Annotated in this window: 38 protein-coding genes (2 of these 38 cut by a window edge); 21 read left to right on the forward strand and 17 right to left on the reverse strand. The window is 54.2% G+C overall.

The genetic code is table 11. The annotated features are described in order from the left end of the window. Positions 1-848, reverse strand: the 5' portion of a protein-coding gene (locus AWR27_RS05265; RefSeq protein ID WP_077130223.1) for a PKD domain-containing protein. 2,599 nt of this gene lie to the left of the window's left edge; 848 of the gene's 3,447 nt are visible here — the first part of the coding sequence; the start codon lies at positions 846-848; the stop codon falls past the left edge of the window. 126 nt (positions 849-974) lie between these two features. Here AWR27_RS05265 and AWR27_RS05270 point away from each other — a divergent pair, with 126 nt between their 5' ends. Next, positions 975-2,045 carry a PorP/SprF family type IX secretion system membrane protein gene (locus AWR27_RS05270; protein WP_077130224.1) on the forward strand — a complete coding sequence of 357 codons (1,071 nt, stop codon included), beginning with the start codon at positions 975-977 and terminating at the stop codon, positions 2,043-2,045. A 76-nt stretch (positions 2,046-2,121) separates the two neighbouring features. On the opposite strand, the gene AWR27_RS05275 is transcribed toward AWR27_RS05270, so the two are convergent. The 3 genes from AWR27_RS05275 to AWR27_RS05285 form a co-directional block, all read right to left on the reverse strand. Next, entirely contained in the window at positions 2,122-3,555 is a 1,434-nt protein-coding gene (locus tag AWR27_RS05275) for a SusD/RagB family nutrient-binding outer membrane lipoprotein (protein WP_077130225.1), read from the reverse strand. Between the two features lie 40 nt (positions 3,556-3,595). Further along, complete coding sequence (locus AWR27_RS05280; protein ID WP_077130226.1) at positions 3,596-6,913, reverse strand: SusC/RagA family TonB-linked outer membrane protein; 3,318 nt, start codon at positions 6,911-6,913, stop codon at positions 3,596-3,598. Between the two features lie 121 nt (positions 6,914-7,034). After that, complete coding sequence (locus AWR27_RS05285; RefSeq protein ID WP_077130227.1) at positions 7,035-8,171, reverse strand: DUF819 family protein; 1,137 nt, start codon at positions 8,169-8,171, stop codon at positions 7,035-7,037. 201 nt (positions 8,172-8,372) lie between these two features. On the opposite strand from AWR27_RS05285, the gene AWR27_RS05290 reads away from it, so the two are divergent. Continuing rightward, the gene (locus AWR27_RS05290) at positions 8,373-11,456 is read left to right on the forward strand and encodes a SusC/RagA family TonB-linked outer membrane protein (RefSeq protein ID WP_077130228.1); all 3,084 of its coding nucleotides are present in this window, start codon (positions 8,373-8,375) and stop codon (positions 11,454-11,456) included. A gap of 45 nt (positions 11,457-11,501) precedes the next feature. Continuing rightward, positions 11,502-12,842 carry a RagB/SusD family nutrient uptake outer membrane protein gene (locus AWR27_RS05295; protein ID WP_077130229.1) on the forward strand — a complete coding sequence of 447 codons (1,341 nt, stop codon included), beginning with the start codon at positions 11,502-11,504 and terminating at the stop codon, positions 12,840-12,842. 280 nt (positions 12,843-13,122) lie between these two features. Here the strand turns inward: AWR27_RS05295 and AWR27_RS05300 are convergent, their stop codons facing one another. Together AWR27_RS05300 and AWR27_RS05305 are read right to left on the reverse strand one after the other, a co-directional pair. After that, positions 13,123-14,313: a S8 family peptidase gene (locus AWR27_RS05300; RefSeq protein WP_077130230.1), complete on the reverse strand. Its 1,191-nt coding sequence runs from the start codon at positions 14,311-14,313 to the stop codon at positions 13,123-13,125. Positions 14,314-14,445: 132 nt separating this feature from the next. Continuing rightward, on the reverse strand, positions 14,446-16,254 hold the full coding sequence (locus tag AWR27_RS05305; protein ID WP_232325979.1) for a hypothetical protein: 1,809 nt from the start codon (positions 16,252-16,254) through the stop codon (positions 14,446-14,448). A 141-nt stretch (positions 16,255-16,395) separates the two neighbouring features. Here AWR27_RS05305 and AWR27_RS05310 point away from each other — a divergent pair, with 141 nt between their 5' ends. From AWR27_RS05310 to AWR27_RS25200, 6 genes are all read left to right on the forward strand, one after another. Then, positions 16,396-19,425: a leucine--tRNA ligase gene (locus AWR27_RS05310; RefSeq protein ID WP_077130231.1), complete on the forward strand. Its 3,030-nt coding sequence runs from the start codon at positions 16,396-16,398 to the stop codon at positions 19,423-19,425. Positions 19,426-19,440: 15 nt separating this feature from the next. Then, positions 19,441-21,744, forward strand: coding sequence for a fused MFS/spermidine synthase (locus tag AWR27_RS05315; protein ID WP_232325980.1), 2,304 nt, complete (start codon positions 19,441-19,443; stop codon positions 21,742-21,744). Positions 21,745-21,963: 219 nt separating this feature from the next. Next, the gene (locus tag AWR27_RS05320) at positions 21,964-22,890 is read left to right on the forward strand and encodes an acyloxyacyl hydrolase (RefSeq protein ID WP_232325981.1); all 927 of its coding nucleotides are present in this window, start codon (positions 21,964-21,966) and stop codon (positions 22,888-22,890) included. A gap of 34 nt (positions 22,891-22,924) precedes the next feature. Continuing rightward, the gene (locus AWR27_RS05325) at positions 22,925-23,782 is read left to right on the forward strand and encodes a glycerophosphodiester phosphodiesterase family protein (RefSeq protein WP_077130233.1); all 858 of its coding nucleotides are present in this window, start codon (positions 22,925-22,927) and stop codon (positions 23,780-23,782) included. Positions 23,783-23,827: 45 nt separating this feature from the next. Next, entirely contained in the window at positions 23,828-24,271 is a 444-nt protein-coding gene (locus AWR27_RS05330) for a DUF6934 family protein (RefSeq protein ID WP_077130234.1), read from the forward strand. A gap of 4 nt (positions 24,272-24,275) precedes the next feature. Beyond that, positions 24,276-24,440: a hypothetical protein gene (locus tag AWR27_RS25200; RefSeq protein ID WP_157579148.1), complete on the forward strand. Its 165-nt coding sequence runs from the start codon at positions 24,276-24,278 to the stop codon at positions 24,438-24,440. A 102-nt stretch (positions 24,441-24,542) separates the two neighbouring features. Here the strand turns inward: AWR27_RS25200 and AWR27_RS05335 are convergent, their stop codons facing one another. The 3 genes from AWR27_RS05335 to AWR27_RS05345 all read right to left on the reverse strand — a co-directional run bounded on the left by AWR27_RS05335 (position 24,543) and on the right by AWR27_RS05345 (position 29,147). Continuing rightward, the gene (locus AWR27_RS05335; protein WP_077130235.1) at positions 24,543-26,138 is read right to left on the reverse strand and encodes a carbon-nitrogen hydrolase family protein; all 1,596 of its coding nucleotides are present in this window, start codon (positions 26,136-26,138) and stop codon (positions 24,543-24,545) included. Positions 26,139-26,266: 128 nt separating this feature from the next. Next, positions 26,267-27,286, reverse strand: a complete 1,020-nt coding sequence (locus AWR27_RS05340; RefSeq protein ID WP_077130236.1) for a threonine aldolase family protein — start codon at positions 27,284-27,286, stop codon at positions 26,267-26,269. After that, entirely contained in the window at positions 27,276-29,147 is a 1,872-nt protein-coding gene (locus AWR27_RS05345) for a hypothetical protein (RefSeq protein ID WP_157579150.1), read from the reverse strand. The genes AWR27_RS05340 and AWR27_RS05345 overlap by 11 nt, the downstream gene beginning before the upstream one ends. Positions 29,148-29,496: 349 nt before the next feature. Here AWR27_RS05345 and AWR27_RS05350 point away from each other — a divergent pair, with 349 nt between their 5' ends. Genes AWR27_RS05350 through AWR27_RS05360 form a run of 3 tightly spaced genes read left to right on the forward strand, consistent with a single transcriptional unit; the run spans position 29,497 to position 31,681 of the window. Then, entirely contained in the window at positions 29,497-30,438 is a 942-nt protein-coding gene (locus AWR27_RS05350; protein ID WP_077130238.1) for an OmpA family protein, read from the forward strand. A 21-nt stretch (positions 30,439-30,459) separates the two neighbouring features. Then, positions 30,460-30,948, forward strand: coding sequence for a hypothetical protein (locus AWR27_RS05355; RefSeq protein ID WP_077130239.1), 489 nt, complete (start codon positions 30,460-30,462; stop codon positions 30,946-30,948). Positions 30,949-30,985: 37 nt separating this feature from the next. Then, positions 30,986-31,681: a hypothetical protein gene (locus AWR27_RS05360; RefSeq protein WP_077130240.1), complete on the forward strand. Its 696-nt coding sequence runs from the start codon at positions 30,986-30,988 to the stop codon at positions 31,679-31,681. 5 nt (positions 31,682-31,686) lie between these two features. Here AWR27_RS05360 and AWR27_RS05365 read toward each other — a convergent pair whose 3' ends face one another. From AWR27_RS05365 to AWR27_RS05395, 6 genes are all read right to left on the reverse strand, one after another. Continuing rightward, the gene (locus AWR27_RS05365) at positions 31,687-32,406 is read right to left on the reverse strand and encodes an endonuclease III domain-containing protein (protein WP_077130241.1); all 720 of its coding nucleotides are present in this window, start codon (positions 32,404-32,406) and stop codon (positions 31,687-31,689) included. A 92-nt stretch (positions 32,407-32,498) separates the two neighbouring features. After that, complete coding sequence (locus AWR27_RS05370; RefSeq protein WP_077130242.1) at positions 32,499-33,206, reverse strand: SIR2 family NAD-dependent protein deacylase; 708 nt, start codon at positions 33,204-33,206, stop codon at positions 32,499-32,501. A gap of 28 nt (positions 33,207-33,234) precedes the next feature. Then, positions 33,235-35,535: a glycoside hydrolase family 20 protein gene (locus AWR27_RS05375; RefSeq protein ID WP_077133820.1), complete on the reverse strand. Its 2,301-nt coding sequence runs from the start codon at positions 35,533-35,535 to the stop codon at positions 33,235-33,237. Between the two features lie 145 nt (positions 35,536-35,680). Then, positions 35,681-38,344, reverse strand: a complete 2,664-nt coding sequence (gene topA / locus AWR27_RS05380) for a type I DNA topoisomerase (protein ID WP_077130243.1) — start codon at positions 38,342-38,344, stop codon at positions 35,681-35,683. Between the two features lie 411 nt (positions 38,345-38,755). Then, entirely contained in the window at positions 38,756-39,211 is a 456-nt protein-coding gene (locus AWR27_RS05390; RefSeq protein WP_077130245.1) for a CHRD domain-containing protein, read from the reverse strand. Positions 39,212-39,424: 213 nt separating this feature from the next. Further along, positions 39,425-39,889, reverse strand: a complete 465-nt coding sequence (locus AWR27_RS05395; protein WP_077130246.1) for a CHRD domain-containing protein — start codon at positions 39,887-39,889, stop codon at positions 39,425-39,427. A gap of 292 nt (positions 39,890-40,181) precedes the next feature. Between AWR27_RS05395 and AWR27_RS05400 the strand changes: the two genes are divergently transcribed. The 5 genes from AWR27_RS05400 (at position 40,182) to AWR27_RS05420 (ending at position 47,592) form a co-directional block, all read left to right on the forward strand. Continuing rightward, positions 40,182-42,464, forward strand: a complete 2,283-nt coding sequence (locus AWR27_RS05400; protein ID WP_077130247.1) for an aconitate hydratase — start codon at positions 40,182-40,184, stop codon at positions 42,462-42,464. Positions 42,465-42,504: 40 nt separating this feature from the next. Continuing rightward, positions 42,505-43,977: a sulfatase family protein gene (locus AWR27_RS05405; protein WP_232325982.1), complete on the forward strand. Its 1,473-nt coding sequence runs from the start codon at positions 42,505-42,507 to the stop codon at positions 43,975-43,977. Between the two features lie 129 nt (positions 43,978-44,106). Then, positions 44,107-45,507 carry a DUF3500 domain-containing protein gene (locus tag AWR27_RS05410; RefSeq protein WP_077130248.1) on the forward strand — a complete coding sequence of 467 codons (1,401 nt, stop codon included), beginning with the start codon at positions 44,107-44,109 and terminating at the stop codon, positions 45,505-45,507. Between the two features lie 86 nt (positions 45,508-45,593). Further along, the gene (locus AWR27_RS05415; protein ID WP_077130249.1) at positions 45,594-46,121 is read left to right on the forward strand and encodes a hypothetical protein; all 528 of its coding nucleotides are present in this window, start codon (positions 45,594-45,596) and stop codon (positions 46,119-46,121) included. A 169-nt stretch (positions 46,122-46,290) separates the two neighbouring features. After that, positions 46,291-47,592, forward strand: a complete 1,302-nt coding sequence (locus AWR27_RS05420; RefSeq protein ID WP_232325983.1) for a HupE/UreJ family protein — start codon at positions 46,291-46,293, stop codon at positions 47,590-47,592. Positions 47,593-47,618: 26 nt separating this feature from the next. On the opposite strand, the gene AWR27_RS05425 is transcribed toward AWR27_RS05420, so the two are convergent. Both AWR27_RS05425 and AWR27_RS05430 read right to left on the reverse strand, forming a co-directional pair. Next, positions 47,619-49,928: a PAS domain-containing sensor histidine kinase gene (locus AWR27_RS05425; RefSeq protein WP_077130250.1), complete on the reverse strand. Its 2,310-nt coding sequence runs from the start codon at positions 49,926-49,928 to the stop codon at positions 47,619-47,621. 79 nt (positions 49,929-50,007) lie between these two features. Next, positions 50,008-50,898 (reverse strand): helix-turn-helix transcriptional regulator, encoded by an 891-nt coding sequence (locus tag AWR27_RS05430; protein WP_077133823.1) that lies wholly within the window; start codon positions 50,896-50,898, stop codon positions 50,008-50,010. Between the two features lie 110 nt (positions 50,899-51,008). Between AWR27_RS05430 and AWR27_RS05435 the strand changes: the two genes are divergently transcribed. The 4 genes from AWR27_RS05435 to AWR27_RS05450 form a co-directional block, all read left to right on the forward strand. After that, positions 51,009-54,326 (forward strand): glycosyl hydrolase, encoded by a 3,318-nt coding sequence (locus AWR27_RS05435; protein ID WP_077130251.1) that lies wholly within the window; start codon positions 51,009-51,011, stop codon positions 54,324-54,326. Between the two features lie 21 nt (positions 54,327-54,347). After that, positions 54,348-55,400 carry an L-rhamnose/proton symporter RhaT gene (rhaT, locus tag AWR27_RS05440; RefSeq protein WP_077130252.1) on the forward strand — a complete coding sequence of 351 codons (1,053 nt, stop codon included), beginning with the start codon at positions 54,348-54,350 and terminating at the stop codon, positions 55,398-55,400. 65 nt (positions 55,401-55,465) lie between these two features. Further along, entirely contained in the window at positions 55,466-56,740 is a 1,275-nt protein-coding gene (locus tag AWR27_RS05445) for a sugar isomerase (RefSeq protein WP_077133824.1), read from the forward strand. A gap of 128 nt (positions 56,741-56,868) precedes the next feature. Beyond that, positions 56,869-57,671, forward strand: the start of a protein-coding gene (locus AWR27_RS05450) for a bifunctional aldolase/short-chain dehydrogenase (RefSeq protein ID WP_077130253.1). The gene runs 1,372 nt beyond the window's last position; the window shows 803 of its 2,175 coding nt (coding positions 1-803); the start codon lies at positions 56,869-56,871; its stop codon lies beyond the right edge, outside the window.

Raw genomic sequence — 57,671 nt, forward strand, 5'->3', positions numbered from 1 at the left:
ACTTTCGGGTTGGGCGACGACCGGTTGGTGCGCTCCTGAAACGACACCAATGCCGGACCCGAAATGTCCCATGTATACGAAGATGCATTGGTTGAACTCGTGCCGTTGAACCGCACCGTACCGTTTCCCGCCGACAGGCAGATAAAAACCGTGTCGTTGCGGGTAGTGGTCGAACCCGAATCCCGGATGGCGGCAATGGCTTTGTCGATTACCCGCACCGGAGCCGAGTAGGGCGTACTGGGCGCGCAGGTGCCGGTTACGCTTAGGGTAGCCGTGTAGGTGCCACTTTGGGCATAAGTGTGCGTGCCGAGCGCGTCGGGTGGGCTGTTGTCGCCGTAGTTCCAGAGGTAGGTATTGGTGCCACTGGCGGGGCAGGTTTGGTTTTGGAAGTTGAGCCGCTGCCCGGCGCAGATAGCACCTACCTCAAATTTGGGCCGGGGCGTATTGCGGAATGTAATATCGAAGCTGCTGTTGGCGGGTGTACCGGTGCCGCAGTTGTCGGTTTGCCGGAACTTAATACTGCGGTCGGCATCGTTGCGGCAGTTTTCAACAAACTCTTTCACGTCGTACTCATGCGTAAATTCGAGTTTGCTGGGGTCATACACCTCCTGCTGTACCTGATTGTCGCCCCAGTCGATACGGAAATTCTTCAGCACGCAGGCTGAGCCAACCGGAACGTCGAGCAGAATGGTGACTACGTGCCGGGTCGTGCCTTCTTTCAGGCAGATGTCGTACTTACCATCTTTGGGTTTGATAGAGGGACCAATTTGCCCCAGGGCGGGCAGTGAAACGAGCACGACAAAATAGAGCCAGCCAGCTATTGAGAGCCGATTTATTGAGCAGAACATGGTGCGGGAAGTATGTATGGGCAATCTACGCAGGTGGTTCGGAAGAAGCAAAAAAATCTGTAGTTTATTGATTTGTAATGAACTACACTGTTTCTTTACCAAATATCCACTCCATGACATTTATTGATGACACGTACTTTACGTTCGCTGCTCTGTGCGGCTTCTGCTGCTGTCAGTTCCCTGACGGCCCACGCACAAGACCCGCAATTCTCCCAGTTTTATGCCAACCCGATTTATCATAATCCGGCCTTCGCGGGTGGCTCCGGTGCGGGGCGGCTTATTGCCAACTATCGGATGCAGTGGCCCGCTTTAGATGCCCGCTACCGCACAGCGGCCTTTTCGTTTGATACCTACGACGAAGATACGCGTGTCGGGCTGGGCGTACAGGCCATCAGCGACTGGCAAAGTACTGTTTTTCAGACAACCCAACTCAGCGGCATTGGGTCGTGGATGCTGCCCATTATGCAGGACAATGACCGCGAAGCCCGCGTCGTTTTCGGCTTGCAGGCATCGTATATCGGTAGCCGATTCGACCCGGCGGGCATGACCTTCGCCGATCAGTATGCCGTGGGCGGTTTGGTTAACGTTGTGTCTGCCGACCCGCTGGCAATGGGCGGGGCTTTGTCGAAGCACAGTGCTGACTTTTCGGGCGGTATCCTGTTTGAACACGACCTCGGCGACGATAAAGCGAAATATTGGGCCGGGCTGGCCGTTCATCACATCTACCGGTCGCAGCTACGGGGCGACTGGCTGGGGCAGCGCATTAGCGGGATGGCCGGGCTACGCATTCCGTTTACGGGTGGGAGGGGTCTTTGGAACAAGGGTTTAGTGCATCAGCAAAACCGCGACCGCTCGGTGAGCCTGACTACACATCTGCGGCAGCAGGGCAATAATCTTCAGTTAGATACGGGCTTCAACCTCACCTACTCGCCCCTGATGGTGGGCGTATGGTATCGCGGTATTCCGATTCGGCGGCTCGACAAAACGTTCCAGAACGACGCACTGATTGGCATCGTCGGGTTTCAATTCGACCGCTTTCTGGTAGAATACAGCTACGACATCACCGTGTCGCCCCTTCGATTCGCGACGGGTGGGGCGCACGAACTCAGCATCTGGTATGGACTCGACAGCCTGTTTCAGTTCAGCAGCACAAAAAACCGGAGTGCCCGACGCCAACGCCGATGCCAGCACTTTTAGCCCTCTCAAAAAAAACGGCACGAATCGATTCGTGCCGTTTTTCTAATAGCATACAGCCGGGCCTAAGCCCCACATATTATCGATCCCAGAACACGCGGTCGATGATGGTATTATTGGCTCCCTGCGCTTCTACGTTGGCCCGATTCTGCTGCACTTCAGAAAGCGGGTACGGCCACCGACGCGGGAATCGACCGCTCGTAAACTGCTGCGAACTCGATGCCAACGTCAGGGCCGGTACACCGTTGGGGCGGTCGGCGGTGATGCTCCGTCGCCAGTCGGTCCAGGCTTCGGGTTCGAGATATAGGCCAATATATTTTTCGGTGAAGATTTTATCGAGCGTAATCGTCTCAGCCGTTTCCGAACCGAACTGCCGGATGTATGCCTGATTGGCTGTTGTACTCGTTACCAAGCTAAACGCCGGAATGGGAGCCGTAACTTTGTTGATACTGGCCGCAACAGCCGCGTTGTAGGCCGCAGCCGCTTCGGCCCGACGACCTAACCGCAAATTGGCTTCCGCTTCAATGAACTTCGTTTCAACGAAGGTGATAAAATTGGCCGGAGCTTCGGGGCGGTTGATGTAGCCGCCCAACTGCGAAGCCGCCGGACGCGACACCCCGGCGGGCGTTCCGACGAAGGGTGCCCCCGTTGTGTTGGCCCGAACGTAGAACGGTAAACGCGGGTCGCTGCGCGTATTGAGCAGGTTTACAAAAAACTCACCGGCCCGAACGCCGTTGCCAAAGCTACCCACCAAATACCGGAACCACGGCCCGGCAGCATCGACCGTGTTGCCAAACACAATCCGGGCATCATCGGCATTGCCGGTGAACGTACCCGCCTGAATCTGCTCCAGAGCCTGCCGCGCCGACTGTTCGGGATTAACCTTGCTCAAATGGTTGAAATACCGGGCCTTCAGCGCACGGGCGGCCAGAATCCAGCGCGGGCGGTTGCCGCCATACACCAAATCATCGCGACCGGGCGAGAAAGTACTCGTAGTGGCCTGTAAATCAACGATACCCTGCGAGAGCAGCGTTTGTACGGTGTCATAGAGCGCGGCTGCCTGATCGTAGCGCGGTTGCACCACCCGCCCGTTGGGAGTATTTCCCCGGAAGGCTTCCGAATAGGGCACGTTGTTCCAGAGATCGACTGCCTGACCGAGAGCCGTAGCCATCATGATGCGGGCCACACCCCGGTAGTGGGGCGCGTTCAGTTCACCGGCTTTGCGGATAATCACGCTCAGGTCGTTCATGGAGCCGGGGTAGAGGTTGCCATCCCAGACGCGGGCCGCGAGGTTGCCGTTCAGGTCATACTGCCCCACCGACAGGTAAATGTTTTCTACCCCGCCAATCTGCTGCAAAAAGATGCTGTTGAACTGCGCAATGTCGCCGTTGATGCCATACGACAGGTTGGCCTGCGCGGCTGGAAGCAGCACGTTTACCGGCGCATCGGTCGGGGCGTTGGGGTTGACGTTGATGTCGCCAAACTGGCAGCCGGTGAACAGTATTACCGGCATAAGTAGAGCGAGAACTGGTTTTATAAATCGGTTCATCGGATTAGAACGTAGCGTTTAAGGTAATACCCATGCTGCGGGTGTTGGGGTTGCCGAAGTAATCCAGGCCCTGTGCCGGGCTAAGACCATACAGGCTGGTTTCGGGGTCGATACCGCTGTAGTTGGTGAACAACAGCAGGTTGCGTCCAAAAGCCGTGAGCGTGGCCCCTTTCAGGAACTTGCTGCCGCCAAACCAGTTGGCGGGCAGTTTGTAGCTCAGGTTGAGGTCGCGCAGCCGTACCCACGAGGCATCTTCAACAAACGGCTCATGCACACCGGCGGCACCCGTGGCCCGGCCATTGGCCTGAAACCAGTTGGCCTGCGTCAGCGTTACGGCCTGCGTGTTGGCCGGAGCTTCGGCAGAGGCCGTGTACAGGCCCGTTTGCGAATCGCGTCCCGTAGCCACTACGCCCTCGAAGGTGCGCTGTTGCCCGCGTTCGAGGGTCCGGGTAGTCATGCCGATGTTGGTCAGCACGGCCTCGGTGCCGTTCCAGACGTCGCCCCCGCTGCGGATGTCCCACAGAAACGACAGCGACAGATTGCCGTAAGTGAGCGTATTCCGAATGCCCAGCAGGAAATTGGGGTTGGGGTTGCCCAGCAGCAGGTTGTCGCGCCGGACGGGGAAGCCTGCGTTCGGGTTGGCTACCGGCTGCCCCTGTGCGTTCAGCACTGGTTGTCCGTTGGGGCCAATCTGGTTCTGCGGTTCGATGATGACCCGGCCCTGTGCATCGCGCAGCCAGCCCGAACCATAGAACACGCCAAACTGCTGACCCGGCACCAAACGCGGCTGGAAGATCGTACCAAAGCCCGGCAGCAGAATCGGCTGGTCGTCGCCGATGGTCGAGATAACGATGTTGCGGTTGCGGGTAAAGTTAAACGACGCTTCCCACTGGAACTTGCTCTTTTTCACCGGGGTCACGGTCAGGATGGCTTCGATACCCCGGTTCTGCAACTCGCCCGCGTTGATAAGTTCGGAGGTAAAACCCGACGACGACGCCCGTGGCACCGACACCAACTGGTTGCGGTTGCGCGAGTTGTAGTACGTAACGTCGAGCGAAACCCGGTTTTGGAGGAAGGCCAGTTCGGCACCTACCTCAACGGTTGTGTTCAATTCGGGCCGGAGGTTGGCGTTGCCGATCTGGTTGCTGAGTGTGGAGCCGCCGATGTTGCTGCCCCGAATCGGGAACGAGATGCCGTTGCCGAAACCGTCGGCAGCACCCGCCCGCACGAAAAACGTTTCGGTCGAATAAGCGGGCGGAATGTTACCGGCCTGCGCGAACGAACCCCGAATTTTGGCAAACGACAACGCGTTGCTGTTCAGCTTCAGCGCGTCGCTCAGAACGAGCGCACCGCTCACCGAACCGAACAGGAATGAATTGGTTTCGGTGGGCAGGGGCGAGGCCCATTCGTTCCGCAGCGAACCTTCCAGAATGGCCCAGCCCTTGTAGTCGGCTTTGACGTTGGTGAAGGCCGCGAACGTGCGCCGACGAGTCCGGTTCTGCACCGGGTTGGCAATAACAGTAGCGTTCGAGATGTTGAAGAAACCCGGCTGGTTGAACGTGTTTCCGTCTAAGTATGAGCGGGTTACATCGTTGTTGAAGAAGTTATGACCCACCAGCGCGGTTAGGTTGATGTCGCGTAGCTGCTTGGTAGCGGTCAGCAGAAAGTCGGTGTTGAAGGTCTTATTAACGAACGTTTCTTCGTAGATGCGCCCAAACCGGCCATCGCCCCCAAACGAGCCAATGTCGAAAGCGGCCACGCGCCGGTCGGTAAACACGTCGGCACCACCCCGGAACATGGCACTCAGCCACGGCAGAATCTGGTAGTTGAGTTGCCCGTAGCCAATGAACCGGTCAACACGGTCGCGGTAGGGGTTTTTGTTGACCGTCCAGAGCGGACCGTCGGGGCCGAGGCCGAGATCGCTGGGGTTCATGCCGTCGATTTGGTCGCGGTTGCGGAAGTTACGCTGCGACCCGTTCGGGAACTGGTAGGCAACGGGGTTGAGCGGGTCGCTCTGGCCGTTGAAAATATCGAAATGGGGGGGCGTGCGGTACAAGCCCTGCGTGACGCCCGTAAAGTTATCGCCCCGACCCACGCGGTTGCCGCCTGAGTTGACATACGTAGCCGACGCCGACATCCGTAGTTTATCGCTCAGGGCCGACTCGCCGGAGAGTTTTACCGTTGTTCGCTCGAACGTGTTGTTCGGAATAACCCCCGTTTGCGAAAGCCGACCCGCCGAAAAGTACATGTTGCCGTTGCGGTTGCCACTGCTGATACTCACGTGGTTGTCGAAGGTGCGGCCTGTCTGGTAAAAGTTACGCTGGTTGTCGAATACATTAGGCACAACCGTACCGGCGGTGGGGTCGGTAGTTGGCACGATGCGGCCCTGCGGGTAGCGGGCGTCGGTCAGTGAGGTGCTGTAGCGGAGGTCGCTGATGCGCGGCCCGAACATAAACGTTTGCCCCGGCACATCGCTGTAGGTGCCGTTGGTGCCCTGCGCAAACTGATCCTGCAACGGAAAAAAGCGGTTCACCTGATCGACCGAGGCCGACGAGTTGACCGTGACCGTAGTTTTGCGGGTATCGCTGCGCGAGCCTTTTTTGGTGGTAATCAGCACCACGCCACTACCCGCCTGAATGCCGTAGAGAGCCGTAGCTGCCGGGCCTTTCAACACCGAAATGCTTTCAATGTCATCGGGGTTGATGTCGACGGCCCGGTTCGAGTTATCGACCGACGACGACGACGACAGTGTGTTGAAGGTGTTGTTGATGGGAATACCATCGACTACAAACAGCGGCTGGCTGCTACCCTGAAACGACGATTTGCCCCGGATGTTGATGCTTGACGCGGCTCCCGGCGTACCGCCCTGGCTAATGACCTGCACCCCGGCCACCTTACCGTTCAGGGCATTGACGAGGTTCGGCTCCCGCGCCCGAATAATTTCGTCGCTTTTCACCTGCTGGGCCGAGTAAGTCAGCGTTTTCTTTTCCTGGCTGATGCCGAGTGCCGTTACAATCACTTCGTTGAGCTGGCGGCTGTCTTCGGCGAGAGTAATGTTGAGTGTCGATGCCGAACCAATCTCAACCTCCTGGGTCAGGAACCCGACTGCCGATACCACAAGCCGGGCGGCATTAGTGGGGAGGGCCAACCGGTAGTTGCCGTTGGCATCGGACGTAGTACCGCGATTCGTGCCTTTTACCACAAGGCTGGCTCCCGGTATCACTGAACCATTTGCGCTGACCTGCCCCGTCAGGGTTCGTTCCTGGGCAAAGGTGAGCGCACTGACCAGAATAAACGCGATCAGTAAACCTGTTTTTCTCATGTAGATAAGTAGATGATGATAACTATAAAACCAAAAATGGTAGTATTGCTATCAACAACATGAGTAAAATTTTGTTCGCTCAACAGGTCTCCGAGACGAAATTTAATGTAGCTCTACGTGGCTATCGCAGAAATTCAGCTACTAAAATGCCCAGATACGTGCCGATGGCGTTGCCCAAAGTTCCGACCAGTACAGCAGGCAGTTGCAGGTCGGGCCGACCGAGACTTTTTGCCAGTGCCAATGCCGATGTTGCCCCGCCCACATTCGCCTGCGACGCAATACCCAGCACGGCCCAGTCCTGCCGAAACACTGCCCCCAGCCCGAACAGAATCAGCGCGTGAATCAGTACCAGCGTCAAAATCATACCGAATAATATGACGGCTAACTGACCGTCGCGGATAAGCGCGGCCACATCGCAGTAAGCCCCGATTACGGCCAGAAAAACATAAATTCCGAACAGGCCCAGTAGCCGACTGCCCCGCAGGTTGTTCACAACCCGAAACTGCGCCAGTGCCAGCGCAATGGTAGTCAGCACCAGCACAAACGGCAACCCCGACACCAGGGCGGCTATTTGTTTCGACAGAAAAATGGCCCCTATGCCCAAGCTCAGCAGGAGAGCCAGGTCGCTGGGCGTCAGGGTATCCGAATCTGAAAAGGGGTTGCTGTCGGCATCGGTTTGTGCATTTGTGGCCGTGGGCAGTGTGCGCGGAAAGCGTTGTTGCAAGAAGCGCGGCACCGATAGCGTAACAACCATCCAGAGCGTAGTCATGATGTTGTCGGCGGCAGTGGCGGCAATGAATAGATTACCAGCTTTCGATACGTTGTAGTGCAATGCTACAGCGTGAAAATTAACACTACCGCCAATATACGTGCCGGTAAACATGCCCGCCAGCGCGTAATGCAGCGCACCGATGGTTTGCGGGGCCGAAAAGAGCCATACGCTGGTTAGCACCCCGATGATGACCCCTGCCGAACCAATCAGATACATACTCAGCATAGGCAGACCGGCCTGCCGAAGGTCTTTGAGATTGACACTCAATAGCAACAAAAACAGCGAAAACGGGGCTACATAGCTGAAGATACCATCATAAACAGGCGTCTCGGTAGTGGGAATAAGGCCGAAGTTGGCTTCGATGGCAGTCAGCAGAATAACCAACAGGGCTGTACCGATGTGATGGAAACCGGGTTTGCGGGAAAGCCATTCGCAGATGACAACGTTCAGACAAAGAATAAACAGGATGAAAAGCGTGTCGGTCACGATAAAAAAAGAGAAGATGTAGAACGTAAATATACTTAAGTGTCAGGCTGTTTGATGCTTGTAAGGCATAAATTAAGGCCCAAATATCATAAGGCTTTTGCTTGCATTCGTAAAATATTTTCTAACAGAAATAGTAAATCGCCAAACAAACCATTACTTTGCGACAAGTTTCTTTAAAATTTTAACCTAACTTAAAGTCAAATGAACAGAAAATTACTACTGAGTTTGTGGTTGTTTTTTGGCCTAACGGTAACAGGACTCGCACAGGGTCAGACAGTTACTGGTAAAGTAACCGACTCGCGCGGAAACGGATTGCCGGGGGTGTCGGTTTTGGTCAAAGGCACCGCACAAGGTACTACAACCGACGCCGATGGGAACTTTCAGTTGAACGCGCCAGCCACTGCCCGTATCGGCTTCAGCTACATCGGCTTCCTGAGCCAGGAAGTAGCCGTCAACAACCGCTCGACCCTCAACGTTACGCTGGGCGAAGACACCCGCCAGCTCGAAGAGGTAGTGGTATCGGGTCTGGCAACTACCGTAAAACGGTCTAATCTGGCAAACGCCGTTGCCCGGCTCGACAGCAAGGAACTGACGGGCGTAACCAGTCCGGTTACTACCGATGGGGCTTTGCAGGGAAAATTGGCCGGTGCCAATATCGTTGCCAACACGTCTGTGCCGGGGGGCGGCTTCAACCTCCAGTTCCGTGGCGTTTCAACGCTTGGTGCCTCGGCTTCGCAGCCCCTGTTTATCGTCGATGGCGTATACATCGACAACGGTCAGTACTCCAATGGCCGGTCGGCAGCCAACAAAGCGGCAGCGGGGTCATCGCAAAGCACACAGGATAACAACGCCAACCGATTGGCCGACCTTAACCCCGACGATATCGAAAGCATCGAAGTGCTGAAAGGTTCGTCGGCGGCTGCTATTTACGGTACGCGGGCCAATGCCGGGGTAGTAATCATCAATACCAAGCGCGGTAAAGGTGGTAAAACAACCGTATCGTTTGGGCAGGACTTAGGCTTCAGCAAGGCACTCAGCTACTACGGCGGTTCTGACTGGACCGAGCAGAAACTCACTGATCACTTCTCGAATACGAAAAATCCCGATGGAACGCCCAACGCGGCTGGCATTGCCCAGTTGAATGCGGAGATTGCAGCACTCCGGGCGGCTCGTGCCAATGGCACCTATACCGATTGGGAGCGGGTTGTCTATGGTGGCACCGGAGCCATTCGCAACACCCGGCTGGGGGTCGCGGGAGGAAACGACCGGACCAAGTTTTACGTCAACGGGAGTATCTCGGATGAAACAGGGATTATCAAAAATACCGGCTTTCAGCGGTACTCGCTACGGGCGAACGTAGATCACAAACTGACGAACTGGCTCGATTTCAGCATTAACTCGAACTACATTGTCAGCAACAACGACCGGGGCTGGACCGGAAATGATAACTCGTATATCAACTACGGCTACGCATTACCCTACACGCGCCCGTATGTCAATCTGTATCCCGATGCGAACGGGCAGTATCCGAACAACCGCAACGGCGTAGGCGAAAACCCGCTGGCTGTTCGTGACCGGGCTGTCAACAACCAGAAAAACAACCGCGTGTTGCAGGGCTTCACCGTGAACGCCCGCGCCATCAATACGGCTAAGTCGTCGCTGACGTTCCGGGTCAATGGTGGGCTGGATTACCAGAACGGTTTCGCAACAATCTGGTTGCCATCTGATCTGCAATCGCAGTTGGCCGAGGCTAATCCCGGTTATGCGCAGGATACCCGCACCGAAGTGTTTAACTCGAACGTACAGTTTTCGGCGATTTACACGCAGGCGGTTATGGATGGTCGGCTCAACCTGACCACGTCGGCAGGGGCGGTTCGGCTCTATAAATACCTGCGTTCCAACTACGTGCGTGGCACGGGGCTGCCCGCTGGCGTGTCGAACCCGGCTCGTGGTCGTGTAATCGACGGTTTTGCTGAATATCAGGAGAATACCGACGTTGGTTTGTTTGCGCAGCAGGATGCCAACTTTGACGACAAGATTATCGGCTCGGTAGGTATCCGTTTCGATAAATCGACGCTGAACAGTGAATTCGACAAATTTTACGCCTTTCCACGGGCGGCAGTAGCCGTTAATGCGACCCGCTTTGGCTCATGGGCCGGCAGCACGGTGAGTCAGTTGAAGTTCCGCGTTGCCTACGGGCAAACGGCGGGTCTGCCCAACTTCGGTACGCCCTATTCGCAGTTGCAGGTTGTTGGTGTAGGTGGTCAGGGCGGTTTGGTGCCATCGACCGTTCTTGGTAACAATAATATCAAGCCCGAGCGTGCTACTGAATTGGAATACGGGGTTGACTTCGGCCTGCTCAATGGCCGGATAACGGGTGAATTTACGCTGTACAACAAAAAAGTGTTCGACCTGATTCAGCCGTTGACAACTGCTCCAACAACGGGCGTAACCTCAACACAGATCAATGCCGCCGACCTCACCAACCGGGGGCTTGAGTTCTCGCTGGGTGCCGACGTGGTTCGGAGCGAGAACTTCAAGTGGTTTATTCAGCCGATCTTCTGGTACAACCGCTCAAAAATTACGCGGCTGGCTATTCCCGAACGTCTGACGGGCGGCTTCGGTGCAACGTTTGGGCAGTGGCGTGTGAAAGGCCCGGACGCCGATGGCCGGACCTATTCGCCAACCGAAATTGTTGGACAGCCCCGCACACTGCCTGCCACTGATCCTGGCTTTGCCACGTCGTGGACGAGCTACGGCGACGCTCAGCCCAAATACGAACTCTCGCTGAACAACCGGATTACGTTCCTGAAAAATTTCGAGTTCTCGGCACTGCTCAACTACCGCCATAAGTTCACAGTAGTATCGCTGACGCGCGTGCTCTGGGATGAGGGCGGTAATACCTACGACTGGAATGAAACCGATGATCGGGGAAATGACGGTAACACGCCGAACGGTATCTACCGGCAGAATGCCAACGGCCTCGACGAAAATGGCGTTCCGAAGCCGGGCTACAACCCCAATATCTACAGCTTCCTGAAACTGCGCGAAGTGGCCCTGTACTACCGCGTTCCGACGCCGACCCTGAAGCAGGTGTTTGGTAATGTCGTCAGCAACGTTCGGATAGGCATTTCGGGTAATAACGTGCTCCGCTGGACCGACTACACGGCTGGCTACGACCCTGAAAACTCGAACTTCGGTTCGCTGGCATTAGGGGGCGGTGTCGACCTCGGCTCGTCGCCTGCCGTTCGCCGGATGATGTTCCACATCGCCGTTGATTTTTAAGTAGCTAAAAAACACCGTTTTGTGTTATAAAGACGTTTTCTTACTATGAAAAAACATACATCTATTCTGCTCGCCGGTATGCTGGCGGGTAGTTTCACGGCCTGCAATCCGCTGCAAACGGAACAGGTTATCGACCCAAACTTTCCCAGTGTGGGGGCGGTTTCGGCCAATGCATCGAAAGCTCAGTTAGACGCCCTCGCCATTGGTCAGATTTCGCTGGCCCGTGGAACTAATGCAACGGGTTATGGCACCTACTTGCTTATCGTAGGAACGATTGGCAAAGAACTGTTTAACTTCAACGGCACCGAGTCGCGCTGGATGACCGAACTGAACGGAACACGCCCCATTGATAACTCGGCTTTCTACAACGGCGCAACAACTACGTTCGGGTTGCCGGTTCGTCAGGCCAACATCACGCTGGCCTCGCTCAATAACACCAGTTCGGTTAGTGATGCACAGAAGAACGGCTACCGGGGTATTGCCAACACCTACAAAGGACTGGCCTATCTGTATATGCTGAATGCACAGGGAACCAACGGTATTCGTCTGAACGTAGAAGACCCCTTCAAGCCCAGTAAGCTGGCGAGCTATGCCGAATCGCTGGCGGGTATCGCCAAAATTCTGGACGAGGGTGCTACGCAGTTGGATCAGGCCGGTACGGCTTTCGCGTTTACTACGCCTTCCGGGCTGGCGGGTTTCAATACCCCCGCTACTTTCAAGCGGTTCAACCGGGCCATTGCCCTGCGGGTAGCTATCTATCAGGCCGACTGGGCTAAAGCGGCTACCTTGCTGCCCCAGACGTTCTACAACGCATCGGGCGATCTGAATGTCGGCCCCCGCAATACGTACAACCCTACGCCCCCCGACGTGCAGAACCCTTTGCTCAACACCTCATCGAGCCAGATTGTGGGTGTGAAAGAGGTATTCGAGGCCGCCGAACCCGGCGACAAGCGGTTGGCAAAAGTACGGAAGCTGGACGCGCCCCTGACGTATACCTCCGGTGTTAACTACAGTACACCGTATCTGACCAATATGTTTACCAGTGCCAGCGACGCCATCCCCATTATTCGGAACGAAGAGCTGGTGCTGATTGCCGCCGAAATTGCTGCCCAACAAGGTAATGTAGCCGAAGCTACCCGAAACATCAATATTGTTCGGACGGCGGCTGGCTTGCCCAACTACGCAGGTGCCACCACGAAAGACGCCCTTATCAATGCCATTCTGAAAGAGCGGCTGTATTCGCTGTTCTACGAAGGCCATCGCTGGGTCGATATGCGTCGGTATAACAAACTTGGCGAAATTATACTGCCTGTGACCGGAATGAAAGTGCTGGAACGGCTGGAACGCCCGGTTGCCGAAGTAAACTGGGATATCTTCAACCCGTAGACGAGTTTTTTAAACGCAGAGGAGGGGAGATTTCGCAGAGATCACAGAGTTTATACGATATTGAATTAGGTGTGGCGTATGGCTGGCGCGAGGGAGACGCAAAGGGTTGCGTCTCTACGCCGGATGGTCACTTGTAGAGACGCAACCCTTTGCGTCTCCCTCGCGCCAGCCGTCGCCCTTTGCGTCTCCTGTGCGCCAGCCATACGACAAAGCAATGTCAATAGGGTATTAAAACTCAATAATCTCTGCGAAACCTCCCCTCCTCTGCGTTTAAACGTATTTATTCTCCCGCAATAGGGTCGGTTTGCCCGTCGGGGTCGCCCGAGACGAAGCCGCGTGTCGGAACATTGCGCCCCCGAATCAGCAGCAAACCCGCCACGTGGGGCGCGGCCATGCTGGTGCCGCTCAAGGTTGCATATCGGCCATTGATGTAGGTCGAGGTAATCCGAACGCCGTAAGCGCAGACGTCTACACTGGGGCCGAAATTGGAAAACGACGCAAACTGGTTGTTCCGATCCATTGCCGACACCGTAAACACATTCGGGTGGTTGACCCGCGCTGGCGAATAATTATCGCTGTTTTCGCCTTCGTTGCCAGCCGCAATGGCAAACAGAATGCCCGCGTTGGCGGCCTGCCGAATGGCATTTTCGAGGGTGTTCGATACGCCTTCTCCGCCCAGACTCAGATTCACCACGTCGCCCGCGCGTCCATTCTGCCGAACGTGATTTACGGCCTGAATGATGCCCGACAGCCGCCCTTCGCCCAACTGATTCAGTACTTTCAACGCTACTAATCTGGCTCCCGACGCCACGCCCGTAACACCGGCACTGTTGTTTTTGGCACCAATAATACCCGCTACGTGCGTACCGTGGCCGTTCTGGTCATCTGCCGACGTGTTTCCGCTCACAAACGAGCGGCTGCGCTCGGTATCGACGTTCAGATCAGGATGGTCGAGGTCGATGCCGGTGTCGACCACCCAGACGGTTTTGGTGGTTTGCAGGTCGCCCCGCCCGAAACCGGTTTGCCGAATGTTCCAATACACGGTGCTGGATAGGCTCACATCGACGCAGGTACAGATCGACATAATCCGGTCGGGTTCAACCGTCTCAACGGCGGGGTCTTGCTCCAGTTCCACGGCTTCGGCGGCTGATATATGCGCCAGAAACGTAGTTTTCTCATCGGAAGCCAGCAACTCGGCCTGCTCGTCGGTGATACGGTGACGCGACAGCAGCCGCGTAAAATTCGTTTGGGCGGCACCAATGCGGGCGTTGGCCGAGCCTGTCGGGGGTTGTTCGGGCTGGTAAGTAACGATATACGAACCGGCAATGGCCTGCCCGTTGTTGGCGGTGGCTTTTACCAAACAGTCGGCAGTGATGCCCGGCTCAACATCCTGATCGGCGCGGCAACCGAATACGGCAACGCCCAGCACGACAGCGTTGATAAGCGTTGTAGGAGAGAGAAAACGTCGCATGACGATGTACGGAATGGAGGGTGAATCAACTGATAAAGAATGCCGTACACGTTTCGGTCATGCGTGTCGAGAGAGGGTGTTATGGTTGTGTTGAAAGAACGAAAAACCGGCCTTAACCGTGCATGGGCCGGTTTAGGTTTTTGGTAAATTTTTAAGCGGCAAAAACACCACGCGCCCGGCAGCCGGAAAATGGGTTTGAGCAATCGGCGGGCCGTAGCGTCGATAGAACTGAGCTACCTGCGCCGGAGACAGCAGATCGGGGTAAAGGTTTATACCGGCAAAGTTATTGGTTCGCAAAAACTGGTCGAGAAACTGCCAGTCTGGTTTGGTAAACACATAGCCCGGTTTGAGCAGGCGGGGCCAGCCATCGCGCAAAAACGGCTGAATCTGATCGGGGTGAAGCCGACCGAAATACTGTCCAACGGCTTTTTTGTCGTAAAACCGCCGAAACGTAAACACGGCATTTTGCGCGTCATAATGCGGGCAAAGTCCCTCGGCCATGCCTGTGCCATCGGCACCAACGGCGCAGAATGGAAAGTCAAGCACGGCCTCGCCCGGTTGCTGGCGGACAACGGCGCAATAACGAAGCACATCGTCTGATACAATCAGCGTTGGCAGGTAGGTTCGGAGCAAAAAACCATGCCGCCACTCGCTGAGCATCAGCAGTATGACCAGACCAAGTGCCAGCAAACCCGGTCGGTGGCGGGGTAGGCGGAGGGGCAGGGCCAGCAGCACCAGCAGCACCGGATATACCAAACTTGCCCGCCCGCCGTGCCGATTGAAGCTAAACCACGGAAATACTTTCAGCGTGGGCAGCAGCACCGGATGGTAGAGCAGACACAGGAGCAGCATCAGCACAACCGGCAACCACAACGCCACCCGATGCCGGGTTTGCCACAGCCCCAGACCCGCCAGCAGGGTAAGATACAAACCCGGACTGCCCTGCCCGAAACTCTCGAACGAATCGCGAAGCCATTGCTGATACGGCAAACCAAGTGTGTCGAACCCCAACAAATAAGGTATAAATAGCCGGGCCGGGTGCGACCATAGTGGCGCAGTAGGAGTTGCGGCAAAATCGAACTGCCAGGCCGTAAGCGCAATTTGCAGCGTCAGCGGCACGTATAGCCAGATGCCGATGAGCAGCAACGTAATCAGGCCGCCAATAAACCAGGCTCGATGCTGCCATTGCCGACGACCGTAATTCATCAGCAACGCGGGCCACTGCTGAACGACCGGGTATTGCTGATAAAGGCTCCATCCTAAAACGGGTATAGCCAGCGTAGTAAACGTCAGCGCGAAACCGGCAACGTAGCCCAATTCCAGGCCCAGCGACAACACGTGCAGCAGCATCCAGCCCAGCACGAACGGCAGCGATACGGGCCGTTTGTTCAGGATGTCATGCAACAGGCAGTACGTCGCCACGATGCACAGCACGGTCCAGTGGGCTACACAAACATTCAGATGAACCGGAAATTTGTAGAGCGCGTAGAAGTTGAAAACCGAGACAATCAGCCCCGCTACGGTAGCTTTGAGCCAGCCAAACCGCTTTTGCAGCAGCCAGTATGTGCCAAGTGCGCTTACAACCAAACTCAATACATAATAATACTGTAGATACGGTCCCGGCCCGTCAAAGAGCCGGTAGGCCGTTGCGTACCAGTAATCGCGCTCGAAGCCCCAGGGCAGCAGAGCCTGATTCAGTCCGTAGGGATAAAACGATTGGTTATTCAGTAGATTAAGCTGCGGAAACGGCCAGAGCGACAGGTTCTTGGCGAAGTAATACCCAACGTATTCGTATTGGTCGGTGTCGTTGCCATCCGAGAGCGGTCGGCTGAAATCGCCCACAATCCAGCTTCCCATAGCCGCCACCAGCACACCTAACAGCAACGGCCACAGTTGGTTAGCCCACCGGGGCAAGAGAAGTACAGGCCGTTTAGTTGACATACCGGGCAAAAGTCTGGCTAAACGGCTATTTTTGCAAACGTAATGCGGTTAGAAAGCCGCAAACCAGGAATGTAATGCGGCTGGAAAGCCGTAAACCAAAAAAAGAACTACGACAGGCGGCTTTCCAGCCGCACTATACACATGGCCGATTATAACCACCGCGAAACCGAACAAAAATGGCAGCGGTTTTGGGACGAACACCAGACCTACCGCACCGACATAAACCCGCAAAAACCAAAGTATTACGTTCTCGACATGTTTCCCTATCCGTCGGGGGCAGGGCTGCACGTAGGGCACCCACTTGGTTATATTGCGTCGGACATTGTGTCGCGGTATAAGCGGCTGAAAGGGTTTAACGTGCTGCACCCGATGGGCTTCGACAGCTTTGGCCTGCCCGCCGAACAGTACGCCATTCAAACCGGGCAACACCCGGCCATTACGACCGAACAGAATATCGCCCGCTACATCGAACAGTTGAAAAACATCGGCTTCAGCTACGACTGGAGCCGCGAAGTACGCACCTCGGACCCCGGTTTTTACAAGTGGACACAGTGGATTTTCATGGAACTGTTCCGCTCGTGGTACAACCGCGATAGCGACGGGGCCGAACCCATTGAAACACTGCTCGAAAAATTTGCTACCAACGGCACTACCGACGTGAACGCCGTATGCGATGAAGATGCACCTTCGTTCACAGCCGCTGAGTGGAACGCCATGTCGGCGCAGGAGTCGTATGAAATTACGCTCAAGTACCGCCTTACCTACGTGGCTGATGCCGTTGTGAACTGGTGTCCGGCCCTCGGTACGGTACTGGCAAACGATGAGGTGAAGGATGGGGTTTCCGAGCGGGGCGGCTACCCGGTTGAGCAAAAGAAAATGCGGCAGTGGATGATGCGCATCTCCGCCTACGCCGACCGCCTGCTGACCGGCCTCGACACCATCGACTGGACCGAGTCGCTTAAAGAACAGCAACGCAACTGGATCGGGAAATCAGTAGGGGCAAGCGTGAAGTTTTCGGTATGTAACACCGAAAACTTCATAGAAGTATTTACTACCCGCGTCGATACCATCTATGGCGTGACGTTTATGGTGCTGGCCCCGGAGCATGAATTAGTGCCGAGCCTGACCACGCCCGAACAGCGTGAAGCCGTAGACGCCTACGTGAACGCGGCCAAACTGCGCTCCGAACGCGACCGCATGGCCGAAACGAAGGTCGTGTCGGGCGTGTTTACGGGTAGCTATTGCCTGAATCCGGTCAATAACGAGAAGGTGCCAATCTATTTGGCCGACTACGTGCTGGCGGGTTATGGCACGGGTGCGGTCATGGCCGTACCGTCGGGCGATCAGCGCGACTGGACTTTTGCGACGCACTTCGGCTTGCCCATCATCCCAATTCTCGACGCGCAGAAAGACATTGACAAACAGGCTGATAACACGAAAGAAGGCCGTTATATCAACTCCGGCCTTATCAACGGCATGACCTACAAGGAAGCCACGGCAACGCTGATTGCGTGGCTCGAAGCGCGTGAACTGGGCCGGGGTAAGGTCAACTACCGGATGCGCGACGCCGTGTTCAGCCGCCAACGCTACTGGGGCGAACCCGTGCCGGTGTATTTCAAAGATGGCGGTTCGACGGGTCGATTACCTTATTTGATCGACGAGAAAGACCTGCCCTTAGCGTTGCCCGCCGTTGATAAATACCTGCCCACCGAAACCGGCGACCCCCCGCTGGGGAGGGCTGAGGGGTGGTCGTATCACCCCACCCCCGTCCCCTCCCCGTTAGGGAGGGGTGAGGAGCGCGAAGCTTCATACGCTTCACCCCTCCCTAACGGGGAGGGGACGGGGGTGGGGTATCCCTACGAACTCAGCACTATGCCGGGCTGGGCGGGGTCGTCGTGGTACTGGTATCGGTACATGGACCCGCAGAATCCCGACGCGTTTGCCAGTCGCGACGCCATCGACTACTGGCAGAACGTTGACCTCTACATCGGCGGCACCGAACACGCAACGGGCCACCTGCTCTACAGCCGATTCTGGAACAAATTCCTGAAAGACCGGGGCTACGTGCCGCACGAAGAGCCGTTCAAAAAGCTCATCAACCAGGGCATGATTCAGGGCCGGAGCAATTTTGTGTATCGGTGGCAGAGCTACCAAAATTCTGCAAACGAAATAATATTGGTAGGTCGCCCAATGTTCATCTCTTACGACATATGGAATACGATGGTAAGCGACCCTGAAAATAGTGGTCCTTTCTTAAAAGATATCCTTACTAAACAATTAGGAGAAGAGGATTGGAGAGATTGGGATATTGTAAAGGGCATAGAAGTTTCTGCTCTTAGAGTTGACGTTAACAACGTAGAGAACGATGTTCTAATGGATATTGAAGCTCTGAGAGTCTACCACCCCAATCTTGATCACGTTAAGCTCATCTGCAAACCAGACGGTGCTTTTCTTTGCGGTTGGGAGGTCGAGAAAATGTCGAAATCGAAGTACAACGTGGTGAACCCCGACGATGTGGTAGAACGCTACGGGGCCGACGTGCTGCGGTTGTACGAAATGTTCCTCGGGCCGCTCGAACAGGCCAAACCCTGGAATACTAACGGCATCGACGGTGTGTATCGGTTCATCCGTAAATTCTGGCGGCTTTTCTACAAAGACAGTGCCGACGGCAGCAGTCAGTGGATCGTTACGGAAGAACAACCCACACCCGCCGAACTGAAAATTCTGCACAAGACCATCAAAAAGGCCGAAGACGACATTGACGCGTATTCGTTCAACACGTCGGTCAGTTCATTTATGATTTGCGTCAACGAACTGGCCTCGCTGAACTGCCACAAGCGGGCCATTTTGCAGGATTTGGTGCTGATTCTGTCGCCTTACGCGCCCCACATCTGCGAAGAACTCTGGGCAGCTTTGGGCAATGAGCCGGGGTCAGTATCGCGGGCCGCATTCCCGACCTTCAACCCCGCGTATTTGGTCGAAGATACCTTCGAGTATCCGGTTCAGATCAACGGCAAAGTACGCACCACCATCAGTTTCGCCATCGACCGCGCCCCCACCGACATCGAACGCGAGGTGCTGGCCGACGAAATTGTGCAAAAGTGGCTCGACGGCAAGCAACCCAAAAAAGTGGTTGTGGTGCCAAAACGAATTGTTAACGTGGTGATATAGCTAAAGACAAAGCCGATGCGTCGGTGGTACTTCCGTAACGTGATTAAGTTTTTCATGCATTCCCACCGTACTCGTCAACTGGTTCTCGCGCTTTTTTTCCTATCTGGTTTTGCGGCTCTGCTGTATCAGGTTGTCTGGCAGCGGCTGCTCGTGTTCTACACGGGTTCCGATACCGTCAGTATAAGCCTGATTGTGTCGGCATTCATGACGGGTATGGGGCTGGGTTATCTGGCAGGTGGTCAACTGGCCGACCGCTCGTCGCCCGCGCAAAACTTACGGTATTTTATTGGGGCCGAGCTGGGTATTATGGGCTTTGCAGCTATCAGCAAATGGCTGCTTTATGATTTTCTGTACGCATCGGCTCCGCCCCTCGGCGATTCGCCCGTAGTGCTGTATTTAGTTGTGTTCGGCGTGTTGCTGGTGCCTACGTTCCTGATGGGCGTGTCGCTGCCGGTACTGTCGCGGGCGTTTCAGTTTGGCGATATGGCCGACCAAACGCGGTATATCAGCCTGTTATACTTTATTAATACCCTCGGCGCATCGGTGGGCGCATTGGTTACGGGTTTTATATTAGTGCGCCGACTCGGTTTCGACAATGCCATTTGGGTCGGTGCCGCCCTAAACGGGCTGTGCGTGGTCGGAGCGGGAATGTTGAGGGGAGTGAGGGTGAAAGGGGGAAGGGGAGAAGGTGTAGGGGTAGAAGGTGTGGGGGTAGAAGGGGTAAGGCTTAACACTCCTACACTTCTTACCCTCTGGTCGCTTCAGTACTTTATCTCCGGGCTGGCCGCGCTCTCGCTCGAATTAGTCTGGTTCAGGGTTCTCGAAACGCTGATAAAATCTGTTTCGCTCACGTTTGCGGTGCTGCTGGCTATTTATTTAGGGTCGATGGCTGTTGGTACGGTGGTTGGATCGCGGTTAGTGCGGTGGCCGGGGCGGGTGCGCGAACGGGCGTTTCTGCTGGCACAGGCGGGGCTGTACGCGTATACGGTGGCATCGGTGGCGGTGTTGGTCAATGGTGTCGGTCGTATTGCTGCGCTGCGCTTTCTGAACGATTATTTCCTGAGTGGCGAACCCATTCTTAGCCCCCGTTTCAGCGTGTTTACCTATGGCGTGGTGCCGCTTTTTCTGTTGTTCGTCCCAACGTTTTTGATGGGTCTTAGCTTCGCGCTTTCGCAGTCGCTGATTCACGATCAGCCCGACGAAGTAGGTCGGCGCGTGGGCTGGCTTCAGTTCGTTAATATCGTTGGCTCGGCAGTGGGCGCGTGGGCCGTTACGTGGCTGGGCTTTCCGCTGCTGGGAACAGGAGGATTAGTGCAACTGATTGGCGGTCTGGGATTTGTCTATGTATGTATCGCCATAATTCGACGCTATGGTTCGCCCGTTGTTCCTGTAGTGATAGGGCTAAGTCTGGCCGGGTGTATCGTCGCCGTGCCTGATAACGCCCGGTTCTGGCAGCTACTGAATGGCCTCGACAATCCGAAACAGTTTCTGTTCGATGAAAACGAATCATCGGTGTCGGTCATCAAAACCACGCCTGATCAGAAATCGGGAACGGTATTTGTCAATGGACTGAGTCAAAGCGGATTGCCGTTTCAGCACGACGAAGTACACGCGCTGTTAGGCGCGTTGCCAGTGCTGATTCACCCCCGCCCCGAACGCGTGGCCGTTATCGGGCTGGGGTCGGGCGGAACAGTCAACGGCATTGCCGGTCGGGCCGAAACCCGCCAAATCGACTGTTTCGAGATTGCTACCAATCAGGCAACTGTTTTAAACCAATACGCTCAGGTAGCCAACGACACATCGTTGCGGGCCATGCTGCGCGACCCGCGTCTACAGCTGATTCTGCGCGATGGCCGTTACGCCATTCGCAATGGGGGCGTTCTGTACGATGTAATCGAAGCCGACGCGTTGCGGCCCATTTCGGCCTATTCGGGTAACGTATACTCCAAAGAATATTTTGAGTTGATACGGTCACGGCTGAAACCGGGCGGGCTGGCCGTAACCTGGTGCCCTACGGCACGCGTGCTCAACACGTTCCGGGCCGTATTTCCGCACGTTGTGTACTGCGATAAATTGGTGCTGATTGGTAGTAATCAGCCTATTCCGCTCGATTGGTCGGCCATTATGGAGCGCACCAAAGTTCCTTTCACAACACAGCATTACGCACGTTCGGGAATCGCTATTACAACGTTAATTGCTAATTACCAGCCTTATATAAAGGCACTAACTCGCCCCGCCCTGACATCAACCGAAATCAACACCGACCTCTTTCCCAAAGACGAATACAGCATACGAGTGGCCGACCGGGCAAGTTTTTAGTCGTGGTTCATTGATGTTTTCATATATATTTGAAACGGAAACATCAATAGAGCATTTGTGTTAAAAAATATACTTTGGATATTAGCCAGTTGGCCTATTCTAACATACGGCCAAACTGACTCGCTTGTGAGGAACGAGCGTCAATTCAGTATCAAAACACTTATTGGTGTATCGGCTCCCAATCAAGTTGTGCCAGCAACTGGCAACCTACCGTTGGGGGTGGAGATAAACTATAGCTGGACGGGGTTGCAGCGTCGGGCTTGGGAGCAGTGTAATTGCTTTGCACGCGTGGGTACATATGCCAACTACATCGGATTTGGGAATCCGGTTGCGCTGGGCCGCACAGCGGGGGCGGGGCTATTTTTCGAGCCGCTAATTCGCTACGGCCACCGAACTTATTTTTCGGTTCGGGCGTCGGTCGGGCTAACCTACGTGACGCGCATCTACGACCCCATCACGAATCCAACCAATCGGCACGTCAGTTTGCCCGTTAGTTCCATGATTGGCCTGAGCGTCAATGGGTACTATCAGCTAAACAGCCGCTTTCATCTGACGGTTTCGGGCAACTACAACCACATCTCGAACGGCGGCACCCGGCAACCCAATCAGGGACTGAACCTGCCCAGTGCATCGCTCGGCCTGACGTATCTGACGCGTACCAGCCCGCAACCCGACACGCAGCTCTGGACCCGCACTCCGCTGACTCGCCGGTGGCTGGCACGGGTACTACTGCTGGGATCGGTGCGGGTATTGCCGCAAACCGCCACAACCCCCGAAATGGCGTTGCCCCTGTTTGGACTAAAACTACTGGCGGGTTATCGGCTTAGCTCGGCACACGCGCTGTCGGGCGGGGTCGAATTCGTTGACGACCAGTATTTTCGGGAGCAGGTAAAGCAGTGGCGGTATGTCAATCAGCAATATCGGCAGGCAACATTGCTGGCAGGCTACGAATTCTGGCACGGTCGCTACCTGTTCACGGCGCATATGGGCTGGAATGTAGTGCGGCCCCAGCCTTACAAACCGGCCACGTATCAGAAATACGGCCTATTATACAGGCTCAACAATGGCCTGACATTCGGCTTCGACGTAAAAGCGTTTGGCGACGATACGAAAGGGTTTCAGTTGGCAGGAGGTATGAGTTTTTAGCAAAAATCACGGCGTGTCGGCGTAGTTTTGCGGTATGAAAAACTACGTCTTGTCGCTTGCTTTTATTGCCACGCTGGTGGCCTGTTCACCCAAAACCTACACCCGCGTTCCGGCGGGCGGGGCATATGAGTTTTTTCGGTACAAACCCGGCCAGACGGCCCGCGTGTCAGCGCACCGGGGCGGGGGCGATTTAAAAGGTTATCCCGAAAACTGCATCGAATCGTTTCAGTATTTAGCCAAACAGATTCCCGTCATTATCGAATGCGACATCGACCTGACCAAAGACAGCGTACTGGTGATGATGCACGACGCCACCCTCGACCGCACTACCACCGGCACGGGCAAACTCATCGACAAAACCTACGCCGAAACTCAACAGTACCGGCTCGAAGATAACCTGGGCAACGTGACGCCCTACCGCATTCCAACCCTCGAAGAGGTGCTGCGCTGGGGTAAAAACAAGACCACATTCACGCTTGACGTCAAGCGCAATGTATCGTTCGAAAAAGTGGTTGATATGATTCACCGCACAAACGCGGGTGATTACGTTGCTGTGATTACGTACAACGCACAGGATGCGGCCAAACTGCACCGGCTCGACCCCAATCTGATGATTTCGGTTACGATTCGCAACCGCGCCGAGTACGACCGACTACGCGAGTTGGGCATTCCCGACAACCGCATGGTAGCCTTTGTGGGTGTTCGTGAACCCGACAAAGAATTATATGAGTTTCTGCATCAGAAAGGCATTGTCTGCATTCTGGGTACGCTCGGCAACCTCGACAAACAGGCCATTGCCAAAGGCGATCAGGTTTATAAACAGTTTGCCCAAAACGGGGCCGACATTATGAGTACCGACCGACCGCTGGAGGTATATCGGGCCGTGAAGTAATCTTTTTAGTCAGATTGGGTATATTTGCGCGAAACCTACCGCACAATGGATGAAACCACATACCCATTCCGTACTGAACCGCTTGAAATTCAGTATTATTTTGATAGTGTCAGCGAATCTAAAACTGTACAGAAAATTGTTCGTTTCACAGAAACGGCTTTGCCAGAAGTGTTTAACGTAGCACTGCTGGATTTACTCGAAGATGGTTTAGAAAGTGATTTGAGCGTAACCAACAACGACGATTTCAGAACCGTTCTGGCAACGGTCATGAAAATTATTGATAACTTTCTGACTAAATCTCCTGACAAAATTGTTACGTTCAGGGGTAGCGATGCCAGACGGACCCGGCTATACCGCATTGTGATAAGCCGAGAGATTGATGCAATCCGCCAGAAGTTTGACGTTTATGGTCAATATTCTGATGGGACTTTCGAGCCTTTTGTGGCTAATGCGAACTACATACGATTTCTTATCAAAATAAAATTCTGATGTCATGAATCGAGCAAAAGTCGTAACACAACTTCCAGAAGATAAACCTGTAGTTGTAACCTCCAAACGTTCGCCTATCGTACAGCAAAAACTTGATCAGGCGAATGCGGATTTAGCCAAACTGTCGCCGGAGGATCTGGAACTGTTGTTAGGTAGAAAAAAACGGTAATAGTGTCTCACCAAAAGAGAAAAGCCCGGTTAAACAGCAAAATTGTTGATTAGTTATTCTGCAAGGGGGCGACTACGGCGTAGTCGCCCCCTTGCAGAATAACTAATCCGCCACAACAACGACCGGAACAGGAGCTAATGGGCTGTTTTGGGGTTCTTCTTTGCGCTCACCAGATTTTTTGGTCAACTTCTTCACCTTTACGTCATACAGGTCGGTTCGGCGGTCTTTCAGGGTTTGTACCGAGCCGTATTCGTGCAATTCCTTCAACAAACTTAAGTCGACGTCGGTGATGAGTACCATCTCGGTGTTGGTGGTCGATTCGGCTTTGATGGCGTTATTCGGGAACTGGAAATCGGAGGGCGTAAATACTGCCGACTGCGCGTAGTTGATGTCCATGTTGGGTACATTGGGCAGGTTGCCGACACAGCCCGAAATAACCACATAACATTCGTTTTCAATGGCCCGCGCCTGTGCACAGTTGCGAACCCGATAATAACCATTCTGCGTATCGGTCAGGAAGGGTACGAACAGAATCTGCATTCCCTGATCGGCCAGAATCCGGCCCAGTTCTGGAAACTCCACGTCATAGCAGATCACCATGCCAATGCGTCCGCAGTCGGTATCGAAGGCTTTAATTTCGTAGCCGCCCACCATACCGTAATGTTTTACTTCGTTGGGCGTGATATGGATTTTGCGGTATTCTTCCCACGACCCGTCGCGCCGACACAGGTACGCTACGTTGTAGAGCCGACCATCGTCGTCCACTAATGGCATCGACCCGCCCACGATATTCACGTTGTAGGCAATTGCCAGTTCGGCCAGCCGGTCGCGAACACCCTCGGTGTACTCGGCCAGTTTTCGAATGGCCTGCGGCTCGGGCAGGTCGTTGAAGGCTACCATGAGGGGCGTATTGAAAAACTCCGGCAGCACCAGAAAGTCGGCTTTGTAGTCGCTGACAACGTCGACGAAAAATTTCACCTGATCGTAGAACGATTCCAGCGTTGGGAAATGACGCATCTGCCACTGTACCACACCGAGCCGGATGATGGAGTCGGTATGCGGTTTTTTCTTCTTCTCGTCAACGTAATAAATATTATTCCATTCGAGCAGGGTAGCAAACTCTTTCGACTCCGTGTCGCCGGGCAAATAGCCCCGCAGTACTTTCTTGACGTGGAAATCGTTTGACAACTGGAACGAGAGTGTCGGGTCATAAATTTCTTTCTGCCGCACCTTCCCAATGTACTCGCGGGGCGACATCTCGTTCGAGAATTTGGCGTAGTTCGGAATACGTCCACCCGCCAGAATACCTTTCAGGTTCAATTGCTCGCACAACTCTTTACGGGCATCATAGAGCCGCCGACCCAACCGCAAATCGCGGTAGCCGGGGTGAACAAATACTTCGATGCCGTAGAGGTAATCGCCCTCATCGTCGTGAGTACTGAAACTGTAGCCGCCCGTAATTTCATAGTAAGTGTGGTTATCGCCAAAGTCGTCGTATTTAATCCGAATGGCGAGTGCAACGGCTACTACTTTCTCATCGACTTCCACGCAAAACTGCCCTTCCGGGAACAGGCCGATGAGTTTATGAATTTTGCTTTTCTCCCAATAATCGCCCCCGATGCCGCTGTACGACTCAATCATGGCCTCTTTCAGGTCGGGGTAATCTGATTTCTGGAGATTTCTGGTTTGTATATGCATAAAAAGTCACAATCTTCTGAACCAGGATTAGCCATGATTTACAAGATTAAACAGGATTTATGCGCTGCGCTTGTTTTATAATTGAATAAGCGCAGCGTAGAATCTTGCGGTAATCTTGTAAATCATGGCTAATCCCGGTTCAGAATCTGGTCAAATTTTTCTAACTGTTCGTCGGTGAAATCCAGATGCGTTACAAAGCGAACGAGATGTTTGCCAAACGTGATGCCCCGAATACCAACGGTTTCTAATTTTTGAACGTAATCCGACGCCAAAAGGGTTTCGGGAAGCCTGAAAATGACAATGTTCGTATCGATAGGGTAAATTTCCTCCACTTCGGGCCGACCTTTAAGCATGGCTCCAATCTGGCGGGCGCGGGCGTGGTCTTGTTTAAGTCGCCCGATGTGATGGTCGAGGGCGTAGCTGCCCGCTGCGGCCAGAAAACCCGCCTGCCGCCAGCCTCCGCCCATGAGTTTCCGATACCGCCGGGCCTGCCAGATGAAATCAGCCTTGCCCAGCAGCAGTGATCCAACCGGACAACCAAGCCCTTTCGACAGGCAAATGCTAATTGAATCGAAAAGTTGCCCGTAGGCTTCGGTCGGTTCGCCGGTTTCGACCAGCGCGTTGAACAGCCGCGCTCCGTCGAGGTGAAGCAACAGGCCATGTTCGTCGCATACGTGCCGGATGGCGGCAATTTCGGGAATGGTGTAGTAACAACCTCCGCCTTTATTGACCGTATTTTCAAGGACCACTAACCGTGAGAGCGGCTTGTGGGGGTCGGCGGGGCTGTAAATATGGTCGCGCACGAGGTCGGGCGTTAGTTTACCGCGCAGGCCGTGTGCCAAACTTGCCGACGCCAGCGCATTGACCGAAATGCCACCACCTTCGTACTGGTACACGTGCGAGAGGTAGTCGCAGATCACGTCGTCGCCGGGGCGGCAGTGGGTGCGAATGGCGAGCTGATTGGTCATGGTGCCGCTTGTGCAGAACAGGGCCGCTTCCATGCCGAAGAGACTGGCGGCTTTGGCTTCGAGGGCGTTCACGCTGGGGTCGTCGCCCAGCACGTCGTCGCCGAGGGGCGCGGTAAACATGGCCTCGCGCATGGCAGGCGTGGGTTGCGTAACGGTATCGCTACGAAGGTCAATTATCATTATTGGTTAGAGCAGGTTTTGTGTTGCCAACACGGATCAATGCGTATTTAGTTGTCTGGACCATAGATGTATCGGCCAATAGGCGTACTGTCTTAACTTGGGGAAGTAGCTCGGTATGGTTTTGCATAAAATGGCCCATGTCGGTTAAAGTCCGTGCGCGGGGAACCACCAGCAAACCAGTTCTCAGCAGCGAAGTTGTTGTGCGGAAGGTATCACGTTGATTATCGGTATGGGTTAGTTCAACGCTAATACCCGGCGGTTGAAACAGTAACCTTTGTAGTTGAGCCATAGGCCGATAGCGTATATCGACCTGTAGAAACTGATCCTGTAAAATGCCTGTATCTATAGGAATGGGTTGCCCAATTTGTACGGATTGTTTATAAACAATGTACTGTTTCGATCTCATTTTTTTCAGTTTTCGCCCCAGCAGGAGCCAGTTGCCGTGTTGGTTGAGTAACTGGTAGTGGTCTCGAAGCGACAGTTTTGTTTGAGTTTCATCGGCAAAGGGATCACGCCCGTCAGTAGCATTCCAGGTCATAAGCACATAGTCGGCTGCGTCGGCTGATTTGTAGTAGGTAGCATTGAGCAAATCCAGATAGCCGTCTGTTACCTGGTAGGTCTGCATAACAGGCCGGGGTGCATAGTGCCACCCGTATTGGTAAGCCAGAGACACCTCCGAAGGTATGATGTCTACGCGTTTAGTACCTATCCGTTCGAGCCAGGCGGCTGGAATGGGTGACGTCACTGGTAGAAATGGTGGATGTTTAGGGTTCATTATGTCGCGCCCATAAGTGATTAGCTGCCTGGCCCATCTGTAAGCAACGGTTGAATCCCAGTTGTATGGAATAGGATTGGGAGCCACTACAAGCAGTAATATAGGCAGTAAGATCCACCGGCGAATCAGCAATTGGGCAGAAAACAAAGCCAGAATAGATAAGGGTAGCAAGCTATATTTATAAAATAGACTAATATGATCTGCATCGGAACGCACGAACGATTCCTTGAATAAGATGAATAGTTGCAAACTAATTAATCCCCAAAGTGCGCCTTCCTGACGGAAGAATGAGCGAAGCTGTCGGGACTGGTAAAGCCTGAAGAGCAGCCACAGGGTGATAGATAATACAAGGAACAGAATTAACAGAGCGGCAAAAAGTGCGCGCCGGAAATGAGTTGGCGGCAAATACATCAGGTCGTTGTATGAATTGATAATGTGCCATTGCGCTATTAGGTAGGGGGTTAATCGAACCGGTAGATACATTATGCTGATCCCCAGCAGCAAAGCCAGACTGCCGAGACAAATGCCCACATGGCGGATAGGCATCTGTTGCCCCAGCCCCTGTACGACTGCGTAAATAACTACACTGCTTAAACTGACTATACCTACGTTGGCTTTCATATAGAACGTAAGTATAGCGAAGGCCGATGCGCCAACCAGTGCCCACGCCCGACCTGTATACTGATAATAACCCAAATAAGCCAAACTGAAAAAGTAAAAAACAAACGGCGGTTCGAGGCCCGGTGCCAGCGCATGTAATACTGCCAGCCCCGTTACGAGTCCGTAGCGCAGCCACACCAACCGTTTTCCGAGTGCCAGCCACAGAATAGCACCTACATGAATTACGTACACAATATCCAGCAGCAAAATCTCCCAGGGCTGCACAGCAATGGCTAAACGGGTTGTATACCAGCCTAATGGTCCATAGGTAAAAACAAAATCAGTGCCGTAGAGTAGCCCTTGCTGTCGTACTAAATGCAAAGCAATAGCCCAGGACCCGTCAAGCCCTGGGAGAGGCTGGTTATAAATTCCCCACCTATCAAAAATGGTCAATGCTAAAATTAGAGCAGTCAATAGCCGAACCATACCTGAAGAGTATTGTGACGAGCGAAGATGTATCGACATACTATAATGCGTAACAAAGTCGCTCTAAATATATATATAATTAAAGTCAATGAATTTATATATAAAGCGGTCTGAGTCCAACCGCCTGAAGGATGATCAGAGTTCGCTTACACATACGATTGAGTCATCATACGATTGAGTCATCATACGATTGAGTCATCGGTAAAGCCGACGTTAACTTTGGGACGGTAAGTCCTGATTTACTTGCATTTATACCGCTTACCTGTATTTTTGAGCAACCTTTCCGGCTGCGTCCGTCTACGTATCGGGGTTTCGCAAACGAAAGACTCTACTAACCCCCAACTTCGCTATGTTCACCAACAAAACCCCCTGGATTATCCTGCTGGTGCTCTGGATGATCGGCTCTACATGGTGGCACGTCTGCAAAATCAAACAGCTTTGCGCCGACGATGCCTCGGCTGGCGGACCATCCGTGTCGGCTACGATGCCTGCGCTGACCATTGCTGATGGCGACCGTTTCCGGCTTGAATTGCCCGGTAATTTTAGCTTCGCCAAATCGGGAGCCAATGCCAGCATGAGTTCGCTGGGTGGCTCACTCGATTCACTGACGGCCTATCTTAAAGCCAACCCCGGTCGCACGCTCGACATCACGGGCTACTATTCGGCTTCCGAAACCAACACCACCTCGTTCGAGAATCTGGGCCTGGCCCGCGCCGAAGGTATCAAGCAATATTTGGTGCAGCAGGGCATTCCGGCAAAATCGCTGACCACTAAAGGCGTGCTTCGCGACGACCTGGCGTTTACAACGAAGGGCGATTCCCTCTATGGCGGTCTCGACTTCGCGTTTGGCGGCACTGCAATGGCACCCGTAGCTGAAACCGCACCGGCACCCGAAACCGTAGCGGCTGGTATTACCGAAGAAGGGCTGGCAGCGAAGGAGAAGTTTACGTCCGTTTTCGAGCCAATCGACCTGTATTTCCCATTGGGCGAAGCCAACTACATTAAAACGCCCGAAACAGCGAAGTTTTTTGCCGAAGCTACTAAATACTTAGCCGAGCATAAAGACAAAAAACTGGTGCTGACGGGGCACACCGATAACTCTGGACCCGATGCCACGAATATGCGGCTCTCGCGTGACCGGGCCAACGATGTGAAAGCCAAGCTGCGTAAGTCGGGCATTTCGCCCAGTCAGATCGTGACCGAAGCCAAAGGCGAAACGCAACCTAAAGCTTCAAATCAGACCCGCGAAGGCCGTAAGGCCAACCGGCGCGTGTCGGTAGTGGTACAATAAACCGTAAACTTCCCGAAGACTATGTTTGACATGAATCCTCTCAACCTGCCCGACGCCCAGTTACAGCAGTTGATTATGCTGTTTGTGGCTGGTATGCTGGGCTTTATTATTGGTTATATGTCGCGGCAGGGTATCATTCGCCAGTTGGAAGGCGATTTGGCCAGTACCGAACGCGCCGTTGACGATTGCCTGCGTATGCCCGTTGTCAGCGCGGGACTTAGCACCGAAGAAAGCCTCGTGCTGAACCGGGTTCGGGCGCGGGCGGGTGAGCTTAATTTTTCGCGCATCGGTATCGCCACCGCTGCTCAGGCCGACGACCTGAAGGTTATCGTGGGCGTGGGGCCGTTCCTGGAGAAAAAACTGCACGCTATTGGCATCTACACGTTCCGGCAGATTGCCAATTTTACGCCCGAAGACGTCGAGAAAGTCAACGATATTATCGAGTTTTTCCCCGGTCGGATCGAGCGCGACAACTGGGTCGGTCAGGCGGCTGAACTGGCGAAAAAATAATGTGTAGTCTTAAACCAACTCAAACCGTACTAAAAATATGTTTGGATTAGATCCGTTTAGCCGCCCGGTTGCCATCGCCGAGATACTGTTGCTGCTGGCGTTTGCGGCTTTTGTGGGCTGGTTGCTGGCCCGGCTTATCTGGGCGGGGCGCATCAGTGCGTTGAGGTCGGCCATTGCCGATAAAGAAAGCGAACTGGAAGAGTGCCGCCGTTCGAAAGTGGCCGCGCCAACCGTTGTAGCTCCCGTAAGTAGCCCGGCCATAACGCCCGCCCCGGAGCCGGTAGCTACGTTCGTCCACGCCGACCCGCTGGAGCCTGCGCTCTCCTTCGACACAACGCCCAACCTGATGGATGAGGTGCCACCCGCTGCGCCCGCTATTCCTGAACCGCCGGTTGTAATGCCGCCTGCTTCCAGCACAGTCGCCGGCAACTCTGAGGCTGCCGTGCTGAGCCGGATTGCCGCCCGCGCCGACGAACTGAATTTCGACCGGATTGGCCGCGCCACAGCCGCCGACGCCGACGACCTGAAAGACATTGTGGGCGTGGGGCCGTTCTTAGAGCGAAAACTGCACAGCCTCGGCATCTACACTTTTCGGCAGGTAGCCAATTTTACGAAAGAAGACATCGACAAGGTAAACGAGATTATCGAGTTTTTCCCCGGTCGGATCGAGCGCGATAATTGGGTGGAGCAGTCGCGTGCGTTCTACGACCGCAAATATGGTAACAAGGCGTAAGTCGACTAAACTCGCTTTCGCATAGGCGTGCTGCTCAGTTTCATCTGACCGCCCGATTGATAGTAAACACAGCGGTCGCGCAGTACGCAGTCGCTACATTTGGGATTATACCAGGTGCAAACACGCTGCCCGTGCCAGTAGAAGTGTTTATGGAAATTGAACAGCACAACGGCATCGGGCGGCAGTCGTGCCAGCAGAATGGCATGGGCTTTTTCGGCACTGACATTCGGCCCAATCAGTCCCAGTCGTTGTGTAACGCGATGCACGTGCGTATCGACGGGTAGTACGGGTTTGTGAAAGTTGAAGAGCAGTAGCAGGGTGGCGGTTTTCGGGCCAATGCCTGGTAAGTTGGTGAGCCACTGCATGGCTTCGGTGGTGGACATATCGCGCAGAAAATCGATATTGGCCGCGCCCGTTTCCCGAATCAGGTGCGCCAGTAAATTTTGAATATAGGGCGCCTTCACTTCCGGGTAGTTGGCCGTTCGGATAGCGTCGATCAGGTCGGGTAGCGGTGCGTCGCGAACGGCTTCCCAGGTTGGAAATCGCTCGCGCATGGTGCGGTAAGCCGTAACTTCGTTGGCATGTGTGGTCCGGTGCGACAGAATGGTGCCAATTAGTTCGTGCATCGGGTCGGCCCGCCCGTAAATGGCCTGGACTCCGTAAAATTCATTCAGCCGCCCGTGCGCATCATGTGTACGGGTGGTCTCGTCAGAAGTTATAGACATAAAAAAGCGGGCCAAACAGCCTACGTTGAGTGCCTGTTCAACCCGCTTCAACCCAAAAAGTTCAGCGCGGCCCCGGTCGCGCTACATCTTGTTTACTCCTGTAAATTCTGGTTTAGAAGTTTGTTGGCCAACTGCGTCAGGCCCACCGTGGCGGGTTCGGCAATGAACGTTATGTTCGCTTTCTTTTGCATCGACGGCATGTTTGGGTCGACTACGTAGATCGGCACGTGATCGCCCACGACGTACACTAACCCAGCCGCCGGATAAACGTTCAGCGACGTACCGACAACAATGAAAATATCGGCCTGATCGGCAATTCCCAACGCTACGTCCATCATGGGTACACCCTCGCCGAACCAAACGATGTGGGGCCGTAACTGCGACCCTTTGGCACACAGATCACCTTTTCTGATCTCCCAGCCCGCAATATCGTATACCAGCGACTCATCGACCGACGACCGCGCTTTAAACAATTCGCCATGCAGGTGAATTACGTTCGATGAACCCGCTTTTTCGTGCAGGTCGTCAACGTTTTGTGTAATTACTGTAACGTCGTATTTTTCTTCGAGCCGAACCAATGCATAATGCCCGGCGTTGGGCAGTACGCTCAGAGCCTGCTTCCGGCGTTGGTTATAAAATTCCTGCACCAAATCGGGATTGCGTCGCCAGGCTTCGGGTGTAGCAACATCTTCGATGCGGTGATTTTCCCACAGCCCGTCCGACGCCCGGAACGTAGGAATACCACTCTCGGCACTAACGCCCGCCCCCGACAAAACGACAATTTTCTTCCGTGTTTCCATCACAACTAAGATACGAAAATATTAAGCATCACTCGACAACGATTTCATCGGTTGCGAACCAGGTTTTTTCGCCTGCATTTGGATGACCGGTGGGACACAGCCCCGCATTTTTGGCCCGGATACGCACGTACCGCGCCCGCGCTGTTTTGAAGTCGGCTACTACAGGCAGAATGTCCCATGATCCGGCCAGTTCATAGGTTACAGGCTGGGCAATGGCCTCCTTAAAATCCTGCCCATCACGCGAAATGGCTATCTCGACCGACGTTGGCGGAAAGCCGTTGTCCAGAATTATTTTCAGGAAGTTAAGCGAAACTTTGGTCACGCTCGTTACGTCGCCGAGGTCGAGCGTAACGTCCATATCGGTGCCGTAGAACCCGCTCCATTGGCGTCGGTCGCGGGGTGTTTCGCCCCGAACGCCATCGGTCAGTTTGGTTGATTTGGGATCGCCGTCTTTGTAGGGCGCGAGGGCATACGTATACGGTTTGTTTTTGCCTTTGTGGAGCGTAAACGTCTGCGTCAGCCGCCCGCCCGTCTGGGTCATGGCCCGGAGCGTCGTGGTTTTGGTAAGGGTAATGGGGCCGATGTATTCGCTGCTTTTATCGTTGGGTTCTTTGCCGTTGAGCGTGTAAAAAATGCGGCTGTCGGAGTCTAACTTACTCAGTTTCACCTGTACCTGTCCCTGATCATTCGCCTGCGTAGAAGCCGAAATGTCGAACAGTCGTTTGGCGTAGTTTACCTTCAGCGGGTCGAGTTTGGGGAGGTGGTTTTTGAGCCGCATCGCAAAGTCTTCAAAGTTGCGGGGACCGGCAGGCATCCAGCCAATTTCGGCCAGTGCCAGCGCACGGGGCCAGGCCATGTAGTCGGCCTGTTCGGGCGTGGCAATGTATTCGGTCCAGAGGTTGCCCTGCACGCCCAGAATGTGCTTCTGCTGATCGGGTGTTAGCTCGGCGGGCGTTGGTTCGTAACCATATACCTTGTCTAAGGGCAAATAGCCGCCAATTGCCAGCGGCTCGGTGGCGGGGTTGCTTTGGTAATAGTCAAGGTAGCAGAAGTCGGTGGGTGTCATAATCACGTTATGCTTCTGTTTGGCGGCTGCAATGCCGCCCGCCGTGCCGCGCCAGCTCATGACCGTTGCGTTTGGGGCCAGCCCACCTTCTAGTATTTCATCCCAACCGATAATGCTGCGGCCTTTACTGTTTACGAACTTTTCGATGCGCCGGATAAAATAACTCTGTAATTGATCTTCGTTTTTCAGCCCGTTTTTCTTCATCAATTCCTGGCAAAACGCGCTTTCTTTCCAGGCTTTTTTCGGGCATTCATCCCCGCCTATGTGAATGTATTGGCCCGGAAACAAGCCCATTACCTCGGTCAGCACGTCCTGCAAGAATGTGAACGTCTTTTCCGACGGGCAAAAAACATCGTCAAAAATGCCCCAGTGCCGGGCCACTTCGTATTTCTTCGACGGGTCGCACGAGAGTTCGGGGTAGGCCGCCAAAGCTGCCAGCGCGTGGCCGGGCATTTCAATTTCGGGAATGATTGTTACGTAACGGCTTTGGGCATATCGCACCACGTCGCGGATTTCGTCCTGCGTATAAAAACCGCCGTGGGGCTTGCCATCGAACTGCATCGGGTAGTTTTGATCGTAGTGACCAATGAGCGTTTCAGCGCGTTTGCTGCCTACCTGCGTCAGTTTTGGGTATTTTTTGATGTCAATACGCCATCCCTGATCGTTGGTCAAATGCCAGTGAAAGGTATTCTGCTTGTGCATCGCCATCAGGTCGATGAACTTCTTGACATACGACACGGGCATAAAATACCGGGTCACGTCGAGCATCATACCCCGGTAGCTGTAGCGCGGCTTATCGGTAATCTGGCAGGCGGGCATAGACACCCGTAGAGACGCAGCATCCTGCGTTTCCACATGAACCAACTGCCGCATGGTTTGCGTAGCGTAGAACAATCCTTTTGGCGTACTGGCTTCGGCCAATATTTTGCCCGGCGCAACGGTTAGTTTGTATCCTTCGGCACCGAGGTTCAGTTTTTTGTTGATTGTCAGAAAGATATGCGCTCCTTTTGCTAACGCCGGGCTGGCAGCGGCCACCGTGAGCGCGGGAGCGTTGGCGGCTTTCAGTTGCCCGGCAAACGTTTGCGCTATTGCCCGAACACCCGCGTCGGCAGCGGGGGTAACGACAAGTCGCGTTGCCGGCGAAATGGTAAATCGACCATCCTGCCCCGCAAATCGGGCTGGAAACGGAATCAGGTTGTACTGATTATCGGATTGCGCCGACGCGGTGAGGGATAGCAGCAGTAGAAAAAACAGAACTCGCATGTACATGGGGTTTAGACGGGCAAAAATAAAGGGAAAATGTAAGGGGAACACAGATTGTACGGATAGAACGGATTAACACAGATAATAAAGAAATCCGTGTTAACCCGCCCTGTCTGTTCAATCCGTGTTCCCCTTACGAAGAAATCTATTTTTTCGCTGTGGCTTTCCTGGCGGCTGGTTTTTTCGTTGTGGTTGCCTTTGCCTTCGTAGTTGAAGCCGCTTTTTTAGCCGGAGCTTTCCCGGCTGGAGCTGCGTCGTCGCCCGCTAATTTCAGGCAATCGTCCAGCGTAAGCGTGGCCGCGTCTACGTCTTTCGGAATACGAACGTTACGCTTCCCAACAGCCAGATAGGGGCCGTACTGCCCATTCACAATCTTGATTTCGGGCCGCTCGGCAAACTCTTTGATGTATTTGTTGGCTTCCGTCTGTCGCTTGGCCTGAATCAGTTCGACGGCCCGCTCCAGCGTCAGCTCTGCCAGCGATTCGTTGCGGGGGAGCGACACGTATTTGTCGAGATGCTTTACATACGGCCCAAACCGACCTTTGCCGGTCGACACCAACGCCCCCTCAAATTCGCCCAGCGATTCGCTTACGGATTCGGCGCGTTTTTGCTGAATCAGTTCGATGGCGCGTTCGGCTGTCACCGTATACGGGTCGTCGTCGCGGGTAAGCGATACATATTTGCCGTCGTGCTTCACGTAGGGGCCGAATTTGCCGATGCCGATGGTCATGGCCTGATCTTCGAACATACCCACCTCGCGGGGCAGGGCAAAAAGGTTCATGGCCTCATCGAGCGTAATGGTTTCAATTAGCTGTCCATCGCGCAGGTTCGCAAAACGGGGCTTCTCTTCGTCGCTTGCTTCACCAATCTGCACATACGCTCCGTACCGACCGAGCCGGGCCGACACGGGTTTGCCCGTAGCGGGGTCGGCTCCCAGCAGCCGCTCGCCAGTTTTGAACGACACGCCCGACGATGCTCCCTGAATTTCCTCGATGTTCTTATGGAAATCGCCGTAGAACTCTTCCAGCATCGTTTGCCAGTTCATTTTCCCGTCGGCAATTTCATCGAATTCCTTCTCGACCGTTGCCGTGAATTTGTAATCCACAATGTCAGGGAAGTATTCAACCAAGAAATCGTTGACCACAATGCCTGTGTTGGTCGGGAAGAGTTTAGCTTTTTCGGAGCCAAAGGTCTCTTTCCCGCTGGTTTCGCTGATCTGATTTTTTTGCAGCGTGTATTCGGTGTATTTGCGCTCCTGACCGGGTTTGTCCTGCTTTATCACATAACCCCGATTGACGATTGTAGAAATTGTGGGCGCGTAGGTCGAAGGCCGACCGATACCCATTTCTTCTAATTTTTTCACCAGCGACGCTTCGGCATAGCGGGGCTGCGGTCGCGTAAACTTCTCGGTTGCCTTCATCTGGCCGAGGTTTAATGGCTGCCCGATTTTGAGCGGAGGCAACATGCCTTTGGCATCTTCGTCGCCCTCATCATCATCTTTCGATTCGAGATACACCTTCAGAAATCCGTCGAACTTAATTACCTCACCCTGCGCGATGAGTTCGGTAGGGAAGTTTTTCTGACCAGTCTGGGCCTTAGAAGGGGTTTCTACAAATGGGCTGTCGTCGAATGAAGCAACAAGGTTGTCAGTCCGGGGAGTACCAGCAAAGCCAATGCCAATCGTTACGGTTGTGCGCTCTAACTGAGCATCAGCCATTTGCGAGGCAATGGCGCGTTTCCAGATCAGTTCATACAGGCGTTTCTGGTCGCGGTCGGCACCGGCGTTCCGGTCGTTGAAGTTGGTAGGCCGGATGGCTTCGTGGGCTTCCTGGGCCGACTCGTTTTTGGTTTTGAACTGCCGCGTCTGAATATACTGCTGCCCAAACTCAGTACCAATCTCGGCTACGGCCTTATCGACAGCTTCCTGCGAGAGGTTGGTCGAGTCGGTTCGCATATACGAAATCTTGCCGGCTTCGTAGAGATTCTGGGCAATCCGCATCGTGCGGTCTACTGAGTAGCCGAGTTTGCGCGAAGCTTCCTGTTGCAGCGTCGAGGTTGTAAACGGGGGTGCGGGCGATTTTTTGGCGGGCTTCGTTTCTAAATTCCTGATCGTAAACGTGGCACCGATGCAGGCTTCGAGAAACGCCCGTGCGTCGCCCGCAGTTGGGAAATTCTTGGGCAGTTCGGCGTTCAGTACCTTGTTGCCGTCAACAATAAATTGTGCCGTGACTTTGAACGACGATTTGGCCGAGTGCGCATCGATTTCGCGCTCACGCTCAACTACGAGCCGCAGTGCCACCGACTGTACGCGCCCCGCCGACAGACTTTGCCCACCTTTGATTTTGCGCCAGAGTACGGGCGAAAGTTCGTAGCCCACCAGCCGGTCGAGCACGCGCCGGGCTTGCTGTGCATTCACTAAGTCAACATCGATGGTGCGGGGCGACTTGATGGCGTTCAGGATTGCGTTTTTGGTAATCTCCCGAAACACAATCCGTTTGGTATTGTCGCGCAGGCCGAGGGCTTCTTTGAGGTGCCACGAAATGGCTTCGCCTTCGCGGTCATCGTCTGTTGCCAGCCACACTTCGTCTGCCGACTTTGCCAGCGATTTCAGTTCGCTGACTAACTTCTTTTTATCGGGCGAAATCTCATACGATGGCCGAAAGCCATTTGCCACGTCAACGGCTAAACCGTCTTTGGGCAAGTCGCGCACATGCCCAAAACTTGACTTCACCGTAAACTCTTTGCCGAGGTAGCCTTCAATGGTTTTCGCCTTTGCCGGCGACTCAACAATGACTAAGTTTTTTGACATACTCCGTTTTCAGGTTGATACTTTCTCCGCTGTTCGCCCCACCTGCGTCAATGCGTTTCGGGCAAATATAGACGCAATCCAACTGACTTATGCAACTGCACAGGCCATTTACGACAAAACAAAAGCAGGGGATCCGGTACGTTTAGGTAACATCAATAGCGATGTATCCGTTCGGTTTTCGCCCCTGAAAGGGTTATAAATCAATGTTCAGGGAATATGTTTACGGCGTTTGGCAGGCCACGCCTGACGGGCAGACCCGAGCCGATAAACCAGATAGTGGCACTGCCGGGTTTCATAAAAGGAAAGGAGGAGTATTGGATTTCAGGAGCGGTCTGCTCCCGAAATCCAATACTCCTCCTGTAAATGAGTACTACAGCAGGGCTACGTTCGCTACTACTGTCAGCTAACGGCTCAGGGCCGGATGTCTCCGCGAATTTCGCCCGCCGGATTAGCCGTCGTATGCAGATTGACGTAGTAGAAGCCGTTCAGCAAACTATCGACCCGGCCATTGGTCGTTAAAGTGGCCGACCCGATAATGGGTGACGTCAGACTGGCGAACGGTATCTCGACGGGGCCGTTGCCAATGGCCGAGTTGGGCGTAATACGGTGCAGGTGGCCCATCGTAGGCGTGATGCCGCTGTAGACGACTGTGTAGCTAAGCACACGCGTGGTCGGATCGATTACACCGGCAAATTGCCCTGTTCCTGGCGACACCACGGATGTTGGCCGCTCGGCAGCACCGCTCAGCGTAGCTACCAAAGCTATACGGGCATCGGGCGGGAAAGCCTGATGGTCGTTGCAGGATACGAAAATAAAGCACAGCAGCGCGAGCAGTGCTATAACCGGAAGCGTAAAACGATGCGTCATGGGGTATATGAACAAAAGGGGTTTGATAGATAGTACTCTTTGAACGAGCAGCATAGAATCAACCTCCTGTTAGGGGCGGTTGTTCAGAATGTATATACGCACATTGGGGCCGGGCCGATTTAAGAAATATGATTCTTCGTTCGGCAGCAACGCGAAGGGGCAGGAACGGTTAACCGTTCCTGCCCCTTCGCGTTGCTGCTAATTTCAAAAAAATTACTGTTGCTGCGTAATCGCTCCGCGCAGTGCACCATCCGGGTATGTAGCCGACCGCACATTGACCTGATAGGCATTGTTGGTTAAGCCCGTGAGCTGATCGGCAGTGACAGACGATGTGCCGCTGTACGGCGAGCTGATGGCCGAGGTGCTACCCGCACCCGTTAACGTCAGGCTGGTTGGGGCCGTACCGGTGGTCGACACCGGGTCGATGGTAATGGCTGATGGCGAAACACCCGAAAACGCAACCGTATAGCTCATAACGTTGGTTGTGCGGTCAACGTTGCCACTAAACGAACCTGTGGCAGTGGTTGACGTTCCTGTAACGGAAGTCGGCTGAGCCAGCGTAGCCGTCAGGCGGGCAGGAGCCGCCGGGGTGGGGGTGTTTGTGGTGTCGTCGTCGTTGCAGGCATAAAACGCCACCGATACGCTCAGGCCGAGGAGGGCAATGAGTGTCTTTTTCATACTGTGAGTTAGTTGGATAAATGAAAAAAGTACTCTACAGAAATACTGTAGTATTGTCTGACTAACGGCCTATCGTAAATTTCTGGTGTTAAATTAAGTTTGATATTGAGCCAACGGCCCCGGTGTTGCCGTTGAACGCAAGCAAAACCTATCAAAAATGCCGAACCCTATCAATATTTTTCAAAACGAACGAGAAAACTCTAATTTTGACGCGCTAACCGGAATCCATTTCCAAACTTTACGAGTTAGCTAAGTAGATACCCTGTTCAGTACCTTATAATCCGTTATTCACATGGCATTTGACGTCGATATGATTCAACGCGTATACGCCGGTTTGGGCGAGCGTGTTGGAGCAGCCCGGCAGGTAGTGGGTCGCCCGCTAACACTGTCGGAAAAAATCTTGTACAGTCACCTTTTTGCTGGTCCCGGTACCCCGGCTACGCCCACGCAGGCGTATGAGCGGGGCAAAGCCTACGTGGACTTCGCGCCCGACCGCGTTGCCATGCAGGACGCCACGGCGCAGATGGCTCTGCTACAGTTTATGCAGGCAGGCCGGGCGAAAGTGGCCGTTCCATCGACGGTTCACTGCGACCACCTGATTCAGGCCGAAGTGGGTGCCGATAAAGACCTCGACATCGCCAAAAGCAAAAACAAAGAGGTGTATGATTTTCTCGCGTCGGTGTCGGATAAGTACGGCATCGGTTTCTGGAAACCCGGCGCTGGTATCATTCACCAGGTGGTGATCGAAAATTATGCCTTTCCCGGTGGTATGATGATTGGTACAGACTCGCATACGCCGAACGCGGGCGGTCTGGGTATGATTGCCATTGGCGTAGGTGGTGCCGATGCCTGCGACGTAATGGCGGGCTTAGCCTGGGAGCTGAAAATGCCGAAACTGATCGGTGTGAAGCTGACCGGCAAACTCAGCGGCTGGGCGTCGGCAAAAGACGTGATCCTGCGCGTGGCGGGTATTCTGACCGTAAAAGGTGGTACGGGCTGCATCGTAGAGTACTTCGGCGACGGAGCCGAAAGCCTGTCGGCAACGGGCAAAGGCACGATCTGCAACATGGGTGCCGAAATTGGCGCAACAACCTCGATTTTTGCCTACGACGAGCGCATGGGCAACTACCTCCGTGCCACCAGCCGTGCCGACATTGCCGATGCCGCCGAAGCAGTTAAGGAGCATCTGCGTGCCGACGATGAGGTGTATGCCGACCCAGCCACCTACTACGATCAACTGATTGAAATTGACCTGAATACGCTGGAGCCGCACATCAACGGCCCATTCACGCCCGATCTGGCATGGCCGCTGTCGAACTTCGCGAAGGCCGTCAAAGAAAACGGCTGGCCCTCAACATTAGAGGTGGGCCTGATTGGTTCCTGCACCAACTCCAGCTACGAAGACATGACCCGCTCGGCGTCGATTGCCGCGCAGGCCGCTGCCAAAAACCTGAAAACAAAAGCCGAATTTACGATAACGCCTGGTTCGGAACTGGTTCGGTTTACGGCAGAACGCGACGGAATTCTGGATACGTTCGAGGGAATTGGCGGGGTTGTGCTGGCGAATGCCTGTGGCCCCTGCATCGGCCAATGGGCACGGCACATGGACGACCCGACCCGCAAAAACTCGATCATCACCTCATTTAACCGCAACTTTGCCAAGCGGAACGACGGTAACGCCAGTACGCACGCGTTTGTGGCTTCGCCCGAAATCGTGACAGCATTCGCCATTGCGGGCGACCTGACGTTCAACCCGATGACCGATACGCTGACCAACGAAAATGGGGAGCAGGTGAAACTCGACGAGCCACAGGGCATCGAACAGCCGGTGAAAGGGTATGCCGTTGACGACGCGGGCTATCAGGCTCCGGCAGAAGATGGTTCGGGGGTGCAGGTGAAAGTATCGCCCACGTCAGACCGCCTGCAACTGCTGGCCCCGTTTGCGGCCTGGGAAGGCACCGATCTTGCCGGCCTGAAACTGCTCATCAAAGCAAAAGGCAAGTGTACGACCGACCATATTTCGATGGCGGGTCCGTGGCTGAAATATCGCGGCCATTTGGACAACATCTCGAATAACATGCTGATTGGCGCGGTCAACTACTACAACGAGAAAACCAATAGCGTGAAGAACCAACTGACCGGCGAATATGGCGAAGTGCCTGCCGTTCAGCGGGCGTATAAAGCTGCTGGTGTTGGTTCGGTGGTGGTTGGCGACGAAAACTACGGCGAAGGCTCCAGCCGCGAACATGCCGCTATGGAACCGCGCTTCCTCGGCGTTCGCGCTATTCTGGTGCGGTCGTTCGCCCGGATTCACGAAACGAACCTGAAAAAGCAGGGAATGCTCGCGCTCACGTTTGCCAACCCCGCCGACTACGACAAGGTGCAGGAAGATGACAGCATCGATATTCTGGGCCTGACGACCTTTGCCCCCGGCGTTCCGCTGACCGTTCGGCTCAACCACGCCGACGGTTCGACCGATGAGTTTGCGGTGAACCACACCTACAACGAAGGCCAAATCGAGTGGTTCAAAGCGGGTGCGGCTCTGAACATCATCCGCCAGAAGCAGGACGCGTAAGTAATAGCGTAAGGCGGGTGGAAACCCGCAACGTCTCAACATGCGGGTTTCCACCCGCTCTACACAAACCCGGTCGGCTATGCTGCTGACCGGGTTTGTTTCTAATAGCGGTAATTTTAGTCGAATTACGGCTTTTCGGCGTATGAATCGCCTGTTCGCATGCTTTCTGATTTGCACCGTTGTGGCCCTTGCGGCCTATCGCAGCACGGTCAAGCCATCTACATCAATACCTCCCAACATCGTTTTTATCCTCGCCGATGACCTCGGCTATGGCGATTTGTCGTGCTTTGGGGCTACGGATTTGCGAACGCCCCACATCGATAGTCTGATTGGGGCGGGGGTTCGGTTTACTAATTTCTACGCCAACAGTTCGGTGTGTTCGCCAAGCCGGGCGGCACTACTGTCGGGCCGATACCCGGAGCGCGTGGGCGTTCCCGGCGTCATTCGCGACGACACGACCGATAGCTGGGGCTATCTTTCGCCTGCGGCTACGCTGCTGCCGGTTTATCTTAAACGGTCAGGCTACCATACCGCTCTGACGGGCAAATGGCACCTCGGTCTCGAATCGCCCAACCTGCCCAACGAGCGCGGTTTCGATGAGTTCTACGGTTTGCTGGAGGGCATGATAGATGATTATACGGCCAAACTTCGGCACGGGAAAAACTTTCTGCGGCATAACCGACAGCCCATCAGTCCGCCCGGCCACGCCACCGACGTATTTACCGACGCGGCTATTCGCTACCTCAACGCCCGCCGAATCATAAGAAAACCATTTTTTCTGTACTTGCCCTACACCGCCCCACACGACCCCCTGCAACCCCCTGCCAACTACCTTCGGCGGGTGCTGACCCGACAACCCGGCATCGATACTACCCGCGCAAAATTAGTAGCCCTCATCGAACACATGGATGCTAATGTAGGCCGGGTGATGGCTGCGCTACGTGCCAATGGGCAATGGCAAAATACGTTCATTGTGTTCACCAGCGATAACGGCGGCTGGGGACCGGGCAAAGCCAATAATGGGTCAAACCGGGGCGTTAAAGGCCAGTTTTATGAAGGCGGTATTCGCATTCCGGCAGGGGTGGCGTGGCCTGACCGGATTGCTAACGGGCGGGTAATTGACACCCGTCTGCAACTGATGGACTGGTTTCCTACGCTCCTCGAACTGGCAAACGTCCGGCTGGCAAAGCCGGTTGATGGCTGCTCGTTTCGGACATTACTCACCGAATCGAACGCGCAACCCGATTCGATATTCGCTCATCGACCGCTATTTTTTGTCCGGCGCGAGGGGCAGGATACGTACAAAGGTTTGCAGATTCATGCCATACAGCAACATGGCTGGAAACTGCTGCAACCCACGCCCTTTGCGCCCTATGAATTATACGACCTGACAACCGACCCACTCGAGCGAAAAAATCTTGCCAATACCGACTGGAAAAAGCGTGATCAACTGATGAAGCATCTGATGGAGCACATCCGGCGGGGCGGACGCGTGCCGTGGCAAAAAGGCTAATTAGTCGATACGTTCTATTTGGGGCGGAATTTTATTTAATACATATCCGAAACTGATGCAACGGTTGTAGCACATACTGCGTAGGGATAGGCAACTTTGTACTTAATTTTCTACGCATCACTCACACCCATGCGCCATCCTGTCATTCAGTTTTTCGGGCTGATTATTTGTATATCAGCCCTTATTTATGCGTGCAAATCAGACACTGGTACAGCCGTTACGCCATCATCGGCCATTGTTTCAGGGCTAACCTGCGGCTCTGCCACGTTCTCTGCCACAACAATCAGCGGTACAGCTTACACCGGTACGGCTACTATTCCGTATACAGGCGGTAACGGTGTTACCTATGCGGCTGGCAGTGCCATTGCCTCTACGGGCGTCGTGGGTCTTAATGCTACACTACAGGCTGGTACGCTATCTACTGGAGCCGGAAAGCTGACTTTTTCGATTAGTGGTACACCGTCAGGCAGCGGAACGGCTACGTTTGCTATCAGCTTTGGCGGGCAAACCTGTGCCTTGGCGGTGCCAATATCGTTGTCAGTAATAACGCCAGGCAGCAGTACTGGCGTAAGCGGTACCAGTAGCTTATCGGCTGTTGTTGCAGCCGCAGAAGCGTTTAAAGCTACGCTCACGGCCAGTCAGTTGGCATTAGTGCAGTTGGCGTATTCCAAAACCGATGCGTTGAAATGGTCGAACCTGCCCGACGGACTGTATAACGGGCGGGTGGGTATTAAGCTAAGTGTTCTCAACGCTACCCAACTGGCTGCGTTTTACACGCTGATGGGTACGGTTATGGCACGGGACGTAACCAACGAAGGCTTAGACGAACTGGAGGGCGGGTTGGTAGCCGATGATTATCTGGGAGCCAACGGCGGCAGTGCTGCGACTTACTCACGGGGTAATTTTCATGTAGCTTTTTTGGGAACGCCGAGTAATACCGGCCTGTGGGAATTACAATTTGGTGGGCACCATTATACGTTTGCCAATACGTATAACAACGGTAAAGTTACTGGCGTAACACCTTCGTTCCGGGCCGTTGAGCCGATGGCGACAATAACGGCTAATAACCGCACTTATCAGCCTGTTGAGCAGGAACGGGCCGCGTTTGCTGCCTTGCTGATGGGACTGAGCAGCACTGAACAAGCAACGGCTAAATTAGCTGCAACCTACTCCGACGTTCTACTCGGCCCTGGTAAAGACGGGCAGTTCCCCACTGCAAAATCGGGCGTAAAAGTAGGTGACCTGACGGCGGCAAAAAAAGAACTGGTGTTGAATGCTATTAAACTGTATGTCAACGATCTGGATGCCGAAACAGCCGCTACCATATTGGCTAAATATACGTCAGAGATAGACAACACTTATGTCGCCTATTCGGGTACAACTGCCGTCACGTCGCAGAATGACTACATTCGCATCGATGGTCCGAGCATCTGGATCGAGTTTTCATACCAGGGCGGGATAGTGATTCGTAATACACCACATCCGCATTCGGTCTGGCGTGATCGCACGGGCGATTACGGCGGAAATTAAGAAAAGTCAACCACCCCCCGCTAAACCAGGGGGCTTGCAAGGCAGGTAACTAACCACTACTGAGCCAGCAAGACCCCATTAGCGACGTGGTAATCGAGGACGTGAAGGCAAGGGTAACGAAAGGTTCGGCGTTCAGCCCCGTTCAGTGCGGCAAAGACTTTCTGTATAGTCAGCTAAAAAAACGCTACACCCTGCATACCTACGAAGGGTGGCAGACCGCCAATATGCGTAGTGTTCTTGGCCTTGCCAAAGACCCGCGAAAGTTAGAAATGAACTGGAACGTACACTGCGTGGATAGCTACTGTCTCTGCTACTGGCAAACAGCGTGTACGCTGGATAACACGGAAGTCATGGTTATCAAGCCCCTGAAACTCTACCGTCGTCAGTTGCACGTATTCAACTACAGCAAGGGAGGTAAGCGACGTGAGTATGGCGGTACGCGCTCAATGGGTATCAGCCGGGGTACGTTGGTGAAGCATCCTAAGTACGGCCTGTCGTATGTCGGCGGGAGTAGCAATAGCCGGGTGTCGCTACATGGTATGGATGGAAAACGTCTTTGCCAGAATGCCAAACCGTCGGATTTAAGAATCAGAAAACAGTTAACCTATGTTTAATTCAGGAATCACCCTACCGCACACGGCCTTGTACCCCTTCGGGCGTACTGCCGAACGTCGGCCCGGCGCGATTCCTCCCCGCGCTAAAGCACGGGGTTTCCTCGCGGGATTATCATGAATGAAAAGTAGGTTTGTGGTCGTGGCCTTTCTACAACGAATTACCTGGCAAATGCTTTGTGCTGCCACCTTCGTTTTTTACTATTCATTGTTCACGTTTCATTTATCGGCCCATCCCATGCCGAATTCGGTGGTGCTGATGACAGTACACCCCAACCGCATCGATGCTGAGGTACAGATTCCACTCATTGAATTGCAGGCTGCTTACGGCCATGTACTAAATGACCATTCTACGGAATTGGTAGCCCGGCTGGGGCCACAGCTTCGGGCGTATCTGGCGCAGCATATCCGTCCCCAAACCATTGATGGCCAGCCCTGGGCCGTATCAATAGGCGCGCTGACGGTACAGGAAACGCAAAACGCTGTTAACGGCGTTTATCGTGAACTGACCGCACAGGTGCAATTATATCCGCCTGCTGGGGCCAACGTTCGGCAGTTTGTTTTTTATTACGATGTTGTTCTGCATCAGGTCGTTACGCACAAGATTTTGGTAGCCGTTCGACAAGACTGGGCCGGGGGCATGATGCCGCACGATTCCAGTACAAGCGTGGGAGTTATTGAGTTAGACATACCAACCGAAACCATAAAGCCGCTTACGGTTAACTTCGAGCCGGGAAGCCTCTGGACAGGCTTCCGGACACTGTTTAATCTTGGTGTGCACCATATTTCAGAAGGTACTGACCACCTGTTGTTTTTGCTGGTTTTACTACTACCCGCCCCGTTGCTTACGGAGACCGAACCCGGTAAAGCTAAACGGTGGGGTAGTTTCGGCGGTATTCGTTATGGCCTGCTACGGCTGCTGGTCATTGTAACGGCCTTTACCTTCGGACACTCGCTGACACTGCTGGCGGGGGCAGTAGGATGGGTGAGCCTGCCGAGTCAGCCGGTTGAAATACTGATTGCGCTATCGATTTTTGTATCGGCTCTACACGCGCTACGGCCTTTGTTTCCAGAGCAGGAAGGCTGGATTGCCGCTGGTTTTGGGCTTGTACATGGTCTGGCGTTTGCCGGTACACTTACTAAGCTGCAACTCGACGCAGGCCCGATGGCACTGAGCATTCTGGGTTTCAATCTTGGTATTGAAGCGATGCAGCTTTTTGTTATATGTCTTACGCTACCCTGGTTCATGCTCCTCAGCCGCACAGTCGTCTACGCACCCGTGCGGGTTGGCGGGGCCGTGCTGGCGGGCGTGGCTGCGCTGGCCTGGGTGGTCGAACGGTTTACTGGCGTAGAAAACGTTCTGACGTTATACATCGAACAACTGGCCGCGTACCCCTTTTACCTCCTGACAGTACTGATTTTAGTGGCTACAGGTAGCTTGCTCTGGACGCACATTCGCACACAGCGCGTATGAAAAACAACGTCAAAACAGTTCCACCGTTACAATTGAACCGGAAAGTACAGCCGGAACGTAGCTCCCTGCCCTTCTGTGCTGCTGGCCGTAACAATTCCGGCGTGGTTTTCCATCACCCGGCGCACAATGGCGAGGCCAATGCCCGTGCCGCTGTAGGGACTGCTTTTGCCGTGCAGCCGCTCGAAAGCTCCAAAAATCTGTTCGCGGTACTGCTCGTTGAAGCCAATACCGTTGTCGGCTACGGTGATTTCCCAGTAGGCAGACCGGTGCAGCCCGCTATTTGATGGTAGCGCACTCCGGCTTATGGCGCGGGCTGAGAGCGTAATGTGGGGCGGCTTACCAGGACTCGAAAATTTGAGCGCGTTGGAGAGCAGGTTCTGAAAAACCTGCCTTAGTTGAAGCGCGTCACCAGGAATAGTGGGCAATTCGCTCACGTTCAGTACGGCATTCTTTTCTGAAACGGCCACTTCGAGGTCCTGAAGCACGTCGCCCACCACTTTATTCAGGTCAGTGCGTTGATGATCACTAAGTTTGTTTTGGGATAAGCGGGCATAGGCCAGCAAATCGCGGATGAGAATCTGCATTCGGGTGGTTGCCGACTGCATACGGCGCAACAGATCGACACCGTCGCCAAGCCGGTCGGCATACTGATCGGCCAGCAGATCGCCGAACGATTTGATTTTACGAAGAGGTTCCTGCAAATCGTGCGAGGCTACCGACGCAAACTGATCCAAACTTTCGTTGCTGCGCCGTAACTGGTTGTTAATCTGCTCGATCTGTTGGCGGGCCAGTTTGGCTTCGGTAACATTGATAGAAGAGGTCAGCAGACCGTCCTGATCAAATCGAACGGCAGACACTAAATACCAGTACTTACCAATCTGACGTTCCAGGGTGGCTGGTTTACCGGTTTGAACCACAGCTACGTACTGCATAAGGGCGTCGCTGTTTCGCAGGGGCGGGTTCAGTTCGCAAAGCGTTTTGGTGTAAAGCTCTTCGGGTGGCAGGCCAAGCATATCGAGTGATGCCTGATTGGCGAACGTGAAACGAAAGTCGGTGATGCGGCCCTCGGCGTCGCGCACTGGCTCGTAGGTAGCTACCGCTGTCAGGGTGGCATTTAGCACGCTATTGACTATATCGGCCTGCTGCCGAATGAGCCGTTCGGCCAGTTTATGTTCGGTCACATTCATGAATGTGAGCACGATCTTATCTTTTTCGTATCGTACCGCCGAGGATTCAAACCAGCCTTCGTAGCCATTTACGTCGGTGTAGTGAAGCGTTGCCTGCTGCGGCTCGCCCGTGTCGGCAGCTTTGGCGTATATGGCAAAAAAGCCGCTTTCTACGTTACCGGGAAACACGTCAAGCAAGGTTCGGCCTTCGAGTTCGGCGGGTGTTCGGCCTAAGCTTCGCTCTACGGAGCGGTTGGCGCGGTCCATACGAAAATCAACTATGTCGCCTGCTTCGTTGCGGATGGCTGTCATCGCCAGAATGCTGCTGATCGACGCGTCGAGCGTAGCCTGAAGCTGATCGGCCTGTTGCTGCGTCAGCAACTGCGTCCGTTTGCGGACGGTGATGTCCTGGGTAATCATAATCAATTGATCGCCAAACGATACCGTGCGCTGATCGAACCAACCGCTCATGCCGTCGGAGCGGTATTCGAGGTCGTACTGCTCCGATTGCCCATTTCGGCTTACTTCGCTCAGGACGGAAATGCCTCCATGGGCTGTTGCTTCGGGAAACAGGTCGCTGTAGGTTCGTCCTTCCATTTGCTCGATGGGCAGACCGCGAAGCTGGGCGGCTGTTCGGTTTACCCGTTCAAATACCCAGTCAGTAATCGGGCCATTGCCGTCTTCACTCCGTTGCGGGCTTAAAAGGCTGATGGCAACAGGTACGTTATCGACTAACGTTTCGATCATGTTGGCCGATTGCCGGGCCTGCTCACGGGCCTGTTTGTAATCGGTAATATCGATGAAGTTCACCACCACCCCATCGTTCATCTTTGTAACCGAGATGTCGAACCAGTTACGCCCCGCCGTTCGGGACGGATAATATTCTTCGCCCCGATACGGTTCGCCGGTTTCTATAACTGCTACATACCGGGCAAACAGATTCGATTCTATGAATTCCGTAAACAGCGTCAATAAGGTGGCATTACGGATAACTTCATCGGAGAAACCTACCCGCTGCCGGAATGCCGGATTGGTGAGGGTAATGTTAAAATCGATGATTTGGCCCGTTACTACGTCGCGCATGGCCTGCGCGGCATAAATATTGGTCAGCGAATTGTCGAAGACAGCCCGTAATAACTCGGGCGATGCATCCAGAAAAGTTGAGTTCATGCGAGGAAGGCCGGGGCCGGTCAGAAATGGTCTTTAACCGGACGCCCGTGCTATGCAAATTATGAAAATACTGGCTCTCTTATGAATTAATTTGCCGACCCCGGCGAATTTCACTGGGGTTGATGTGCATTTTCTGCTTATAAATCCGGGAGAAGTAATGCACCGATTCAAAACCGCACTGAGCCGAAATCTCCGATAAAGTGCTGCCCGTATCGCGAATGAGTTCTTCTGCTTTGTGCAGTTTCAGCCGTAAGTGGTACTGATTCAGCGAGGTTCCGGTTGTTTCTTTAAATGCCTTTCGCAGCCAGGCATAACTTACGTTGCAGGCGTCGGACAGCCGCTCGAAATCAATAGTCTCCTGCCAGCGTTCATTAATGTCGCGCTTCACGTCGCTGATAATCTTTTCCTTCCGCGATACCTTCTGGTTCGACAGCAACACCGAGGTATATACGACGCCTAACAGTTGCAGCACCAGAAACGACGCTAATTTCAAATACGAATCTTCTCGCACTTCAACTACCTCAAACAGCCGCTCGAAGGTGGCTAAAAACTCGACGTTGAAGCCCACTTTTATGATCGGGCTTTGCGGGTTGAAGCACTCCTGTTCCAGCAAATGCCGGGGATAATCGCCCGAAAAACCTACCCAATATTCTTCCCAGCCGGTTTGGTCGTTGGGCTTGTAGCGGTGCCATACGCCCGGATAGAGCAGAATGATGGTGCCTTCCTCAATGACCTGGGGCGGCATACCGTAGGCTTCAAAAATACCCTCGCCTTTGCAAACGTAAAGTAGCTGATATTCTTTCAGGCTGCGCCCGCGCTCCCAATCAAAAAAATGGCTATCCGGGTGTCGAATGTCGGGGTAGGGGGTTTGGGTGGGGTGAATGTGGTGGCCCAGGGTATGAATGTTAACGCTGGCAGTATTGTCGATGGGGGCGTCGGCAAAACTGAAATAGCGTCGGAATATTTTCATAGCAGAAAGTGCAAAATATATCTCATTATAGATAAAAAAATACGCGCTAAAGTACAATAATATTGTAAAGTAAATCAGTGTATCGTTTTATCCTTTGCACATTTTACTGTATGAGAAACTATTTTATTAGCCTCAGCCTGCTGCTGGTGCCGATGCTGACGGTGGCTCAACCTGTGCAACAGCAACCACTGCGGGAGGGTTTTCAGACCCCGCCCAACATAGCCAAACCCCGTGTGTGGTGGCACTGGATGAATGGCAACATTACCAAAGAAGGTATTCAGAAAGACCTTGACTGGATGAACCGGGTCGGTATCGGCGGGTTCCAGAACTTCGACGCCAGCCTGTTTACGCCAGTGGTGGTATCGAAGAAATTGGTGTTCATGACACCCGACTGGAAAGACGCATTCAGATTCACGACCGACCTCGCCCGGAAACTGCAACTCGAAATGGCAATTGCCGGGTCGCCGGGCTGGAGCGTAACGGGCGGGCCGTGGGTGCCCCCCGCCGATGGCATGAAAAAATACGTCTGGACCGAAACGCGTGTAACTGGCGGACAACCGTTCGCGGGAAAACTGCCTCAGCCAGCGGCTACGACGGGTAAATTTCAGAACGTAGCCCTCGAATCGGCCAGTCTGCTGGGCGGTCCAACGGGCGATGTACCAACTTACTACGCCGATGCTGCCGTAGTCGCCTACCGTTTGCCTGCCAACGAACAGCCGATGATCGCGCTAAAGCCCAACATTACGTCGAGTGGAGGAACGTTCAGCTTAGCCGACCTCACGGATGGGAATCTGGAAAAAGCCACCCTGCTGCCGCCCATAGAAGTGGGGCAGGATATGTGGGTTCAGTATGCATTCGATACACCACAAACCGTTCGGGCATTTACTATTGTGGGTGCTCCTCCGGCCAGTCAGTTGGCCGAATTTCGGGGAATGCCCGACAACCGAAGTCTGAAAGTAAGCGACGACGGGTTAACTTTTCGCGACGTGGTCATTGTCCGGGGCAGCACCGTGCCGCAGAGTACGGTAAGTATTCCGGCAACAACGGCCCGCTTTTTCCGCTTTACGTTTAAAACCGAAAAGCCCGAAGGCAATCCATTTGCCGCTATGATGGGCGGTAGTGCCGACCCCGGCAAACCGCAGGGCGTACCCGTGGCGGAGTTAGTACTCTACAACACCGACCGCGTAGACCTGTTTGAGCAGAAAGCCGGATTCAGCGCGTGGAGAGAACCAACTCCGTCGCTGGTCAAAGCTGACGCCATTGCTATTCCAACTGCCGACGTAATCGACCTCACCGGCAAAATGGCCGCCGATGGTTCGCTGAACTGGACCGCTCCGGTGGGTAACTGGGTTGTTGTGCGGTTAGGCTATTCGCTGACGGGGCGCAAAAATCACCCCGCTTCGCCCGAAGCAACCGGCCTTGAGGTCGACAAACTCGACAAAGTGGCCGTTCGGAAATACATCGACACGTATCTGGATATGTACAATGATGCTACGGGTGGGCAGTTGGGGGCCAAGGGGCTGGAATACATGATTTTAGACAGCTACGAGGCCGGGCACATGACCTGGACGAAGGCCATGCCCGACGAGTTTCAGAAACGGCGCGGCTATGCCATTACGCCCTGGTTGCCGGTGCTGACGGGTCGGGTAGTACAGAGCCACGAAGCCAGCGAGAAATTTCTGTGGGATTTCCGCAAAACCATCGGCGAACTGATCGTGGAAAACCATTACGAAACCATCGGCGAAGCTCTGAAAGCACGGGGCATGAAACGCTACACCGAATCGCACGAGAGCGGACGTATCTATTTAGCCGATGGTATGGACGTGAAACGATTTGCCGACATTCCGATGGCAGCCATGTGGACGCCGGGCAGTCTGGCAGGTGGCAACGACGAAGAAACCCGCAGCAAAGCCGACATCCGGGAGGCAGCGTCGGTGGCACATATTTACGGACAAAACCTGGTGGCGGCTGAGTCGATGACGTCGGTGGGTAAGCCGTTTCTGTTTGCGCCCGAAAACCTCAAGCGTACTGCCGACATGGAACTGGCGTCGGGCCTGAACCGCTTCGTGATACATACGTCGGTACACCAGCCGCTCGATGATAAAAAGCCGGGCTTCTCGCTTGGGCCGTTCGGGCAGTATTTTACCCGACACGAGACCTGGGCCGAGCAGGCCAAACCCTGGATGGACTACTTGGGCCGCAGCAGTTACCTGTTGCAACAGGGCCGGTTTGTGGCCGACGTGCTGTATTACTATGGCGAAAACAACAACCTGACGCAGCTTTTTACCGACAAACTGCCAGCCATAAGTGGCTACGAATATGACTTTGTAAACGCTACGGCCCTGAAAAACGTGATTCAGGGTAGAAACGGCAAACTCGTTACGCCTACTGGTATGAACTACAGCGTATTGGTGCTGGACGAAAGCGCGAAAACCATGACGTTGCCAGTGCTGAAAAAAATTGCTGAGCTGGCAAAAGCGGGCGTTGCTATCGCCGGCACCAAACCCGAACGTTCGCCCAGCCTGAGCGACGATCCGTCTGCGTTTAGTGCGCTGGTTGCCCAAATCTGGAGCCAGCCCAATGTATCGACCAAACCCGCAGCCGAGGTGCTGAAAGCATTGGCTGTGCCGGAAGACGTGATTATCAAAAATGCAAGGGCCGAAATCCTGTACGTCCACCGGAATACGGGCAGTACCGATATCTATTGGCTGAACAACCGCAGCGAAGCCCCAACCGACGCAGAGATCAGCTTTCGCGTGACGGGCAAAGTACCCCGGCTCTGGAATCCGCAGACGGGTAAAATCGAGACGGTATCGTACCAGATTAAAGATGGCCGGACCTATGTGCCGTTACGTTTCGAGTCGTGGGATGCTTTTTTTATTGTTTTCGATGGTACGGCTACCGCTACCACGTTCACCAAACCGGCCACCACCGAAACGCGGGTGCTGGCCGTAGCCTCGCCCTGGACGATTCGTTTCCCAACAGCAACACCCCGCACCCTCACGGTCGATAAGTTGGCGTCGTGGACTGAAAATTCGGAAGCCGACATTAAATATTTCTCCGGTACGGCTTTCTACACCAACACCTTCACGCTGCCCACTGTGGTTAGCGGAGGGCGGTATGAACTGGATTTGGGTGAGGTGAAAAATCTGGCCGAAGTAATCGTGAATGGCAAAAACGTGGGTATTGCCTGGAAAAAACCATTCCGCGTAGACATTACTGAGGCCGTTCGGACGGGCAGCAACGCAGTCGAAATTCGGGTTACGAACTACTGGGCCAACCGCCTGATTGGCGATGCGCAGCCGGGCGTAACTACCAAAGTCGCGACGGCGAACCGCACGTTCACGACGGTGCCATTCTTCCGGCCCGACAGCCCGTTGTTTCCGGCGGGGCTGCTGAGCGAAGTAAGCGTTGTGCTGAAAAAGTAATGACCAACAACCCTATACCATATGCAAGTCGTTTTAGGACTGATTTACCACACCATCGGTGGCGGATTTTCGGGGAGTTTTTATATGCCCTACAACCGTGTACGCGGCTGGGCCTGGGAGAGTTACTGGATTGTTGGCGGGTTATTTTCGTGGCTCATCGTGCCTCCGCTGGCGGCCTACCTGACTGTCGCTGATTTTGGGGGCATCATTGCCGCTACGCCATTTTCCATTAAATCCATCACGTTTCTGATGGGTCTGCTCTGGGGCATTGGCGGTCTAACCTACGGGCTGGGCGTTCGGTATCTTGGCATGTCGCTGGGCAATTCGGTGGTGCTGGGGTTTTGCTCGGCCTTTGGTGCGCTGGTGCCGCCCATCTACTACGGCTTCAACCCGGTGCCGGGCAAAACCTCCTTTATGCAGATGCTCCAGTCGAGCGGAGGGCAGTTGGTATTGCTGGGCGTAGTGGTTTGCATTCTGGGGATTGCCATTCTGGGCCGGTCGGGTATGCTGAAAGAAGGCGACCTGTCGGACGCCGAAAAACGGGCGAGTGTGAAGGAGTTTAGCTTAGTGAAAGGGCTGATAATTGCCGTTTTCTCCGGCGTATTAAGCGCGTTTTTCAACTTTGGTATCGAAGCGGGAAAACCAATGGCCGACGTTGCCGTGGCGCAGGGCAACAACCCGCTGTTTCAGAATAACGTCACCTACGTGGTGTTGCTATGGGGCGGGCTAACCACCAACCTGCTCTGGTGCCTCTACCTCAACGCCCGCAACAAAACTTTCGGCGACTATACCAACCCACGCACCCCTATTGGCAGCAACGTGCTGTTTGCGGGTCTGGCCGGGACGATGTGGTTTCTGCAATTTTTCTTCTACGGCATGGGCGAAAGCAAATTGGGCAACGGAGCCAGTTCGTGGATTACGCACATGGCAACCATCATTCTGACGGCTAATCTCTGGGGGCTGTACCTCAACGAATGGTCGGGCGTATCGCCCCGCACGTTCCGCACTTTTATAGCGGGAATTGTCACAATTTTAGTTTCCATCGTGCTGGTGGGTATTGGTAACTCGTTGTAATACCCCACCCCAATCGGGCCGCCGAACCGCTCTCCCCGTTAGGGAGGGGCTAACTTATGAAAACTATGCAAGTCCTTAAAAACCAAATTGATAGCCATAATGAGTCGCTGTTGCTTCAGCACGAAGCCAAACTCAGCTTTACCCGTTCGGAAGTGCCGGGTGCCGAAGAAATCATTCAGAAACTGACGGCATTTCAAATTGCCATTCCGTCGTGGGCACTCGGTACGGGCGGTACGCGCTTTGGCCGGTTCAGCGGTGGGGGCGAACCCCGCAGCCTCGAAGAAAAAATCGAAGACGTGGGGCTGTTGCACGCGCTCAACCAGTCGTCGGGAGCTATTTCGCTGCACATTCCGTGGGATATTCCGCAGGATTACCGGGCCACTCGGATTTTAGCCGCGCAGCACGGGCTGACCTTCGATGCCGTGAACTCCAATACGTTTCAGGACCAGCCCGGTCAGCCGCATAGCTACAAATTCGGGTCGTTGCAGCACGTCGATAAAACGATTCGCCAGCAGGCCATCGATCATAACATTGAGGTTATCAAACACGGTATCGAATTGGGTTCCGAATCGCTGACGGTCTGGTTATCAGATGGTTCCTGTTTCCCTGGACAGTTGAACTTCCGCCGGGCGTATCAAAATACGCTCGAAAGCCTGAACGAAATTTACGCGGCCCTGCCCGACAACTGGAAGCTGTTTCTCGAATACAAAGCATTTGAGCCAAATTTCTATTCAACTACCGTTGGCGATTGGGGTATGTCGTATTCGTATGTGCAGAAGTTGGGATCGAAAGCCTACACGCTGGTCGATCTGGGCCATCACCTGCCCAACGCCAACATCGAGCAGATTGTAGCACTGCTGCTGATGGAAGGCAAACTTGGCGGTTTTCACTTCAACGACTCCAAATACGGCGACGACGACCTGACGGCAGGAGCAATCAAACCGTATCAACTGTTCCTGATTTTCAACGAATTAGTTGAGGGGATGGATGCCCGCGTCATGAACCACGCCACAGACCTGGGCTGGATGATCGACGCCAGTCATAACGTAAAAGACCCGCTCGAAGACCTGCTGCAATCGGTCGAAGCCATCATGCTGGCCTACGCGCAGGCATTGTCGGTGCCGCGCCGGGCACTGGAAGATGCGCAACAGAACAACGACGTAGTAACGGCGCAGGAAATTCTGCAAAATGCTTTCCGCACCGATCTGCGTGCGTTGGTAGCCGAAGCCCGCCTACGGGCCGGGGCCGCTCTGAACCCCGTTGCGCTCTACCGCAGCCTGAACGTTCGTCAGAACCTGATCAACGAACGCGGCCTGAAAACAGTAGCGACCGGACTTTAGTAATCATCAAATACAACAAAATTAGTAGTCGGGTAGGAAGGCATAGGATAGTTGCTTCAATAGGTTTATTTTACTTTGCAAAGCAACATAAACATAGTAGCCAACTGTTCACGACATACACCTGAATCATGACAACACAAACCAGTAAAGAAACCTTCCGGCATGTCAGTTACCTGTGGGACGACGCTAAAGCCGCCGAACTGGCCGATAACCAGGTCGACCTGTTTATTTACCGCTCCAACCTGCTCGGTGCCGACCTGCGACTGACCAACTACGGCGGGGGCAATACGTCGGTCAAAATAACGGACAAAGACCCGCTGACTGGCGAGGACGTGGAGGTGATGTGGATCAAAGGCTCCGGGGGCGACATCGGTACGCTCACCAAAAGTGGTTGTGCCGCTCTGTACATGGACCGGCTGCTGAACCTGGAAAAAGTGTATCGGGGGCTGGAATTTGAAGATGAGATGGTGGCTCTGTTCAATCACTGCATTTTCGATCTGAACTCGAAAGCCCCCTCTATCGACACGCCCCTGCATGGGTTTCTGCCGTTCAAACACATCGATCACCTCCACCCCGACGCGGCCATTGCCATTGCAGCCGCCAAAGACGGGCAGCGCATCACCGAAGAACTGTTCGGGGGCGAAGTGGGCTGGGTAGGCTGGCAGCGGCCCGGCTTCGATCTGGGGCTGAAACTGCGGGAGTGTCTGGAGCAGGCCGAAGCCAAAGGCATCAGGCTACGCGGCATTATGCTCGGCTCGCACGGGCTGTTTACATGGGGCGATACCTCGTATGAAAGCTACGTGAACACGCTGGAAGTCATCGAACGCTGCGCCGAATACCTCGAAGCCAACTACGGCGGTCCGTCGCACGGCAAAAACCGTCCCGTGTTTGGGGGCACCCAGCGGAGTGTCGAATCGCCTGAATCACGCCG

Origin of the sequence: Spirosoma montaniterrae (assembly GCF_001988955.1) — a bacterium.
Taxonomy (GTDB): domain Bacteria; phylum Bacteroidota; class Bacteroidia; order Cytophagales; family Spirosomataceae; genus Spirosoma; species Spirosoma montaniterrae.

Coding starts and splice junctions, on each gene's coding strand:
- AWR27_RS05270 (WP_077130224.1), top strand. CDS start 975: ATGACACGTACTTTACGTTCGCTGCTCTGTGCGGCTTCTGCTGCTGTC.
- AWR27_RS05275 (WP_077130225.1), bottom strand. CDS start 3,555: ATGCCGGTAATACTGTTCACCGGCTGCCAGTTTGGCGACATCAACGTC.
- AWR27_RS05280 (WP_077130226.1), bottom strand. CDS start 6,913: ATGAGAAAAACAGGTTTACTGATCGCGTTTATTCTGGTCAGTGCGCTC.
- AWR27_RS05290 (WP_077130228.1), top strand. CDS start 8,373: ATGAACAGAAAATTACTACTGAGTTTGTGGTTGTTTTTTGGCCTAACG.
- AWR27_RS05295 (WP_077130229.1), top strand. CDS start 11,502: ATGAAAAAACATACATCTATTCTGCTCGCCGGTATGCTGGCGGGTAGT.
- AWR27_RS05300 (WP_077130230.1), bottom strand. CDS start 14,313: ATGCGACGTTTTCTCTCTCCTACAACGCTTATCAACGCTGTCGTGCTG.
- AWR27_RS05305 (WP_232325979.1), bottom strand. CDS start 16,254: ATGTCAACTAAACGGCCTGTACTTCTCTTGCCCCGGTGGGCTAACCAA.
- AWR27_RS05310 (WP_077130231.1), top strand. CDS start 16,396: ATGGCCGATTATAACCACCGCGAAACCGAACAAAAATGGCAGCGGTTT.
- AWR27_RS05315 (WP_232325980.1), top strand. CDS start 19,441: ATGCGTCGGTGGTACTTCCGTAACGTGATTAAGTTTTTCATGCATTCC.
- AWR27_RS05325 (WP_077130233.1), top strand. CDS start 22,925: ATGAAAAACTACGTCTTGTCGCTTGCTTTTATTGCCACGCTGGTGGCC.
- AWR27_RS05330 (WP_077130234.1), top strand. CDS start 23,828: ATGGATGAAACCACATACCCATTCCGTACTGAACCGCTTGAAATTCAG.
- AWR27_RS25200 (WP_157579148.1), top strand. CDS start 24,276: ATGAATCGAGCAAAAGTCGTAACACAACTTCCAGAAGATAAACCTGTA.
- AWR27_RS05335 (WP_077130235.1), bottom strand. CDS start 26,138: ATGCATATACAAACCAGAAATCTCCAGAAATCAGATTACCCCGACCTG.
- AWR27_RS05340 (WP_077130236.1), bottom strand. CDS start 27,286: ATGATAATTGACCTTCGTAGCGATACCGTTACGCAACCCACGCCTGCC.
- AWR27_RS05345 (WP_157579150.1), bottom strand. CDS start 29,147: ATGGTTCGGCTATTGACTGCTCTAATTTTAGCATTGACCATTTTTGAT.
- AWR27_RS05350 (WP_077130238.1), top strand. CDS start 29,497: ATGTTCACCAACAAAACCCCCTGGATTATCCTGCTGGTGCTCTGGATG.
- AWR27_RS05355 (WP_077130239.1), top strand. CDS start 30,460: ATGTTTGACATGAATCCTCTCAACCTGCCCGACGCCCAGTTACAGCAG.
- AWR27_RS05360 (WP_077130240.1), top strand. CDS start 30,986: ATGTTTGGATTAGATCCGTTTAGCCGCCCGGTTGCCATCGCCGAGATA.
- AWR27_RS05365 (WP_077130241.1), bottom strand. CDS start 32,406: ATGTCTATAACTTCTGACGAGACCACCCGTACACATGATGCGCACGGG.
- AWR27_RS05370 (WP_077130242.1), bottom strand. CDS start 33,206: ATGGAAACACGGAAGAAAATTGTCGTTTTGTCGGGGGCGGGCGTTAGT.
- AWR27_RS05375 (WP_077133820.1), bottom strand. CDS start 35,535: ATGCGAGTTCTGTTTTTTCTACTGCTGCTATCCCTCACCGCGTCGGCG.
- topA (WP_077130243.1), bottom strand. CDS start 38,344: ATGTCAAAAAACTTAGTCATTGTTGAGTCGCCGGCAAAGGCGAAAACC.
- AWR27_RS05390 (WP_077130245.1), bottom strand. CDS start 39,211: ATGACGCATCGTTTTACGCTTCCGGTTATAGCACTGCTCGCGCTGCTG.
- AWR27_RS05395 (WP_077130246.1), bottom strand. CDS start 39,889: ATGAAAAAGACACTCATTGCCCTCCTCGGCCTGAGCGTATCGGTGGCG.
- AWR27_RS05400 (WP_077130247.1), top strand. CDS start 40,182: ATGGCATTTGACGTCGATATGATTCAACGCGTATACGCCGGTTTGGGC.
- AWR27_RS05405 (WP_232325982.1), top strand. CDS start 42,505: ATGCGGGTTTCCACCCGCTCTACACAAACCCGGTCGGCTATGCTGCTG.
- AWR27_RS05410 (WP_077130248.1), top strand. CDS start 44,107: ATGCGCCATCCTGTCATTCAGTTTTTCGGGCTGATTATTTGTATATCA.
- AWR27_RS05420 (WP_232325983.1), top strand. CDS start 46,291: ATGCTTTGTGCTGCCACCTTCGTTTTTTACTATTCATTGTTCACGTTT.
- AWR27_RS05425 (WP_077130250.1), bottom strand. CDS start 49,928: ATGAACTCAACTTTTCTGGATGCATCGCCCGAGTTATTACGGGCTGTC.
- AWR27_RS05430 (WP_077133823.1), bottom strand. CDS start 50,898: ATGAAAATATTCCGACGCTATTTCAGTTTTGCCGACGCCCCCATCGAC.
- AWR27_RS05435 (WP_077130251.1), top strand. CDS start 51,009: ATGAGAAACTATTTTATTAGCCTCAGCCTGCTGCTGGTGCCGATGCTG.
- rhaT (WP_077130252.1), top strand. CDS start 54,348: ATGCAAGTCGTTTTAGGACTGATTTACCACACCATCGGTGGCGGATTT.
- AWR27_RS05445 (WP_077133824.1), top strand. CDS start 55,466: ATGCAAGTCCTTAAAAACCAAATTGATAGCCATAATGAGTCGCTGTTG.